55 protein-coding genes and 3 pseudogenes (1 of these 58 cut by a window edge) are annotated in these 57,400 nt (G+C 42.7%); 28 read left to right on the top strand and 30 right to left on the bottom strand.

Annotation, left to right across the window (positions count from 1 at the left end; all coding sequences use genetic code 11):
- Positions 1-534 carry the 3' portion of a c-type heme family protein gene (locus tag AC5JL8_RS24565; RefSeq protein ID WP_495882289.1) on the top strand. It extends 363 nt beyond the left edge of the window, so the window shows 534 of its 897 coding nt (coding positions 364-897); its start codon lies beyond the left edge, outside the window; the stop codon is at positions 532-534.
- Positions 535-664: 130 nt separating this feature from the next.
- Complete coding sequence (locus AC5JL8_RS24560) at positions 665-913, top strand: GNAT family N-acetyltransferase (RefSeq protein WP_495882288.1); 249 nt, start codon at positions 665-667, stop codon at positions 911-913.
- A 54-nt stretch (positions 914-967) separates the two neighbouring features.
- On the opposite strand, the gene AC5JL8_RS24555 is transcribed toward AC5JL8_RS24560, so the two are convergent.
- Positions 968-1,810: an RNA polymerase sigma factor gene (locus tag AC5JL8_RS24555; RefSeq protein WP_495882303.1), complete on the bottom strand. Its 843-nt coding sequence runs from the start codon at positions 1,808-1,810 to the stop codon at positions 968-970.
- Between the two features lie 222 nt (positions 1,811-2,032).
- Positions 2,033-2,221, bottom strand: a pseudogene (locus tag AC5JL8_RS24550) (RNA polymerase subunit sigma-24); the annotation flags it as partial.
- Between the two features lie 182 nt (positions 2,222-2,403).
- Between AC5JL8_RS24550 and AC5JL8_RS24545 the strand changes: the two are divergent.
- The 4 genes from AC5JL8_RS24545 (at position 2,404) to AC5JL8_RS24530 (ending at position 4,185) form a co-directional block, all read left to right on the top strand.
- Positions 2,404-2,760 (top strand): YciI family protein, encoded by a 357-nt coding sequence (locus tag AC5JL8_RS24545; protein WP_495882287.1) that lies wholly within the window; start codon positions 2,404-2,406, stop codon positions 2,758-2,760.
- Positions 2,761-2,798: 38 nt separating this feature from the next.
- Positions 2,799-3,242: a YybH family protein gene (locus tag AC5JL8_RS24540; protein ID WP_495882286.1), complete on the top strand. Its 444-nt coding sequence runs from the start codon at positions 2,799-2,801 to the stop codon at positions 3,240-3,242.
- Positions 3,243-3,271: 29 nt separating this feature from the next.
- Entirely contained in the window at positions 3,272-3,682 is a 411-nt protein-coding gene (locus AC5JL8_RS24535) for a VOC family protein (RefSeq protein WP_495882285.1), read from the top strand.
- 95 nt (positions 3,683-3,777) lie between these two features.
- The gene (locus tag AC5JL8_RS24530; RefSeq protein WP_495882284.1) at positions 3,778-4,185 is read left to right on the top strand and encodes a VOC family protein; all 408 of its coding nucleotides are present in this window, start codon (positions 3,778-3,780) and stop codon (positions 4,183-4,185) included.
- 281 nt (positions 4,186-4,466) lie between these two features.
- Here AC5JL8_RS24530 and AC5JL8_RS24525 read toward each other — a convergent pair whose 3' ends face one another.
- The 3 genes from AC5JL8_RS24525 to AC5JL8_RS24515 all read right to left on the bottom strand — a co-directional run bounded on the left by AC5JL8_RS24525 (position 4,467) and on the right by AC5JL8_RS24515 (position 7,246).
- Positions 4,467-5,951 carry an alpha-amylase gene (locus tag AC5JL8_RS24525; protein WP_495882283.1) on the bottom strand — a complete coding sequence of 495 codons (1,485 nt, stop codon included), beginning with the start codon at positions 5,949-5,951 and terminating at the stop codon, positions 4,467-4,469.
- Between the two features lie 124 nt (positions 5,952-6,075).
- Positions 6,076-6,246 carry a hypothetical protein gene (locus AC5JL8_RS24520; RefSeq protein ID WP_495882282.1) on the bottom strand — a complete coding sequence of 57 codons (171 nt, stop codon included), beginning with the start codon at positions 6,244-6,246 and terminating at the stop codon, positions 6,076-6,078.
- 97 nt (positions 6,247-6,343) lie between these two features.
- Positions 6,344-7,246, bottom strand: coding sequence for a phytanoyl-CoA dioxygenase family protein (locus AC5JL8_RS24515; protein ID WP_495882281.1), 903 nt, complete (start codon positions 7,244-7,246; stop codon positions 6,344-6,346).
- A 354-nt stretch (positions 7,247-7,600) separates the two neighbouring features.
- On the opposite strand from AC5JL8_RS24515, the gene AC5JL8_RS24510 reads away from it, so the two are divergent.
- A complete protein-coding gene (locus AC5JL8_RS24510; RefSeq protein WP_495882280.1) occupies positions 7,601-7,780 on the top strand; it encodes a hypothetical protein in 180 nt (59 codons plus the stop codon).
- Positions 7,781-8,218: 438 nt separating this feature from the next.
- Positions 8,219-8,317 (top strand): excalibur calcium-binding domain-containing protein, encoded by a 99-nt coding sequence (locus AC5JL8_RS24505; protein ID WP_495882279.1) that lies wholly within the window; start codon positions 8,219-8,221, stop codon positions 8,315-8,317.
- Positions 8,318-8,499: 182 nt separating this feature from the next.
- Here AC5JL8_RS24505 and AC5JL8_RS24500 read toward each other — a convergent pair whose 3' ends face one another.
- The 5 genes from AC5JL8_RS24500 to AC5JL8_RS24480 all read right to left on the bottom strand — a co-directional run bounded on the left by AC5JL8_RS24500 (position 8,500) and on the right by AC5JL8_RS24480 (position 11,486).
- Positions 8,500-8,820, bottom strand: a complete 321-nt coding sequence (locus AC5JL8_RS24500) for a hypothetical protein (protein WP_495882278.1) — start codon at positions 8,818-8,820, stop codon at positions 8,500-8,502.
- Positions 8,821-9,261: 441 nt separating this feature from the next.
- Positions 9,262-10,074 carry a phosphotransferase gene (locus AC5JL8_RS24495; protein WP_495882302.1) on the bottom strand — a complete coding sequence of 271 codons (813 nt, stop codon included), beginning with the start codon at positions 10,072-10,074 and terminating at the stop codon, positions 9,262-9,264.
- 500 nt (positions 10,075-10,574) lie between these two features.
- Entirely contained in the window at positions 10,575-10,844 is a 270-nt protein-coding gene (locus AC5JL8_RS24490) for a DUF2934 domain-containing protein (protein WP_495882277.1), read from the bottom strand.
- A 189-nt stretch (positions 10,845-11,033) separates the two neighbouring features.
- The gene (locus tag AC5JL8_RS24485; RefSeq protein WP_495882276.1) at positions 11,034-11,249 is read right to left on the bottom strand and encodes a hypothetical protein; all 216 of its coding nucleotides are present in this window, start codon (positions 11,247-11,249) and stop codon (positions 11,034-11,036) included.
- A gap of 75 nt (positions 11,250-11,324) precedes the next feature.
- Positions 11,325-11,486 carry a hypothetical protein gene (locus tag AC5JL8_RS24480; protein ID WP_495882275.1) on the bottom strand — a complete coding sequence of 54 codons (162 nt, stop codon included), beginning with the start codon at positions 11,484-11,486 and terminating at the stop codon, positions 11,325-11,327.
- A gap of 339 nt (positions 11,487-11,825) precedes the next feature.
- Between AC5JL8_RS24480 and AC5JL8_RS24475 the strand changes: the two genes are divergently transcribed.
- From AC5JL8_RS24475 to cobO, 5 genes and pseudogenes are all read left to right on the top strand, one after another.
- Complete coding sequence (locus AC5JL8_RS24475; RefSeq protein ID WP_495882274.1) at positions 11,826-12,113, top strand: Mo-dependent nitrogenase C-terminal domain-containing protein; 288 nt, start codon at positions 11,826-11,828, stop codon at positions 12,111-12,113.
- Between the two features lie 489 nt (positions 12,114-12,602).
- Positions 12,603-13,157: pseudogene (locus tag AC5JL8_RS24470) on the top strand (IS630 family transposase).
- 253 nt (positions 13,158-13,410) lie between these two features.
- A complete protein-coding gene (locus AC5JL8_RS24465; protein ID WP_495882273.1) occupies positions 13,411-13,749 on the top strand; it encodes a hypothetical protein in 339 nt (112 codons plus the stop codon).
- A gap of 181 nt (positions 13,750-13,930) precedes the next feature.
- A pseudogene (locus tag AC5JL8_RS24460) lies at positions 13,931-14,259 on the top strand (WCX domain-containing protein); the annotation flags it as partial.
- Positions 14,260-14,826: 567 nt separating this feature from the next.
- The gene (gene cobO, locus AC5JL8_RS24455) at positions 14,827-15,504 is read left to right on the top strand and encodes a cob(I)yrinic acid a,c-diamide adenosyltransferase (RefSeq protein ID WP_495882272.1); all 678 of its coding nucleotides are present in this window, start codon (positions 14,827-14,829) and stop codon (positions 15,502-15,504) included.
- Between the two features lie 51 nt (positions 15,505-15,555).
- Here the strand turns inward: cobO and AC5JL8_RS24450 are convergent, their stop codons facing one another.
- On the bottom strand, positions 15,556-16,299 hold the full coding sequence (locus AC5JL8_RS24450) for a hypothetical protein (protein ID WP_495882271.1): 744 nt from the start codon (positions 16,297-16,299) through the stop codon (positions 15,556-15,558).
- A gap of 878 nt (positions 16,300-17,177) precedes the next feature.
- A complete protein-coding gene (locus AC5JL8_RS24445) occupies positions 17,178-18,161 on the bottom strand; it encodes an RNA polymerase sigma factor, RpoD/SigA family (protein ID WP_495882270.1) in 984 nt (327 codons plus the stop codon).
- 395 nt (positions 18,162-18,556) lie between these two features.
- On the opposite strand from AC5JL8_RS24445, the gene AC5JL8_RS24440 reads away from it, so the two are divergent.
- Positions 18,557-18,682, top strand: a complete 126-nt coding sequence (locus AC5JL8_RS24440) for a hypothetical protein (RefSeq protein ID WP_495882269.1) — start codon at positions 18,557-18,559, stop codon at positions 18,680-18,682.
- 29 nt (positions 18,683-18,711) lie between these two features.
- Here AC5JL8_RS24440 and AC5JL8_RS24435 read toward each other — a convergent pair whose 3' ends face one another.
- Together AC5JL8_RS24435 and AC5JL8_RS24430 are read right to left on the bottom strand one after the other, a co-directional pair.
- Entirely contained in the window at positions 18,712-20,442 is a 1,731-nt protein-coding gene (locus tag AC5JL8_RS24435) for a helicase HerA domain-containing protein (protein ID WP_495882268.1), read from the bottom strand.
- Between the two features lie 293 nt (positions 20,443-20,735).
- Positions 20,736-21,530 carry a glutathione S-transferase family protein gene (locus AC5JL8_RS24430; RefSeq protein ID WP_495882267.1) on the bottom strand — a complete coding sequence of 265 codons (795 nt, stop codon included), beginning with the start codon at positions 21,528-21,530 and terminating at the stop codon, positions 20,736-20,738.
- Between the two features lie 625 nt (positions 21,531-22,155).
- Here AC5JL8_RS24430 and miaB point away from each other — a divergent pair.
- Positions 22,156-23,520: a tRNA (N6-isopentenyl adenosine(37)-C2)-methylthiotransferase MiaB gene (gene miaB / locus AC5JL8_RS24425; RefSeq protein WP_495882266.1), complete on the top strand. Its 1,365-nt coding sequence runs from the start codon at positions 22,156-22,158 to the stop codon at positions 23,518-23,520.
- Positions 23,521-23,733: 213 nt separating this feature from the next.
- On the top strand, positions 23,734-24,342 hold the full coding sequence (locus AC5JL8_RS24420; protein WP_495882265.1) for an acyltransferase: 609 nt from the start codon (positions 23,734-23,736) through the stop codon (positions 24,340-24,342).
- A 285-nt stretch (positions 24,343-24,627) separates the two neighbouring features.
- On the opposite strand, the gene AC5JL8_RS24415 is transcribed toward AC5JL8_RS24420, so the two are convergent.
- A complete protein-coding gene (locus tag AC5JL8_RS24415; protein ID WP_495882301.1) occupies positions 24,628-24,816 on the bottom strand; it encodes a PIN domain-containing protein in 189 nt (62 codons plus the stop codon).
- A 245-nt stretch (positions 24,817-25,061) separates the two neighbouring features.
- Between AC5JL8_RS24415 and AC5JL8_RS24410 the strand changes: the two genes are divergently transcribed.
- A complete protein-coding gene (locus AC5JL8_RS24410) occupies positions 25,062-26,579 on the top strand; it encodes a GH3 family acyl-acid amido synthetase (protein WP_495882300.1) in 1,518 nt (505 codons plus the stop codon).
- Between the two features lie 41 nt (positions 26,580-26,620).
- Here AC5JL8_RS24410 and AC5JL8_RS24405 read toward each other — a convergent pair whose 3' ends face one another.
- The 6 genes from AC5JL8_RS24405 to AC5JL8_RS24380 all read right to left on the bottom strand — a co-directional run bounded on the left by AC5JL8_RS24405 (position 26,621) and on the right by AC5JL8_RS24380 (position 34,397).
- The gene (locus AC5JL8_RS24405; protein WP_495882264.1) at positions 26,621-28,849 is read right to left on the bottom strand and encodes an EAL domain-containing protein; all 2,229 of its coding nucleotides are present in this window, start codon (positions 28,847-28,849) and stop codon (positions 26,621-26,623) included.
- Positions 28,850-29,018: 169 nt separating this feature from the next.
- Positions 29,019-29,444, bottom strand: coding sequence for a hypothetical protein (locus AC5JL8_RS24400; protein ID WP_495882263.1), 426 nt, complete (start codon positions 29,442-29,444; stop codon positions 29,019-29,021).
- A gap of 32 nt (positions 29,445-29,476) precedes the next feature.
- Positions 29,477-30,733 (bottom strand): lactate racemase domain-containing protein, encoded by a 1,257-nt coding sequence (locus AC5JL8_RS24395; RefSeq protein WP_495882262.1) that lies wholly within the window; start codon positions 30,731-30,733, stop codon positions 29,477-29,479.
- Positions 30,734-30,735: 2 nt separating this feature from the next.
- Entirely contained in the window at positions 30,736-31,590 is an 855-nt protein-coding gene (locus AC5JL8_RS24390; protein WP_495882261.1) for an SDR family oxidoreductase, read from the bottom strand.
- 131 nt (positions 31,591-31,721) lie between these two features.
- The gene (gene uxaC / locus AC5JL8_RS24385; protein WP_495882260.1) at positions 31,722-33,143 is read right to left on the bottom strand and encodes a glucuronate isomerase; all 1,422 of its coding nucleotides are present in this window, start codon (positions 33,141-33,143) and stop codon (positions 31,722-31,724) included.
- 228 nt (positions 33,144-33,371) lie between these two features.
- A complete protein-coding gene (locus AC5JL8_RS24380) occupies positions 33,372-34,397 on the bottom strand; it encodes a LacI family DNA-binding transcriptional regulator (protein ID WP_495882259.1) in 1,026 nt (341 codons plus the stop codon).
- A gap of 75 nt (positions 34,398-34,472) precedes the next feature.
- On the opposite strand from AC5JL8_RS24380, the gene AC5JL8_RS24375 reads away from it, so the two are divergent.
- The 3 genes from AC5JL8_RS24375 to AC5JL8_RS24365 all read left to right on the top strand — a co-directional run bounded on the left by AC5JL8_RS24375 (position 34,473) and on the right by AC5JL8_RS24365 (position 37,088).
- Entirely contained in the window at positions 34,473-34,958 is a 486-nt protein-coding gene (locus AC5JL8_RS24375) for a gluconokinase (protein WP_495882258.1), read from the top strand.
- 123 nt (positions 34,959-35,081) lie between these two features.
- Positions 35,082-35,426 (top strand): DUF1815 family protein, encoded by a 345-nt coding sequence (locus AC5JL8_RS24370; protein WP_495882257.1) that lies wholly within the window; start codon positions 35,082-35,084, stop codon positions 35,424-35,426.
- Positions 35,427-36,260: 834 nt separating this feature from the next.
- Complete coding sequence (locus AC5JL8_RS24365) at positions 36,261-37,088, top strand: DUF4198 domain-containing protein (RefSeq protein WP_495882256.1); 828 nt, start codon at positions 36,261-36,263, stop codon at positions 37,086-37,088.
- 226 nt (positions 37,089-37,314) lie between these two features.
- Here the strand turns inward: AC5JL8_RS24365 and AC5JL8_RS24360 are convergent, their stop codons facing one another.
- The 4 genes from AC5JL8_RS24360 to AC5JL8_RS24345 all read right to left on the bottom strand — a co-directional run bounded on the left by AC5JL8_RS24360 (position 37,315) and on the right by AC5JL8_RS24345 (position 42,063).
- Complete coding sequence (locus tag AC5JL8_RS24360) at positions 37,315-39,657, bottom strand: PAS domain-containing sensor histidine kinase (protein WP_495882255.1); 2,343 nt, start codon at positions 39,655-39,657, stop codon at positions 37,315-37,317.
- A gap of 381 nt (positions 39,658-40,038) precedes the next feature.
- On the bottom strand, positions 40,039-40,278 hold the full coding sequence (locus AC5JL8_RS24355) for a hypothetical protein (protein ID WP_495882254.1): 240 nt from the start codon (positions 40,276-40,278) through the stop codon (positions 40,039-40,041).
- A 26-nt stretch (positions 40,279-40,304) separates the two neighbouring features.
- Positions 40,305-40,694: a DoxX family protein gene (locus AC5JL8_RS24350; protein ID WP_495882253.1), complete on the bottom strand. Its 390-nt coding sequence runs from the start codon at positions 40,692-40,694 to the stop codon at positions 40,305-40,307.
- A 244-nt stretch (positions 40,695-40,938) separates the two neighbouring features.
- The gene (locus AC5JL8_RS24345) at positions 40,939-42,063 is read right to left on the bottom strand and encodes an RNA-guided endonuclease InsQ/TnpB family protein (protein ID WP_495882252.1); all 1,125 of its coding nucleotides are present in this window, start codon (positions 42,061-42,063) and stop codon (positions 40,939-40,941) included.
- Positions 42,064-42,110: 47 nt separating this feature from the next.
- Here AC5JL8_RS24345 and tnpA point away from each other — a divergent pair, with 47 nt between their 5' ends.
- The 6 genes from tnpA (at position 42,111) to AC5JL8_RS24315 (ending at position 48,113) form a co-directional block, all read left to right on the top strand.
- Complete coding sequence (gene tnpA / locus AC5JL8_RS24340) at positions 42,111-42,512, top strand: IS200/IS605 family transposase (protein WP_495882251.1); 402 nt, start codon at positions 42,111-42,113, stop codon at positions 42,510-42,512.
- A 343-nt stretch (positions 42,513-42,855) separates the two neighbouring features.
- Positions 42,856-43,212, top strand: coding sequence for a hypothetical protein (locus AC5JL8_RS24335; RefSeq protein ID WP_495882250.1), 357 nt, complete (start codon positions 42,856-42,858; stop codon positions 43,210-43,212).
- 383 nt (positions 43,213-43,595) lie between these two features.
- A complete protein-coding gene (locus AC5JL8_RS24330) occupies positions 43,596-44,618 on the top strand; it encodes a spore photoproduct lyase family protein (RefSeq protein ID WP_495882299.1) in 1,023 nt (340 codons plus the stop codon).
- A gap of 146 nt (positions 44,619-44,764) precedes the next feature.
- Positions 44,765-45,745 (top strand): SDR family NAD(P)-dependent oxidoreductase, encoded by a 981-nt coding sequence (locus AC5JL8_RS24325; RefSeq protein WP_495882249.1) that lies wholly within the window; start codon positions 44,765-44,767, stop codon positions 45,743-45,745.
- Between the two features lie 183 nt (positions 45,746-45,928).
- Positions 45,929-46,756 (top strand): SDR family NAD(P)-dependent oxidoreductase, encoded by an 828-nt coding sequence (locus tag AC5JL8_RS24320; protein WP_495882248.1) that lies wholly within the window; start codon positions 45,929-45,931, stop codon positions 46,754-46,756.
- The gene (locus AC5JL8_RS24315; RefSeq protein ID WP_495882247.1) at positions 46,740-48,113 is read left to right on the top strand and encodes a flavin-containing monooxygenase; all 1,374 of its coding nucleotides are present in this window, start codon (positions 46,740-46,742) and stop codon (positions 48,111-48,113) included. Before AC5JL8_RS24320 ends, AC5JL8_RS24315 begins: the two co-directional genes overlap by 17 nt.
- A 433-nt stretch (positions 48,114-48,546) precedes the next feature.
- Here AC5JL8_RS24315 and AC5JL8_RS24310 read toward each other — a convergent pair whose 3' ends face one another.
- Entirely contained in the window at positions 48,547-50,997 is a 2,451-nt protein-coding gene (locus AC5JL8_RS24310) for an ATP-dependent Clp protease ATP-binding subunit (RefSeq protein WP_495882246.1), read from the bottom strand.
- 231 nt (positions 50,998-51,228) lie between these two features.
- Between AC5JL8_RS24310 and AC5JL8_RS24305 the strand changes: the two genes are divergently transcribed.
- Entirely contained in the window at positions 51,229-51,525 is a 297-nt protein-coding gene (locus AC5JL8_RS24305; protein ID WP_495882245.1) for a DUF3288 family protein, read from the top strand.
- Between the two features lie 147 nt (positions 51,526-51,672).
- Here the strand turns inward: AC5JL8_RS24305 and AC5JL8_RS24300 are convergent, their stop codons facing one another.
- Both AC5JL8_RS24300 and AC5JL8_RS24295 read right to left on the bottom strand, forming a co-directional pair.
- Positions 51,673-53,145, bottom strand: coding sequence for an MlaD family protein (locus AC5JL8_RS24300; RefSeq protein WP_495882244.1), 1,473 nt, complete (start codon positions 53,143-53,145; stop codon positions 51,673-51,675).
- Positions 53,146-53,162: 17 nt separating this feature from the next.
- Positions 53,163-53,945, bottom strand: coding sequence for an ABC transporter ATP-binding protein (locus AC5JL8_RS24295; RefSeq protein ID WP_495882243.1), 783 nt, complete (start codon positions 53,943-53,945; stop codon positions 53,163-53,165).
- 97 nt (positions 53,946-54,042) lie between these two features.
- Here AC5JL8_RS24295 and AC5JL8_RS24290 point away from each other — a divergent pair, with 97 nt between their 5' ends.
- A complete protein-coding gene (locus tag AC5JL8_RS24290) occupies positions 54,043-55,551 on the top strand; it encodes a phytoene desaturase family protein (protein ID WP_495882242.1) in 1,509 nt (502 codons plus the stop codon).
- A gap of 363 nt (positions 55,552-55,914) precedes the next feature.
- Here AC5JL8_RS24290 and AC5JL8_RS24285 read toward each other — a convergent pair whose 3' ends face one another.
- A complete protein-coding gene (locus AC5JL8_RS24285; RefSeq protein WP_495882241.1) occupies positions 55,915-56,298 on the bottom strand; it encodes an endonuclease domain-containing protein in 384 nt (127 codons plus the stop codon).
- A gap of 469 nt (positions 56,299-56,767) precedes the next feature.
- Positions 56,768-57,190 (bottom strand): hypothetical protein, encoded by a 423-nt coding sequence (locus AC5JL8_RS24280; protein WP_495882240.1) that lies wholly within the window; start codon positions 57,188-57,190, stop codon positions 56,768-56,770.
- Between the last annotated feature and the right edge of the window lie 210 nt (positions 57,191-57,400).

Below are 57,400 nucleotides of genomic sequence, written 5' to 3'. Positions count from 1 at the left end.
GATATTGTTAAAAAATTTCATCAACAACCAGACTTAACAAGTCTATCTGGTTTCCGAAATTTATTTGAAGATAAATTTTTTTATACTGCTCGACCTTTTAGAGTTCAAGAACAAAGTTGCCTGCGTTGTCACAGCAATCCTGAAGAGGCTCCTACAAGTCAATTACTAACCTATGGGAAAGAACATGGTTTTGGGTGGAAGCTTAATAAAATTGTTGCTACTCAAATTGTTTATGTTCCGGCTGAGGAAGTTTTTAAAACTGCTCAAAATTCTTTTTACCTAATCTTAGGAATTTTAGGGATTATTTTTATAGCAATTGTTATTTTAATTAATTTGTTGTTGAGAAAGATGGTGCTACAGCGTATTAAAAGAATTGCTCATGTTGCAGAAAGAGTGAGCATCGGTGATATGAATGCCAATTTTGATAAACAAGACAAAGATGAAATAGGGGTATTGGCAGAAGCTTTTAACCGGATGAAGTATAGTTTAAAAATTGCTATCAACATATTAAATAATAATAGCAATGCTAGATAAATTTATTTTCCACTGCCAGATATTAATAATAAATGTATAATAAATGTTCAATATGTTACAGCAGATTGCAGGTAGATAGAGTATTTAAGGTGTGGTGCGATCGGCTTAGAAATCAATCAAGAGCATAATCATGCCGAATTGGGGGCAAGGCTACTGTACAGAAGCAGCAAAAGAAATATTGCGATATGGTTTTGAGGTATTAGGACTCCACCGCATTCATTCTGGACACTTTTCCCGTAACCCGGCATCAGGAAAAGTTATGCAAAAAATTGGTATGGTTTACGAGGATTGTCGCCGTCAGCACAGATTGAAATTGGGTGAATACGTAGATATTGTTGACTATGGCATTCTCAAAAGCGACTGGCAGAAAATTATTTGATGTGGGTAATCAATAATGGTGAAAATGGTGAAGCGCGTGCGGCGATGCTAGACCTCAAGGCTGAACTTCGCGCAGTCGACGCTCTAGAAAACGGCGTTCGCTATCATTAGTCACCAACACGAGCGCTCGTGCGTAGCTTTGTGCAGCTTCTTGAAAGGCTGCGATGCGGCGCAGTAGCTCGGCACGCGCGGCGTGAAATAGATGGTAGCCATCAAGTTGCAAAGCAAGTTCATCCATGAGTCCTAGTGCTGTCTGAGGGCTGTCTACCATTGAGATTGCTACCGCCCGGTTCAACGACACGATCGGTGAGGGCTGCAAGCGTTCGAGCAAATCATAGAGGCGGACAATCTGCAACCAGTCCGTTTCTTGTGCCCGTGCCGCCTGACAATGTAGTGCCGCGATCGCTGCTTGCAGTGCAAACGAATTAATCTCGCCCCGCAGCGCTTCCTCGACTAACGGCAGCGCCTCATCGATTTGCTGCTGATTCCAGCGACGACGATCTTGATCTTCGAGTAGGACAATATCACCAGCCTCATCAAGACGGGCATCACGCCGTGAGTCGTGCAGTAACATCAGCGCCACCAGTGCAGTCACTTCTGCTGGTGGCTGTGGTGTCATCAATGTCCTCACGAGGCGACCCAGGCGGATGGCTTCTGTACAGAGGTCGGCTTTCACCATTGCCTCTCCCTTTGTCGCTGCATACCCTTCATTAAAAATGAGATAGATTACTGTCAGCACTGCTTCTATCCGCGCCGATAGTTCGGTTGTGTCTGGCACTCTGTAGGGAATACCCGCATCACGGATCTTGCGCTTGGCGCGCACAAGCCGCTGTGCCATTGTCGCTGTGGGTACGAGAAACGCCCGTGCGATCTCGTCGGTCTCAAGCCCGCCTAGCATCCGTAGCGTTAGAGCAACCTGAGCCTCGATTGCCAGCGCTGGGTGGCAGCAAGTGAAGATCAGTCTTAGCCGATCATCTGAAATTTCATCGGTGTCGTAGGTTGGCTCCTCGCTAGTTGGGATTAACCCAGATGCAGCATACCATGAGAGTTTTTCCTTCAGGCGTGTCCGGCGGCGGAGGCGATCAATAGCTTTGTATCGAGCTGTTTTGATAATCCACGCACAGGGGAGATCGGGAATACCCTTGGATTGCCACTGATTCAGGGCGACACTAAAGGCTTCCTGCGCCGCCTCTTCAGCCACATCGAAATCCCCAACCAGCCGGATGAGCGTGGCGATAATCCGACCCCACTCGGCACGATAAATGGAGGCGATCGCTTGGGTTACATCTGATTGTGCATTTGAGGCCATAGCTGACACAAATTTTTTGGCGAGGTGTCGATTTGAGCAATTGCTGTTCGACTTACTCGCAAAGGAAAACAACACAGGTAAAGCTCGATTGTATCTAAATGATAAAAAATTTTTTGGAGAGGTGTCGATTTGAGCAATTGCCGTTCGACTTACTCACAAAGGGAAACAACGGAGGTAAACCAATGAAATATGTGCTGCTGATTTACTTGGAAGAAAATGCCCTGAGCGAAACCGAGCGGGAAGAGTGTTATCTGAAATCTGCGCAGCTAGCGCAGCAACTCAATTCAAAAGGACAATATCTAGCCACTGCCCCGCTCCACCCTGTCGCAACGGCAACTAGTGTTCGGGTGCGTGATGGCAAACCGCTTGTGACCGACGGGCCGTTTGCAGAAACACGAGAACAATTGGGCGGATTTTTTCTCATCGATGCCCAAGACCTTGATGCAGCGATGGTGATTGCGGCCGAGATTCCAGCAGCACAAGTCGGCACCGTTGAAATTCGCCCTGTAATTGAAATCGCAGGTTTGCCTGAGCATTAGGGCCTGCGCTCAACCTGAAATCAAAAGGAGATACTTAAATGACAAAAAGTACGATCACAACCAACGAAGCTCAGATTCGCCAACTGATTACCGATCAACAAGAGGCAATTTGCGCTAAGGATGTCGCTCGAATCCTATCTCACTATGCTACCGAGATTATTATCTTTGATATAAAACCCCCATTCCAAATAGATGGGAAAGAAGCGTTACGCCAAATGTGGTCAGGGTGTTTGCCTTATTTCCCGGACTCCTTTGAGATAGAAACACGAGACCTCAATATCACAGTTAATGACGATTTGGCGGTTGCCCGCTGGCTTTCACACTTTACAGCAATGGAAGTAGACCATCCGGCAATGCAGACATGGATGCGGATCACTGCTGTCTGCCAGCGCAATCAAGGCGAATGGCAGATCCTACACGAACATATCTCTGTTCCATTCGATCCACATACCTCTCAAGCTGCATTCACGCTCAACCCATAGTTGGATTAACTCAATCAAAACAGCACACCATGAAAATCAATTCTTATCTCATGTTCAACGGCAATTGTGAAGTGGCGTTCAAATTCTATGAACAATGTCTAGGCGGCAAAATTGTCATGATGCTCACTCACTCTGATGCCCCCACAGTAGAACATATCCCAGCCCAATGGCATGACAAAATCATGCACGTCTGCCTCGATCTAGGCGATCACCTCTTGATGGGGTCTGACAGTCCGCCTGGGTACTTTGAAACACCTCAAGGCTTTTACGTACAAATCAGCGTTGATGAGCCAGCAGAGGCAGAACGCATCTTTCATGCCCTAGCAGAAAAAGGAAAAGTGAAGATGGCAATTGATCAAACTTTTTGGTCTGTTCGCTTTGGAATGTTGGTCGATCAATTCGGCATTCCGTGGATGGTCAATTGCCAGAAGACTGCTTGATTTGCCGGGAGGTGCTTACGGGCATCTTCCCTAGAATCAAACTTCAGCGCATTTTCGCTGGCTTATCACTGTAAAATAATTTACAAGAAAAATCCATGAGTACTCAAATTTTCGTCAATCTGCCAGTCAAAAACCTCAATCAATCGATCGAGTTCTTTACTCAACTCGGTTTTGAGTTTAATTCTCAATTCACTGACGAAACTGCCACTTGCATGATTGTGTCTGAAAACATTTTCGTCATGCTCCTGACGCATGAGAAGTTTAAAACTTTTACTCCCAAAGAAATTTGTGATGCTACAAAAAGTACAGAAGTGCTTGTGTGTTTGTCTTGTGATAGCCGAGAACAAGTCGATGAAATGGTTCGCCAGGCAGTTACCGCTCGTGGAACAACCTATAATGAACCACAAGATCATGGTTTTATGTATGGACATGGATTTGCTGACTTAGATGGCCACATTTGGGAACTGATCTACATGGAGCCAAGCGCAATCAACCAAGGTTAGAAATGCGCCCAGCATTGGAGGCACTTGCCAATAATAAAATGCCCAACCGTATTAACAATATTGTTGCCAGAGCCAAGATATCTTGGTGCAAACGAGCTTCGGTCGTGCATCGACGTTAGGCATTTTATTTCTTGGATCTCCCGGAACAGCTGCGGCTTGCATTCTTCTCAGTGTTAAGGTGGCATTAACTAGACTCCAGCTACTTACTTCTTCGCAGCTTGCTCTATCTCATAAGCATTTTGGCAATTTGGCATCTAATCTAAATTTTCACAAGTTATGGGTTAAATTTCTTCTTGAACCCAAACTGATACTGAACCGCCTAAGCAACGAAAATTGCCCCAACCCCACTCATTGGTGTATACAGGTTCTTTGATGTGTTCTGTTAAATCAATAAATTTAGTATTGGGTTTACCAACTTCCATCCATTTATAACCTTCTGGGCCATCACTGAGAATTACAGCCATTGCTTTGGGATGATCTTCATCACCTAAACGTGTCCAGCCAATAGTGTTCCAATGGTCGAAATAGTTGTATTGTGGGCCATAAGCATAATGCTGACGTGCATAAAGTAACTGATCAATAATCCAACGGTGAGAGGGCATAAAAATTTTGTAGCGATTGCCATCTTTACCCCAGTCTTCATATTCTGCACCGTAGTAATCAGCATGAAAGACACAAGGATAACCTTCTTGTCGTAGCAAAATAATGGCGTATGCTAGGGGTTTAAACCAAGGCTCAACTACAGATTCCAATGCTTGTAAAGGTTGAGAGTCATGATTCTCGACAAAGGTTACAGCATGGGTAGGACGTTGTTGCATCATTGTGCCATCTAAAATCCGGCGCATATCATAATTGCCTTGTGATTTACTGGCTTGATGAAAATTGTAATGTAGTGGTACATCAAAAACTGACATCTTGCCACGAACAGAATCAACATACCAAAGCAGGGCATTTATATCGTTATACCAATATTCCCCGACAACAAATAAATCTTTTCTGGCATGGCGTTCTAGTTCATCTATCCATTGCGGAAAGAACCAAGAAGAAATATGTTTGATGGCATCCAAGCGAAAACCATTGACATTTGTAGTGTCAAGATACCATTTACCCCAGTGAGTGATTTCACCACGTACCCAATCATTTTGAAAATCAATATCGCAACCCATCAAGTACGCAAAGTTGCCCTTTTCTAAAGCTACGTAGTCATCAAATATTTTCTCTTCTAGCAGATAAATCGTGTCGCGATCGCCACTGTTATATTCGTTATAATCAACAGCATCAAAATGCCACCAATGCCACTCAAAGTTAGAGTATTTGCCTTGTCTTCCAGGGAAATTATAATGAGAGTAGGTCTTAATTTCTTGCAACCCACCTTTAGGATTGAGGCGATTATCTTGAGAAAAAGGCGTTGCTTTTGGTGTTTCTATTAGATCACCACCCATCTTATGATTTAACACAGCATCCGCATAAACTTGCAGCCCATGTGTTTGAAGAGATTTAACCGCATCAAGATATTGCTGACGTGTACCGTACTTTGTGCGAACTGAGCCTTTTTGCTCAAATTCACCTAAATCAAATAAGTCGTAAACACCATATCCCACATCAGATGCACCAGCAAATCCTTTATAAGCTGGTGGTAGCCAGATGGCTGTAAAACCTGCATCTGCTAGTTCTGCGGCTTTTACCTCAACTTTGCTCCACAAGTTACCATCATTAGGGATGTACCAGTGGAAATATTGCATAATTGTGCCGTTAATCTGTGCCATGTCTGGTTCTGTCTGTGAATATCGCCTTTGATGAAAGATACAGTCGAGCTTGCTGGCAATTCGGAATTTTGGCGGCGATTTCCAGCCGAAAATAAAGAATACTCAGCCTGGAATGGCGCTAAGTTTAGTTATTTGTTGAGGCAAGCTGTTCTTGAGCGGAGGAAGTAGGGGGTGCTGGGGGAGACAAAGAAAGAAGTATATTTAAGGAGTCGTGGTAGTAAGAGTTACTAAAATTACCATTTTCTCCCCCAGCTTCCCCAGCCTCCCCAGATCCCCCTGCTTTTCTTAGTGCCATTCTACTCAGCCTGCAAGTACGTGATCGCCAGTGCAGCAATGCGATCGCACTTTGGAAATTTTCATAAGCATGTGTTTTAACCTGAACTGGGGTAATGTTAAGCCTCCCCCATGACGAGACCCTCAATGGTATGCGCTTGTACGATAGGTTCTAGTTCGTCAACGATTCGGCAGGCGAAGTGCTTTCGGTGCTGTGCAGGGATAGTCTCGTAGTAAGCATGAGTAAACTGGAGATCGTGCCGCTGGGCGTTCTTAGCATCTGGAGCATCGACGCCGAGTACTAGCACCGGGCGCGATTTTTGGGATTGGTTAGCAGTACCCCGATGAATCGTCAATGCTGACCGCACAGATATATCTCCACGCTTGGGCATTTTCCTCACAGCGCGCTCCTGGTATCGGCAGTAGAGAGATTTAGGCGGAAACATTTCGTGTTGGAAGCCGATTGGCCGATCCCACTGGGTGCCGGATGCTATCTCGAAAGGCCCCATATCCTCTTCAACGTCCACGGTTGTCAAATTGAAGGCGAGCGAGTTTAGCCTCCGTCCCGTTAAGGTGACATCAGGTGCGGGAAAGTCACGATGCCAGGGCTGATTCATGGAACCAGGAAGAGGCACGTCAAACCCAATCTCAACGATTTTGTAGTTCTCACCAAGAACAGCTTTTGAGACTGCCACTACCCAAGGATGTGTTACGAGATCGAGAAACCCCCTGATTCTTTCCGGGTGAATCTCTACGTAATATCGCTTAGGCCCACGCCCCACCGCTCCACCAGCACGCGTGAGCGATTCACACAAGAGAACCTCAATATCCTCACCCAGGCGATCTGCCCACGTCGGCTCGAACGCACCTTTCAACCCAATTATCCCGTCGCCGTAGAGTCCGCCCATTATAGCGGCAGTATCATACTGCTCATCGAGCGCGGTTGGGGGGATCTCTTCTGCTTTCTGGGCTTGGGTGGTATTCATGTAGTCAAAGGCAACTTCGTTTGCGGCAGTATTCATCCCCATCTTCTTCTTTTAGCGTTTTACAAAAGGTGATAACAGAGGTCATCGTAGGCGGGATGATAGCAACATAGCCCTGCTACCTGACCACAATCATCCCAAGAACTAATCATAAATTGGGGTAGAGGGCGCGCAATTTGGTTATAAATGTCTAAATAAAAGGGTTTTAGGCGATGATCTCCAAAAGATGCTCTAGTTTTTAACCCAAAGATTGTAAATAAAGTTAATAAATACTTCACCGCAAATACAGGCGGCAAGCGTAGCCATGCTGTCAGGCTTATCGCTCTATGTTAATTCAAGACCCAGCGATTAGAGAACGTGTCAAAAAAATTACTCAGGAGCTAAGTGGTGGATATGAACCAGAAATTAGATGAAAAACAAGCATGGTTTCAAAGTGAAAATATATCACATCGCTTAGGACATATAGCTTCTAATTTAGCTAGGCTGAGAACATTTTGTAACACTGCTTACCCTGAAGCAGTTGAAAGTGTGGCAGATGAAACTATATGTTTTATCAAATGGACAGCAGCATAAATTGAACCGGAATATGCTGAAGAATTGGTTAACATTCAAGTTCAACTAGCAGGATAGAAATTGAAGTTGAATAGTCTTTAGTCTGATGAGAGCGAACGCACAAATATGTCCGAGCAAGCTAGTGCTTGGTCAGAACGAGTATTAGATATGTCAGGTTTGCTGTCCGAATCCGTCTAAAATTTTATTTAAAGACTGTTGCCTCCACCTGCATGAATACTCAAACAAGCTCTAATTCATATTTCTATTCAGCAACGCCTTTTCAGGCTGAGGTTGATGCCAAAGGTAAGAAGTTAGGATTTTGGAATCAATCTAAGCCAGTCATGCCGAGCGGATTTTAGGCGAGGTAAGAAAAATACTCAGCCTGCCAACACGCGTAAGCAAGCGTAACAATGTGATCGGGCTTACCCAGATTTTTGCATTCCGCCCAATTCGGCAGATTTGGATTGCTCTGATATTCCCTACCGCAGATTTAGAGTTATTCCACCAGACCCTCATAGATTGGATGGGGATGGAGATGGAATTGGTTGCGAACGGTAGTTATGCCAAAATGTGGATTCTGGTGATGGGTTGCTGATTCAGTCAGCGGGGAGTAAAAAGGGTCAGCTACCGCAGTAATTATGCTACTTGTGGGTTAATCTCTTCCTCATCCTCTGGGATAAATAGGAGTAAAAAGGGTCAGCTACCGCAGTAATTATGCTACTGATGAGCGTTTGGAAATGTCATGTAATCAAAATGCCAGCGACTTTATCCCTATTCATAGCCATACGTGCCAGAAATTCATCTTTGCCATCTACAAAACTCAGCTTCCACAGGTAGGTCTGATATTGTTGTTTAAGATGACCCAAGTAAGTAATTGTATAACCAACAGACATGCGTGGAGCTAGCTGGGAGCTAACTGAGTTAAACATATCTAAGGTAATACCTGCTTTGTAATCTGAATCACCAACTGTAAGAAAAAGTTCGTAATTTCCTACAGCAATGGCATCCAAGATAGTCTGCAAACAATTAATAACGTTTTTAGGAGGATTTGTCGGATTCATAATTATGCTCCTATATTTGGATTTTATTCTCAGTCAATAGTCCAAAGCACGATGAGAGGATGTTTTAAAAGTCCTGTCGTTGGTAGCAAAACGTTTTAGATCCCCCTAAATCCCCCTTTAAAAAGGGGGACTTTGATTGTATTTCCCCCCTTAAAAAGGGGGGTAGGGGGGATCAATAAGTGTCTAAAATCACAGCTAAAAACTTTTCAAACAACCTCTGAAAATACTACCAATTGATACGTTTACAATTTTGACACCTGACCATTTTTTGAATTCAAAAAATGGTCAAAGTACCTTGGAATATAGGTTTGAGGCTATTTTATCGGTGATTTTTGCCTAAGTCTCGCTACACGGAAAAATCAACAACTTTTAATCCTCTCTCTTCATATCCCTACTTCTTGCCCGTCTACTCACACTGTCCTAAATTTGTTCCTGAGTTAGCTAAGAGCATAGTTCCCAACAGCGACAGGAGTGCCACTCTTGAACTAACCCAAGGAGTACACGCAAAGCTGATTGTGGTCGCTGACGCATACTCAGAACGACGCGTACAGTATCAATAACTCCTAGTTGATAGTCATACCAACAAGCTTCCCAAGGGTAGTTCGTGACCCCAGCCATCTGAAGAGCCGTATGGTAGCGGCGCAGCAAGGCATAACGCTGCGGCTGTAGTGCCGAACAAACGGAGCGCGTCAGCAACGCGGCTAAATCTACCCCGCCCCACCACCAGCGATAGACCTGCCAATCGATCAGGTACACCTCATGTTGGTCGAACCGAGGCAAGAGAAAGTTTTCGGGATGGTTATCGGGGTGGCATAAGGTGAGGCCGTTTTTTTGTTGCAGGCGAGTTTGAAATAACTTGGGTGCATGACGAATATACGCCTCCAAGATTAGTCTTTGTTCGGTATTCAACGTGTCACCCAGCGAATCTACCAATTCTTGATAACGCGCTTGTGCCTGTACGAACATTGATGCCAGCGTCATTTGGGATGACTCACCGATATATTCTTCTATATCGGTGCGTTCCCATGCCCAGGCGTGAAGCTGTGCAAGTGTGGCGCTCATCGATTCCAGAACTGGCAACGATGAGATCTGGTCATGCCAGACCATATGCGTGGTTGAGACATCACCAAGCAGCAGTGCCGGAGTTTGGGCAATGGTCACATCGACACAATACCAGGGAAGGAGTAGATTTTTTGGCAGTAACGGGGCGATAGTATTGTAAAAATGCGCTTCTCGCTGTGCTGTCTCAAGCATTGCCGGACGAGGGATTTTCAGGAAAAAGTTGGATGGGGCTGTGCTAACTGTATCAGGAGAATAGGCAACGCTGAACTGTACTAACTGTGAGGGTGGTGTGTGCATCATTTGAACGATCTGGAGTGACTCAACATATCCACGCCGTAAGTATCCTCGGCTTCTCAGTACATCGTTGAGCCACATGGGAGTCAAATAGTCCGTGAGGGTATCCATTCAATTACTCCTTTCATGCATAAAAATCACGAAATTGAGATGGAAATCAAGGTCGCTGCGGACGGACTCTTATTATAGGCTGAACTTCCACAGTAGCTTCATGTTGCTGGTGCTGGTTCTTGTTTGAATTTGCTGTTAATCATCAAGTTTTTTCCTTCAATAAGGTCTTTATTTATGGATAAATGTTAACAAGCTATTTAGGATTGCTATAGACAAATACTTGTTACTAAACATCTTATGAATAACGGTTAAATTCAGGAATTAAATGACCGAAGACAATTGAGGTTTTACTCTATCAATTTTTTCTCAGCTTGAAGCCAATGATCTAAAGCCTGTCCATCTGGATAGCCCATTAACTGCCAAATACGGTAAGCTTTCATCCGAATTTTGTTTTCATCTGGGCGGTTACTAATAAAATATCCACAGTAATTATCACTAAAACTATACGGTGCTTCTACAAAAAAATCTTGACGACCCAGAATCTGGGCCGTAAAACGGTAGCAATTTTGCTGTATCGGGCAGTTGTGTCCAGGACACATAGTAATATCTTCGGGCATAAATTTTTTCTATCGAAAAGACCTCATTCAGCATTGATATAGAAGCGTTATTATCCAAGTTAAACTATATCCTTTACCTCTACTTAAAGGGTTTCACAGATCCCAGTTTTCCTTGTTAAACGGACTACGCCACTTCAAAATCAGACTCAACTCCAACTCCTGCCGTGAGCGTCGGTCAACCGGAGCATCCTACCAAAACGCTGCGTTTACTGCTGTATTCATCCCGTACCGATGATGCAGGTCTTGGTAGCTAGCAATGTAATCCTTGTAATCATCAATACCTTTCCACCGCTTGTTACTTTTGCAAGTTTCCCCCACATACAAAATCAGTCCAGCAGCCGAATCAATAATGAAATACAAACACGCCTCACCAGGACTATCATCTGGTACTCGATAGAATGACATTGGTACAAGCTGTAGCGTCACTGGGTCAATTGTCTCTGGATCGCAGTGGTTGGGGGTGAGGTCGAATAACGCAGTCTACTGTGGTGGTTTACTTTGCCTTACTTGTTGCTGATAGCTAAGAATTTGGGATTTCCACTCTAGCAAGGCATCAGCACTCATCACCAGCATTTCTGCCTTGATGTTGTGGGTGTTCGCAATTGTATTGTTTGTAAACAGGTTGAGTTGCTGGTGTGACAATGGTGTTATACGATGTCCGGGCAATCAACCATAATAAAGCATTCGCGCAGAAAAACTACCACAGTGTCGCCTTTAACGTTGGCGCAGCTATTGCTCCTACTCAAACGCACTAAGCACAGATGTCAAGGTAGCAATCACGCAGGAGCAAATACACTGGCGGCTGCTTCTGATTGTTGTTAGCCGCAACAAAGCCACTTGTTGTACTTTCTCAGCAAATTTACTGAGTTTTTAATGAATTTTTAAAAAACAAAAAAATAATTTCGTAATTCTACGATGTTTATCTCTATCAATAGTTGTAATTCTAAAGGAGTAGCAGATTGATTTAAGGAGAGTGAATTTATGAATTTATCAAATCAAGCTCAATTAAATAACAGCTTATTAAACCAAATCCGGTATCAGCTTGAGTCTATAGAAATACATGATAATAAACTTGCCAGACTCTTGTGTAGAGTTATTCCTTCTCAGTGTCCATTTGAACGCACTGTATCAATTTTAGGACGGACGCTTTTTCACATCCCGCCCTTGTGCAAGTTAAACCCCCTTTATGAACAAATCGTTAGTCTTCGTTTTAAGTGTTTGATGTATTTAGCAGATGAATGTGGTGAGGATGTCACAAAATACTGTTAGCTAAAGTAGAGGATTGCCCTTGTTGTGAAGCCGCCTGAAAGTTTAAGGTTTTTCTGGTAGCTAATTGATATTAAATCTAATAGCAAAGAAAACAGATTTTATATAATAGCTAAAAAATAAAGATGGTTTAAATTGAATTACGATATTTTCAAATTTAAATCTATGCAGTCATTCATTGTTAAAATAAAGCTTTATGACGCATACACAGCAAGCTTCTAGCTATATCTCTGCCAAAAATACTTGCCTTTATGAAGGCTTAATATCAACAATTTGCTAATTAACTTTTGGCAAATTTAATATTAAATGATTATTGAGACTGCTGACCTATAGTAGCCTAACTCTTTTTCTTCAGCTGTTGGGAATAAGACAGGCATGAGAACGCAGAAATAATTGAATCACCCAAAATTACCATTAACTTTTTTGTCGATCCGAATGTGCCGATCGAGGACACAGTAGGGGCGATCGCCCAGTGAGCAAGATAGCCCACAAGTGCAAGAGTTAAGGCATGATTATCGCCGAACTTTAGATAAAATTGATGTCCGCAACCTCGTATTTGTCGATGAAGCCGGATTAAACTTATCAATGTCACGGTTGTTTGCCAGAGCAGTAGATGGCGAAAGAGCGATTGGTAGTATACCTGGAAGCAAGGGTGGAAACATTTCTTTGGTTGGTGCTTTAAACCTGGATGGACTCATTGCTGCAATGACTGTGCCAGGAAGTATAAATACTGAGGTATTTCTCACTTATGTCACTTAAGTCTTAGCACCTCAGTTGTGGAAAGGGGCCATTGTGGTCATGGATAACCTCAAAATTCATCACGCTGAACGTGTAAGGCTCGCAATTGAATCCGTCGGCGCAAAAGTCAAGTTCTTGCCCCCTTACTCTCCAGATTTATCTCCTATAGAACTGTGTTGGTCAAAACTAAAGCAAATTCTCCGTTCCTGTGAGGCATGTACCACCGAATCACTCGACCATGCAATGGCTCTTGCTGTCAATTACATTACCGAAGATGATTTTGTGGTGTTGTTGACAACAAAGCTCTGACTTGAAATAAAATTCTAAACATACCTCAAGAGAGATGGATGTTTGTAACAAGGAAAGCAGTATTAGAAATAGCGTAGTTTTGCAGACATTCAATGTTATTAAATTAAATATTTTATTAGCACAATAACGTAGCTATAAATTTTTGCTCAAATTACTTAGCCCAAAGATACGTTAGTTCATCCATGCCCTATTAAGAACTAATCATAGGCAAAGGCAGACAAATAGCAAGATTTTTCAGATGAATAGGAGATAAATGATGGTAGATGATTTTTTGCGAAAAGCGAAGGACTTCATTGGTAAAGCAAAAGACGAGGAACGTGAGAGAAACTTTGATGCTCACGAAGGTCGAGCCCGGCGAGTACGTCCAGCTAGTGAAGACCAGTACGATAATGAGGACGATGAGGAGTATTCTGGCAGCGCCCGCCGTTCTCGTAAAGACCAGTACGATAATGAGGACGATGAGGAGTATTCTGGCAGCACCCGCCGTTCTCGTGAAGACCGCTACGATGATGAGGACGATGAGGAGTATTCTGATAACGACCACCGTTCTCGTAAAGACCGCTACGATGATGAGGATGATGACGATGACTAATAAGCGAGTAACACGCTTGTAAAGATGAAATCTTCAAACGGCGCTTGTGTTGCGAATGGCTGAGTGGTTGTAGCAAAAAATCAACAAAAGTAGAAACAAGTGCAAACATTAATAAAATTGTTCATCACTACACCCCACTCAGCCACGCTCAACGGCGTTGTTGCATGAATAGGGAAAATTTAATTATTGGAGTTTGCGTTTAGACCGTATTCAAGACGCTGCTGTTTTACCTGTTCTTTGTGAGTGGCGTACTGTCTTGGCACAGATAGACGTAGAAATGTATCTACTGGGTAATTTAGGCTTTGCTTATCAAGCCAAGCCGAATGGCTACCAGACACACAACGGGTGAAGCGAGTTGTCAGGGGTGTCTCTAGTACCTTTTGGTTTATTCGGGAAGTAATGCAATATGCACCAGATTGTGTGATTGTATCGCCAGAAAATGTGCAAGCACTCATTCAAAATAAAATCAAAACTCTTTATCAGAACTATGGTTTAGATGTATCTTCATAAGAATTGTATGGATTTAAAACACCTTACTTTAATCAGTTCATCTTCTTACCTTATCTATCCCTCATAGGGAGTCAATGAAATTTCAACTCTTTTGGAGGCGATCGCCTAACATCTCTCCCGTTTCAATCTTTAATAGGGAATTAATGGAATTTCAGCATTAGTCCCTCGTCCTTCAGCTTGGCGATCGCTTCATAGTTTCAATCCCTAATAGGGAGTTAATGGAATTTCAACATTTTTCAAAAATTTTATGCTTACACTGCTGTATGCAATTTCTGAATTTATTTAAAATAAATATAGGTAGCTACAAGGCAGATAGCAGAAGCCAGAAGGTAAAAATCTTTGCCTGAGCAAGTTTCTCTGGTCAGGGTTTTCTATTATGCCCTTAGTTAACTAGAATCAAGCAATCAGCTTTGTATAAAAAATATGGTAAACAACATTACAATATATCAATATTTATTCTATAAAATTAATTGGTAGTTATTTGCTCAAATGCTTTAGTTGAAATAATATAAATAAAATATTTTACTTGATTCTTTAAATTGTAAAAGTTATTGCTAGACAAGATTAATGAAAAACGACACCCCAGAGCAATTAGATTCAGATAAAGAGATTGAACGGGTAATCGACGAGGTAATGTCCTCATCCTTGAGTGATGAACAGTACCGCAAAAAAATGCAACGACGTAAAGAAGTACAAGAAAAGCGGATAGCACAGGCTGTACCAGAAAAAGGATTAATTATTGTCAATACTGGTAATGGTAAAGGTAAAACGACTGCGGCGTTGGGGATGGTGTTGCGATCGCTTGGTCATGGGTATAAAGTGGCGATCGTCCAGTTTATCAAAGGAGCCTGGGAACCTTCAGAAAAAAGGGTATTCAGCAATTGGCAAGACCAGTTAGAATTTCATGCTATGGGCGAAGGGTTTACCTGGGAAACTCAAGACCGCGATCGCGATCTAGACAAAGCTAGCGCCGCTTGGCAAAAATCCTTAGACTACATCCGTAACCCAGACTTTAAGTTAGTGCTGTTGGATGAAATTAATATTGCTCTCAAAATGGGTTATTTACAAGTTGAACAAGTTTTAGCAGGTTTGGCACAAAAACCTGCTGATACTCATGTTATTCTCACAGGTAGAGGCGCACCACCTGCTTTAATCGAGCGAGCTGACTTAGTAACAGAGATGACCCTAATTAAGCATCCCTTCCGCGATCAAGGTGTCAAAGCGCAGCCAGGAATTGAGTATTAGTTATAAATTTGGAATGATGAATTATATGATTTTTTATAATTCATCAATTGATTATTTAACTAGTTTGCGGTATCCAGTTGCAGAAGATTGATTACACATCTGCAAAATGCGTCGGTCGTTTGCAGTCATCGAATTTAGCTGATGATAGTCTTGCAGTGCTACCGAGTAAGCATAACTAGTTGGCTCGTCCTCATTCACGCTAGGAATATTATTAGCTGTGGCGATCTGATTTGAGCTAGCTTCTCCCGGTGAACCATTAACTGTCATTGCCAACTCTCCTGATCGGTCAAGTGTGCCCTCAAAACAACTAAACTCGGAACTGGGCATATACAAAGCGCCTTTCACTACACCTTGCCGCTTCTCAAATACAAGATACCCTTGCCCAATTTGGTTTGGTGTTGGCGACTGACCATAAAGATAAACGCCATCTTGTTTAGGTAAATTAGTTATCGGCGCAGTTCTTGATTGTGTTGCAGATTTTTGAGAGCCAGTCACCATTGCTGTAGTCTGAGCTACTTTTTTCGAGTTCTTTGGTAAGGTTTTAGAATAGCTTGGTTCTGAAGTCGTCTGAATTTGACTTCTGTGTTCTTGAACTTCTCTTAAGCGTGACAACAAAGAAATATCCAAACTATTTTGATAATTTGTAATCTGTACCTGAGATTTCGGTAAATCTTCTATTTGGTTGCTCAGTACCGGTTTAGTTTGTTCACCTACAAGACCAAGAGCAAGAACTAACCCCATAAAGGGAATTCTCAACTGACGAGATGAACAGAACTGATAAATGTTGTTAAGCACCCGCTTTCTCCTGTGACCGAATTAACTACTCTCTCAGCAACTCACTTAAACTTAACTAAGTCTTAATTATTAAGGTTCCACCGCAGGTTTGATATATATATTGTCCATCTGTAGAAATTTTTAAAACTGAATTTGTTATTGAATTTGCAATATATAGTTTTAGATTACCTTTGGCTAGCCATTTCCTGCTTCACCCAAAAGAGTCACCTGACTGGGTGAAGCGGAATAAAAATAAAAAATTTTGAGAATTTTAAGGTATCAGATAAGCTTGAAATTTTATTAGGTAACATCTGACTTTCGATCCATAACTTTAGTAGCAATATATAAAGCTACAGTAGAAATACTCTGCATTTCGGATTATGCCTCAAGATTTTTTCTACAAAAAATGCTTGTTTTAAAGAGTGTAACCGATACGCTTTTTTGCTAGCAGTTACTTCAATTACAGCTAAAAATTATTCTCCTATGCTTTCATATCATGTCCAGCAAATTACTTGTGATATGTTAGGACTTACGCACTGAAGCCTGAAACCCTGATCCCCCCTAACCCCCCTTAAAAAAGGGGGAACGTCTAAAGCCCCCCTTTTTAAGGGGGTTGGGGGATCTGAGTGCGTAAGTTCTGTATGTCATTGCGTATGCAACGAAGTGCAATGTAGACACGAAGTGGCTTCCCGCAGGGTAGCAATCGCAAGGCTTTGGAGATTGCTACTCTTCTCCTGTCGGAGACGCTACGCGAACGAGGAGCCGCTCCGCGTCTACACTTCGTTCGCAATGACAATTCAACCGGACATGATATCGCTCTAGCAATGCCCATCCTAGATTTGTAAATATAAAAAACGCCCCCTGAATTCAGGAGGCGCATTACTAAAAGCAATTAACTTTTAGCTAGCAACATACTCTTTGACATTGCTACGACGGCGACGCAGATGAGCAAGAGCTTGATGTTCTAATTGGCGAACACGTTCTCGGCTAAGATTCAACCGTTCACCTACTTTGGCCAAAGACATTTCATTGCCATCTTCTAAACCAAAGCGTAGGGCTAACACTTCTCGCTGTTGGGGGGTGAGTTCTGCCAACAGAGTATTCAGGTCTTGGCGCAAGAATTCTTGAGTAGTGTAGTACTCTGGTGATGGGCCGTCATCTTCGAGCATTTCTTGCAGTTCGGTATCTTGGTTATCACCGACTCGTACATCTAAAGAAACTGGCTGACGTGCCATATTGAGGTACTCACGAATTTGAGCAGGTTCTAGCTCTAGTTCTTGAGCAATTTCCGCAGGAGTAGGCGATCGCCCTAACTTTTGCGCCAGTTCTCGCTGTACTTTTTTAATTTTGTTCAGCTTTTCGGTGATATGAATCGGTAAACGAATGGTACGACCTTGCTGGGCGATCGCTCGCGTAATTGCTTGGCGAATCCACCAGTAAGCGTAGGTCGAGAATTTATAACCTCGTGTGGGATCGAATTTTTCTACACCCCTCTCTAATCCTAGTGTCCCTTCCTGGATTAGATCGAGAAACTCCATGTTTCGCTTCTGGTACTTCTTCGCGATCGCCACGACCAAGCGTAGGTTCGCTTCAATCATCTTTTGCTTTGCGCGTTTACCTTGGGTTACTGTTTGTTTCACCTCGGTTTCTGAGTGGCGAACGTGATTAGCCCACTCTGATAAACTCGGTTCGCGGTGCAGCTTTTTCCCCAAGGCCTCTTTAGCGTCCAGTAGCGTCATCATTTGTTGCACCTGCTTCCCAAAAACAATTTCTTGCTCACGGGTTAGCAGTGGCACACGACCAATTTCCCGCAGATAGGTTCGCACCATATCAGCCGTGAATTTGGTGTTCAGGTTTTCGGTTTGGGTGTTAACAGTAGGCATTGGTGCGTTGTCCTCTACTCCGTAAACACAATGAATCTTTAATAATCAATAAGGAAAGGAAGTACATATATTACGGATACGAAACATAGGGCGCTACCATCAGCAATTGCCTTATATGGCTTTTGAAAGGACGGCGCATCCCTGAGATAGGTTCCCCTACCCTTCCTAAATTTTGAAATCTCTTAGAAGCACGCTGGGTTGTTTTAGAGAATTCTTTTGAGCAGTCACTGGCAGTAACTGTAAAAATATGAAGTCAGTATGAGTTCTACTTAATTTATAGTACGATAAATCGGGCGGATAGTAAAGTAGATCAGATAAATCTTCCAATTATAAAGTAAAATGGCTCGCTTGACAAAGAAAATTAAATTTCCTTTAAATTGCTGACTATATCTATAGTGACGCTAAAACCTCCTCTGGGGTTGCCAACAATTAGCGGGATAACCGTACTCATTGCTGCTGGGATTGGTGGGATGTTACGAAATTTAGAATTTGGGAATTGGGATGATGAAGATTGTAATTAAAATATTTTCTCCATTACCCCTATCTGCGGTTAGAAGCCGAGATCAGCTCTAGCTAGTTCGGCAGCTGCGAATAATTCTTCATCTGGTTTCTCTTCCCAAGTTGGATCGCCAATTTCTGTGTAGAAAGTTGCGTCATAGGGACGAGTACGCACTACGACTGGCATAGGAACAGCATGACCCAAAATCAGAGCTTGTTGCTTAGAATCTAGCTTTGCCAACACTGAGCGCAGGCTACCAGCACCGGAGACTCCAGTGAAAATTGCGTCAATGTCTTTTTCGTCGTTGAGCAAAGCAGTGATGCGAGTACCAATCTGGGACATAACTTCATTATCTATGCCCGATGGACGTTGATCAACCACTAGCAGAGTGACGAAATATTTTCGCATCTCCCGCGCGATAGTACCAAAAATCGTACTTTGGACAATGCTTGGGTCTAGAAAGCGATGCGCTTCTTCAATAGTAATGACTAGTTGGGTGGGGCGATCGCTCACATTGCCACTGTGCAAAAACCTTTCTGCTTTACTGACATAATGACTGTGAATCCTCCTGGTGATCATATTCGTCACCAACATATATGAGAGCATATCTGACTGGGAGCCAAATTCTACCACAACATGCTTGCCTGCTTCTAGCGATCGCAAAATTTGATTAATGTAATTTTGCGGACAAGCTGCTCGCATATACTTCAAATTATCCAGCCGCAGGAGTTTGCGCTGTAAAGACATAATCGAGCCTTGGTGTCCCCGCTTCTCCTCGCAGAACAGCTTGATTTCTTCGTTAGTCATGTTCAACAACTGAAGAATCCAAGCCTTACCAAACTCAGCATAGAGAATGTTAGCGTTATCTAAGGCTGCTTCCGATAGCCCTAAATCTCGGCTACATAATTTGACATCTTCAACTTCTATTTGCTCGTAACTGAGATAAAGTTCTTGTGCATCACGCACACCCCGGCGCTTTGTCGATTCTGGATCGAGGGTGTAAACTTCTACCTTACCGGGAAATAACTGTTTTAACCCTTTAACTGTACTATATTGCTTTCCTTCGCATACGGCTTGCCAGCCATACTCGGAGTGCATATCAAAAATTAAGTTTACCGCTGCGTTTTTGCGGACTATTCCGGCTAAAACTAAGCGTGTGAGAAAGGATTTCCCAGTCCCAGATTTCCCAAATACTCCATTACTTCGTTCTACAAATCGATCTAAATCAATGCAAATCGGCACATCCATATCCAAGGGTTTGCCGATGGAAAAGTTTTTTCTTTGAGTATCATCTTCCCAACCAAAGACTCTGCGAAAATCTTCTTCACTCGCTTCGTAAACTTGGCTAAAGTGGCTAGGAATAGTTTTAACAGGCAGCAATTCCATCGAGGTACTGGTTTGTGGCTGAAAGGATGCCAAACCTGTCATTGCTGGGATAAAAGGATTGAGAGATTTACCGTTAGTTGGCGAAAAAGATTCTTCCGATTCCGGGGTAAACATCAACATCGGCGCTAGATTAATCGTGCCGTATGTACTACTCCCGGCTAAAATTTCTCGCAAAAATGTATCTTCCCAATTGGGAGGATCGGCAATAATTCGTGCATTAGCTGATCCTAGCGCCACATCTGTCAGCATACAGAAAAAGCGCGATCGCATCCCTTGCACAACTAGAAACTTACCCACCCGCATATCTTCAACAGAAATATCAGGGTGTAATCTTACTTCTAACCCCCCAGTGAGAGAGCCTTGTATTACTGAACCTAATGGCTGTCCCGAATTCATTTGATTAATTACATGATTGTTGGGCTGAACTGATGTTGAATTCTAGTTGTAGAGTACAATGCTGCTTGCGACGAAATTCTAGCACAAATTAGTAATTTGTCAGTTGTTAATTGTTAGTTATCAGTTATTTTGTTACTTATCACTAATGGCTGACAACAGACAGTAAAAGGGACTGGGTAATTAGCAGAAAATTATCGAAGCCAGCTCTTAGCCACAGACAAATTTTGGAATAATTTCCCACTCCCCAGTCCCAAAGCGGCGTACTAGAGCCACTAACGGAAGAAAGGGACTAGTTATTCAATTTGAATTGAAGTTGGTGCAGTGCCAGCAGATGGCGCTACAAATGTTAATGGTTTCCGAAATTGAGCATAGAGGCGATCGCGCCAGCTAAAGAATGGCGCATAATCTGGATTATCCGCTAAAGCTGGTACTCCTTTACCTCTTAAACTTGCTGGCAAATCTAAATAAGGGCCATCAGGGAACTTCAACAATATTGATAAACCTGCTACTGCCAAGTCAGCTAAACTCGGTTCATCTCCTAGTAAATAAGGACTATCTGCCAATAGCAGCGTTAGTGCTTCCAAGTCTTGTTTTAAATCCGCGATCGCTGACTTGATCACATCTGGACTGTAACCTACCCCAACACCCAAGACAGTTAATATATCACGGGGTACACCTTCAACCAGATTCTTTAATATGTCTGGTGTAGAAGTAGGTAATAAGGATTTACGAAAATTCTGATCTTGGCTAATAGCAGAAAACAGTGCTTTACGACCTTTGATGCCTATTGATTCATCTGCCCATTCTTCCATCATTAGGCACAAACCTCTTTTTTTGGCATCTTTGGGTATCAATGGGCGATCAGGATATTCTAAGTCTAAATACTTAGCGATTTCTGTAGAATCAACAATATATCTACTGCCATCCTTCAACACTGGCACTTGCTTTTGACCTGTCAGCCGAAACAAATCTACTTGTCCAATTCCGGGCGTAACCTCTATTTTGCGATAATCTAGACCTTTATAATCCAAGATTAACCGCACTTTTTCCGAGTATTGAGATAGCTCCCATTGGTATAATTCCAACATATTACATACCCTTTAACTGGTGAATCGAGCGATTTTATAATTGTATCTTCTGTTTCAGTAATTATTCTGGCACTCTATCAATTCATTACTAACTTAATTGCTAATAAAATTGTATTTTTAGCGACTTTTTAGCATAATCGCTGGCTTTTCAAAAATAGATTTTCTGATTTATTTAAATATCAAATAAGTCAGCTATCTCAGTAGTTATGCATGGTATCTCTTAGCCATGATACCGCAACAATTTACTTTAATTTTTTAAACCTTGTTTTTACTAAATTTATAAGTATCTTTTATAACCCTATTATTGCTAAATTGTAAGTATTTATAGATTTGCAGTCAAAAACAACTGAAAATTTAGTATAAAAAATCTAAGATATTAACAATTATGTAAGTTAATTTGAAACATACATAACACTCCTATTTAATTTTTGCGAAGCTAGGTATACCTCTACCTACTTTGTTTTTTGTTCCCTGTTACTCCCTACACTAGTAAATTCTCCGAATTAAATCAGATTGCTGTAGTCACTATAAAAGCGATCGCCTCTTGCATTAGGTTGACTTTTCTATACTTTAATAGAATAGATATAAAGCTTATATAACTTACGCTAACTAAGCATAACTACCCATGACCACTTCTAAACGCCGCTACCACATTACTACCTTCGGTTGCCAAATGAATAAAGCCGACTCAGAGCGCATGGCTGGCATTTTAGAAGACATGGGCTTTGAATTTTCGGAAGACCCCAATAATGCAGATGTAATTCTCTATAATACCTGCACCATTCGAGATAATGCCGAGCAAAAGGTCTATTCTTACCTTGGTAGGCAAGCCAAGCGCAAGCACGAGCAACCAAATTTAACTCTTGTTGTGGCTGGTTGCGTCGCTCAACAAGAAGGAGAAAGCCTATTGCGACGAGTTCCCGAATTAGACTTGGTGATGGGGCCACAACACGCCAACCGCCTCAAAGATTTACTAGAATCAGTCTTTGAAGGCAACCAAGTTGTTGCTACTGAACCAGTTCACATTATGGAAGATATCACCCAGCCGCGACGAGATAGCAAAGTTACTGCATGGGTGAATGTGATTTATGGCTGTAACGAACGCTGCACCTATTGCGTGGTTCCCAATGTCCGTGGTGTGGAACAATCGCGTACACCAGAAGCTATACGCGCCGAAATGGAAGAACTAGGACAACAAGGTTACAAAGAAATTACCCTACTCGGACAAAATATTGATGCTTATGGTCGTGATTTGCCAGGAGTAACTTCAGAAGGTCGCCATTTGCATACTTTCACTGATTTACTTTATTACGTGCATGATGTGCCGGGAATTGAAAGACTACGTTTTGCTACCAGCCACCCCCGTTATTTTACTGAACGTCTAATTAAAGCCTGTGCCGAGTTACCGAAGGTGTGCGAACACTTTCATATTCCCTTTCAATCTGGGGATAACGAAGTTCTAAAAGCAATGGCACGGGGTTATACCCACGAGAAATATCGCCGGATCATCGACACAATTCGGCGTTATATGCCAGATGCATCGATTAGTGCTGATGCAATTGTCGGCTTCCCTGGTGAAACAGAAGAACAATTTGAAAATACCTTGAAACTGGTAGATGATATCGGCTTTGACCAGTTGAACACCGCCGCATATTCACCCCGTCCAGGGACACCCGCAGCTTGGTGGACAAATCAGTTAAGTGAAGAAGTAAAAAACGATCGCCTGCAACGATTAAATCATTTAGTAAACGTGAAAGCAGCCGAGCGTTCGCAACGTTACTTTGGCCGCATCGAAGAAGTGTTGGTAGAAGACCAAAACCCCAAAGATAAAACCCAAGTCATGGGACGCACACGCGGTAATCGCCTCGCCTTCTTCACTGGCGACATCAACGAACTCAAAGGGCAATTGGTGAAGGTAAAAATTACCGAAGTCCGCGCTTTTAGTTTGACTGGCGAACCAATAGAAGTGCGGCAAGCCATGCCAGTCTAGTACAAAGATAGCTATTCCTGCTGAAGCGATCGCTTCAGCAATTTTATTTGCGATGCGGAATCTTATACCATTTCACTTTAATTCAATGATACAAATACGTGGGGTTTGGGTTTAGCATTGCTAAACCCCTACGAAAAATCATCTGTATCAGGATTTTTGTGAATTAGTATTATCCCTGCGTCCCCACGTCTTTGTGTCAACTTCATTCGTCTCATGACAGTTCTGAGTACGATTCTTTTATTTTTTCCTACTTGTGTATTAATTTTAACTGGAGCTTCAATAGTCTACCTTGCCTATTCACCCAGTATCTTCAGCATTTTGGCTGTGTTGCTTTCTATTTACGGGCTGCCAGTGCTAGTTTACCGCTTACATCAATGGGTATTTCCAGTACGGGAGGGTATTAGTTATCTACGCGGTAAAGAATATAGCCCTTGGTGGGGTAGTCACCAAATCCAGGTAATTTATATTGCAATTCCGGCTTTGGAGGCCTTGTTGCGGCTGATTCCAGGTGTATTTTCCTGTTGGTTGCGATTGTGGGGTGCTAAAGTGGGGCGGGATGTGTACTGGACACCAGGATTGGAGATTGCCGATCGCGGTTTGTTAGAAATAGGCGATCGCGTCATTGTAGGGCATCGTATCGGTATATCTTCCCATATCATCAAGCCTCGGAAGCAAAACTTAATGCTGTATGTCAAGAAAGTCAAGATTGGCAACGATGTCTTTTTGGGAGCCGGATCTATTCTTGCGCCAGGTGTAGTCATTGGGGATGGTACATTCCTGGCAATGGCGACAAATCTTTCTCCTAACCAGCAGGTGAATTGATAATTAATAAACTGCGACGAGTGCGTAGACACGTATATGCTAATGCGATCTGCGCGATCGCAGCGCAATCATGCGATCGCTACGATTAAACTCCTCTAGTTCAGTTGTTATTTCCAAAACTAGGTTTCATTCACTACATCCAAAATCTGGTTATACAACAATACGGTTCAGTTAGCGCCAAAAACCTTTCAGGACTTGTGCAATAATTCTCTGAAACTCTTATTTCTTCGTGTCCTTTGCGCTCTTTGTGGTTCGTTTTTTCTTAATTTTGGGTAAGTCCTGTCCTTAACTGAACCGTATTGGGTTATACAATGCTGGAGATACTCTGAATTCTGATGTAGCAATTAAGGCATCCATTAAAGGCTTGACCGCAGCAATCAAATTCTTCCGCTTTGCCTCAACCAACATACCTAGCAACCCAGTAATTTTGATTCCTAAACGGTCAGCTTCTGCTCTCCCACGGCGCTCATCAATCAGATGACAACGCTCATAACAAGGCTACCTTACCGATCACACTTTCAGAGTAACCCAAAACCTCTGATACCAACAGATAACCTTACAGCAGTTTTCATATATTTAGACTACATTAGTAGGCGATACTCTTGTATGTAAATAGTGGCTGTACGATCGCCAAAAACTATTGCAAGAGTTTACAGAACTGGAACAGGTGAAGCTTGCTAATAATCTAGTATTTAATTTCAACTAATTTACTTTATATGATGCGTCCGATTATTCAGCTTTTTGGGCAACTTCTTGCACCAACTGCCCGCCGATTTCATCAAGCATTGGATAACCCTGAATCAACGCAGACATCTGTGCAAAAAGACATTTGCGATCGCCTGATTGCAAGTGAATATGGCAAAGCTTTAGGAATTCGTTCTATAGCAGATTGGCAGCGTGTCCCGATTGTTGATTACGATGGACTTACAACCTGGATTTTAGGACATCAAAAACGCCAGCAAATCCCCCTCACTCCCGAACCCATTTTGTTCTATGAAAAAACTTCTGGTAGTAGTGGCGCAGTAAAATGGATTCCTTATACTCAGTCTTTGCGGCGATCGTTTAATCAGATGTTTTGTGTATGGGCGCACGATTTGATTATAAATGGCCCTAAATTCTCCACAGGTAAACTTTATGCTTGTATTTCACCACAATTAAATGCAACCGATTCTCAATCTTTACAAGATGACTTAGATTATTTGGATGCTTGGCTGCGTTGGTTTTTGCGCCCTTGGTTAGTGATGCCAAATGGACTCAATCGCTTGCACGATCCACAGCTTTTTAAACATCAGCTTGCTTTGGCATTATTGGAGGCTGAGAAATTAGAAATTATTTCGATTTGGAGTCCGAGTTTTCTGCAAGTACACTTAAAGTATATTCAGGAAAATCGGCATTCATTGCAAGCAGAATTACAAGACCGAATGTCGCGTGTTCGCCTGCAACACCTGGGCGAAGATAATATTCCCTGGACGCAACTCTGGCCAAACTTGAAGCTGATTTCTTGCTGGGATAGTGCCAATGCAGCAGATCAGGCGAAACAACTACGATCGCAGTTTCCGGGAGTGTTAATTCAGGGCAAAGGACTGCTAGCAACCGAAGCCCCAATGACGATTCCGTTAATTGCGGCGCAGGGATATGTTCCGGTTCTCAATGAAGTTTTTTTCGAGTTTGAGGATGATGCGGGTTCTCTACATAAGTTACACGAACTCAACATCGGACAGACATATACTATTATATTGTCGCAGAAAGGAGGTTTGTATCGTTATCGAATAGGCGATCGCGTCCGGGTGACTCATTATTATCGCAATACTCCCTGTTTAGAGTTTTTAGGACGACATCAAGCCGTTAGCGATTTAGTTGGTGAAAAGTTGCATGAAACTTTTGTGCATAATGCTTTGAATAGCATGAACTTGCAAGGAACCTCTTTTAAAAGCTTGGTTCCGATTGCCAATCCACCTCACTATGTTTTGTTACTCGATTCAGCAAAAGAAGCGCCAGAAATTATTGCTCAACAACTAGATAACGCTTTATCAGAATCGCATCATTATTATCGTGCGCGATCGCTCGGTCAACTTGCACCACCACAGGTTTTAATTTCCAATCAAATCCCGGAAATGTTAGCCTTGCATCGCGTCCGCAATGGAAGTATTTGGGGAGGCATTAAGCATCCAATTTTGGCAACATCGCCCATTAGCACTGAACTTTTACAAGAATTAAAAACAATACGGTTTAGTTAAGGCAGGCAACATTTATAAACCCTGGAATTTGAATGTTTCTGTTAAAGGAGGTATCTAGCGTCAGCATCTGCACAGTCCACCTGCATAACACAATTCTTTCCTTGTGCTTTTGCCTGGTAGAGTCCTTGGTCAGCAGCAGCAATTAAGGTTGCGGGAGATGATTGGTTATCAGGAATAATGGCTGCCACACCAAGACTTAGCGTGATGAATTCACTAACTTCAGAATTTGGATGAGGCAGTTGTAATGCACTAACATTGGCCTGGATTTCTCTGGCAGCTGTAATAGCCCCTTCGACATCAGTATTCGGCAAAATGACTGCAAACTCTTCTCCACCATACCGAGCAACTAAATCAGCAGGGCGTTTAACTGCCTGAGAGATTGCCTTCGCAACGTGTCTGAGTGCATCATCTCCTGCCAGATGTCCATGGGTATCGTTATAAAGCTTAAAGCAATCGACATCACACAAGATTAAAGATAGTGGGGCTTGCTCTCGTGCCAACCGTTGCCACTCCGCCTTGAGTGTATCATCAAAACAGCGTCGATTTGCCACTTGTGTCAAACCATCCGAACAGGCAAGGCGTTGTAGTTCTTGGTTTGCTTTTTGTAATTGGTGGTAAAGTTCTGATTGCTGAATGGCGATCGCCGTTTGGCCTGCTAGCTGGTTAAACAAGTTAATCTCCGATTGCTGCCATTGTCTAGTGTTATGACATTGGTGAGCGATTAATAGTCCCCACAAACACTCTTGCTGCAAGATGGGTACGACAAGATTTGCCCGAATTTGCAAACTCCGAAGAAGGTCTAGATGACACGGCGCTAGTCCTTCAGTCTCGATGTCTGCGATCGCTCTAGTATTGCCTTGTTGGTAGTAAGCCGCATGGGTAGATTGAAAGCACGTGTCCATGACCTCAAATCCCAGAATGGACATACACCCTTCTGCTAAGGATTCTACAGCTACTAACCCACTCCAGTCTGGCTGAAACTGATAGATTACCACTCGGTCTACCTCAAACAGCTGTCGCACTTCGGCTGCTGTGGTTTGCAAAATCTCATCTAACTCTAACGATTGCCGGATGTGCTGCGTTACAGCAGCGACAATTTTCTCGGACTCGCTTTGGTGTTGGACGCGCTGCTCAATTTGCTGACAATATGCCGATGCTACGGTTAACTTGCTTGTATTAAAGTGAGGGGTTGTAGTGACAGGTACAGCGCTGGGTCGAGCAATTAAATAGCCTTGAGCAAAAGTTGCGCCTCGTTCTTGCAGCCAGTTCAGTTCCTCAATGTACTCGATTCCTTCAGCGACGGTCTGGATTTTTAACTTTTGAGCAATCTCTAGAAGTTTCTCGGTAATTGAAGCTTTGTACAGATCTTGATGCACATCTCTAATTAAACCCATGTCCAATTTAATAAAGTCTGGACGTAACTGATGCAGCAAGTTCAGACCAGAATAACCAGAACCAAGGTCGTCCAAGGCTACTAAAAAACCAGCATCCCGATAGTATTGAAGCACGGTCTTGAGATGGTCTAAATCTGGAGAATTATCTGATTCCACGACTTCAAAGACAACCCGCTCATGGGAGATGCCTGCTCGATCAATGGCCTCTACCGTACTGCGGAGGCAAGAAACGGGATCATAAAGCGCCGTTGGTGCAAAATTGATAAAGATTTGTCCGCTTACTTGATGGCGGCTAAATTGAGCGATCGTGCTAAGGCGAGCAAGTCGGTCGAGCTGTGGCAGAAGTCCGGCTTCGGTTGCTAACTCTAGAATTGGCCCCGGTGGAACTAGATTGCCTTGTTCATCCAGCCCCCGCAAAAGTGATTCATAACCGTAAATCTGGGATGTATCTTGAATTGAGACGATGGGTTGGAAGTGGCTGGTGAATCTTTCCGTTGCTAGCATTTCAACCAGCCAATCGGACTGACTGAACTTAATAAAGCGTTGTAATGAAGCAATATCACTAAAATCTTGGAGTTGAGGTTGGGTAGCGCCTCGAATGAAAAGAACTTGTGTCTCTTTTAACTCTCTCGGTGCAAGTAGTTGGGCTAGTTTATGGGCAATTTCTTGGGCTTGTCCGGCTCTACAGTCTAAACTCAGGCCTGGCCGCTCGTGCATTAGTTCATACTCAAGAGCAAACTGCTGTAGGTAGGAGGTGACTTTTTTCAGCGTATGTGGAACGGGGAACCAGAGAAAGAGTCTGCCTGCTTCCCCAGCCCGGCAGCGTGCAACATTGTGACAAGCACAAGTCTTGGAGATAGGAAGTTGCTGACTCATAGGTAACCACTTTGCTCAACCCGATTTACTTTAGTATTCCCACCTATCTTCCTGTAAGAAATGAGCTGCGCTTCAAGTATATAAATATTTGGTAAGTTCTATGAACTTGACACGGAGACAGGAGGACATGGAGAAAAATTTCCTGTCAATATACAACACTTAAAAAAGATTAATTCGGTTGTGGCTGTTTTTGAGAATAAAGGTTATCACAATAGATTGCCCAAGCAACTCCAAATAAACCACTCAGCGAACCTGCGATCGCAGCTATCACGCCCCATCCTAATGGCCCAGTCCAGTTGGTAATCTCTTTAAGAATTGCTGTACTTATTTTGCTGACGACATAAGCTGTCCCGGTTGCCGCAATTGTGACTAAACCCAACTCAGCCAGAATATCAACAAGTTGCTTGCTGGATAAATCCTCTTGAAAATAGATTTTCCAGATACTGGTGTACATTAAAACATCAGAGGCCGTTAACAGAACTTGTTTTGGAATTTCTCCACCAGGAGTTGGTGCTGCTGAGGCAGTGCCGCTACTAACAGTGTAAGTTGCGATCGCCAAAGCCGCTTCTAATCGTTTCTTGTCCTGATTACTCACAGTTTTTTTTGGAAACAGGTACTTTTCTATAACTATTTTAGACGGTACAATATCTCGCCGGCTTTCGGTACAAGCAAGATGTCTTCATCCTCTCGGTTAGCCCATTCTGTCGGTCGAATGGTAGTCGGGTCACGATAATTCAAGTTATGAGCAGCACACCGTTCAGGGGAAATACCAGTAGCAAGAGTGGCTCGAATCCGTGCTTGCTCCCCTTTGATGGAATCAAAAGTGCCCATACCTTTCAAGTGAGTACTATGCGCCAGTACTCCCGCAGGATAGCCTTGAAATTTATCCCACTGTTTAAGAAAGTAATCTCGCACATGATAACCAACTTGGGCTAATATCTCGCCGTGTGTATAGCTAAACTCGGTAATGTGAGGAGCATAGATAATTACCTCGCCACCATCGGCTACTACTGGCTCTAATTTGTACATTCCTTTAGCCGCCGTCCAAATGTCGTCATACATTTGGGGCATGACTGAAAGCACTTGTTTAAAAGGCTTATCTACGTATTTAATATGCACTTTGGCTGATAATTTTGCAGCTGCTTCCCAGGCTGATTCTGGTTTATCTATATAAAGCCCAGCTAACTGATTCGTTCCTGGTGCAACTACCATCGCCAGACATAGCTTCGGGGTAGAAATCATGCTGGCGGCTCGGTTAATCAAGCGTCGAACTGGTGTTATCCCCGGTGTACCAATGATTTCGTAACAGGTGATTAAGGCTCCCAACCAGTGTGATAAATTAATTACCTCCTGACCACTAACGCCGGGAAAAAAATATTTATTTCCACCAGAAAAACCTACAACTTCATGGGGAAAGACTGGGCCGCAAATAATTATCAAATCATATTCTGTTACGAGCTTATTAACACGCACATCAACTGACTGATGCAGCATCCCATTACTAATCTCTGCTATCTCCGCAGCCGAAATCACGCCACAAGAAATAAAGGTATCTGGTATATTCCAAAGGTGGTTAAAAATTTGAACTTTTTTAAAAGTTGTCTCTCGCTCCTCCGGCGTTACCCCCACTAAGCGATTAATTTGTTCCTCACTCATGGGATTATGTGTACCCAGAGCGATTAAAAAATCTAGTGCAGCAACTCTGTTACCCAACTCTTGATGAAGTAATCGAAACATTTGGGGGATTGGAGCAGTGCGGGTTCCATCTGGAATTAACACGAGGATGCGTTGGCCATTGAACTGAGAATCTGCCAAAGCTTGATGAACCAGTTCGGAAACTTGCTGATCCGAAAGTGTCCCGTTAGTTACGGCTAGTGAATACATTTTTACACTCCGCTGTAGATACTAAACCCACCGTCTACAGGTACAACTACCCCGTTGACGAAACTAGAACCAGGACTGCATAACCAAATTAAGGTGCTGAGTAATTCCTCCGGTTCACCGAAACGTCCGGCGGGGGTATGATCAATAATTTTTTGCCCGCGATCGCTTAAACTTCCATCTGGATTTAGAAGTAAATCTCGATTTTGCTCCCCAATAAAAAAACCTGGGGCGATCGCATTTACTCGCAGCCCAGATCCATACTTTTGGGCGAGTTCTACGGCTAGCCAACGAGTAAAGTTATCTATCGCCGCTTTCGCAGCTGAGTAGCCAATCACTCGACTAATCACACGAATAGCAGACATCGAAGAAATGTTGATAATGCAACCATGAGGCTGATTTCTTTCCACCATTGCTTGACCAAAAACCTGACTGGGTAGTAAACTCCCAACTAGATTTAGGCTAACCACTTGCTCAAAAGCTGCGTGTGGCATATCAAAAAAAGTTGCATCAGGAGTAATTGTGGCAGCAGGAATATTGCCACCAGCGGCGTTTATTAATATGTCTATCTGGCCCCAATGCTTTAAAACACTGTCTTTGGCTATTTCTAATTGAGAGCGATCGCCAACATCTGCCAATACCGCCATACTTTCTCCACCGTTGGCGGTAATATCAGCCACTACCGCGATCGCCCGTGCTTCATTACGACCGAGAACGGCTACTCTCGCTCCAGCAAGAGCCAAACCCCGTGCCATAGCCCCACCAAGCACACCAGAACCGCCTGTAACTACTGCTACTTGGTCTTTGAGGCTAAAAAGTTTATGCAAAATCAAATCTGGTTTATTTAATAAGTCTGGCATGTATGATTCCTCTGGGACTTATGCAAAAACTCTCTTAAACTCTTTCTTCGCGTTCTTTGCGTTCTTTGTGGTTCGTTTTTCTTTTTCTCGCGCAAAGGCACTAAGACGCAAAGAAGAACGCAAGAGCAAGATTAATCTAATTTGTAAGCAACTTTGGCGAGGTTGTAAGCTAAAGCCTGAGCCATTTCGTAGCCTTCTTCTTCCTCGACTAACCCACGTACTACCAATCCAGCTAACCAGTTGCAAGCTACACGCCGCCAAACACTGTGGCGGGCGGGAATGGAAACGAAAGCGCGTGTATCATCGTTAAAGCCAGCGGTGTTGTAAAGTCCAGCAGTTTCCATTACCTGATTGAAGTAGCGCTCCATACCATTCACACTGTCATGGAACCACCAAGGCGGCCCAAGCAACACAGCGGGATAATGACCAGCTAGTGGCGCTAGTTCTCGGCTGTAAGTGCTTTCATCCAATCCAAATAGAATTAAATGGAAGTGTTTATTATTACCATAGGCTGATAACAACGGACGCAGATTTTGAGTCCACTCTATTTGCAAGGGAATATCTGCACCTTTATCAGACCCAAACCGCTCAAAGACTGCGGGGTTATGGTTGCGTGTGATACCGCAATGCATTTGCATTACCAAGCCATCTTCCACACTCATTCGAGCCATCTCCATAAACATATGGCCAGTAAAACGCTCTGCATCACCTAGATTGAGCTTTCCAGCTAATGCTCTAGCAAAGATAGCTTCTGCTTCCTGATCGGAAAGGCGTATGGTATAAGGTGTAGCTGCACTGTGGTCGGTAGCTGTCGCACCCATTTTTTTAAAGAAAGTTCGACGTTCTTCTAAAACTTGTACAAAAGTGGCGTAAGTGCTAATTTCCCGCCCGACAGTGCTTTCCAACTTAGCAAGATTTTCGCGCCAGCCTGGAGTGTCTAGGTTAACTACTGCATCTGGACGAAAAGTAGGTCTAATCTGAGTCCAACCTTCCTGGTGTAAGGATTGGTGGTATTCAAGGGTATCACTAGCCGCATCAGTAGTACAAAGCACTTCAATGTGAAAACGTTTGAACAGCGCACGCGGTGAGAACTCAGGCAAGGTCAACTGTCTTTCCAGGTAATCATAAATATGTCCAGCATTGCCAGAAGTTAAAGGCTCATCCACTCCAAAGACGTTAGTTAATTCGTCTTTCAGCCACAACCCTGACGGAGTACCCCGGAATAGGTAAAAATGGTCAGCGAAAAGCTGCCAGATTTTGCGGTGGTCGGTTTCTACGGGCAAACCATCATTGGTTGGTATGCCCAAAGCTTCCAAAGGCACGCCCTGGCTATAGAGCATACGGAAAATATAGTGATCGGGGATGATAAATAATTCTGTTGGTGAACCAAAACGGGCTGCTGGATTAGCTAACAAAGCTGGGTCTACGTGGCCGTGTGGGCAGACTAACGGTAGAGAAGATATGCTATCAAAAAATTGACGAGCTAGTTGTCGTTGAATTGGTTCTGGATCAAAACAGCGATCGCGAGATAAACTCCATGTTTTAGTTAACATATTTTTGTCCGGTTAAAGTTAGATAATGGAAGGTAGGAGGCAGAAGGTAAGTAAAGATAATAAAGTAAGTTTTATGTTGTATGCCTGATGGTTTAAAGTATCTAAACTTATTTGTCGATTTCTTTTTGCTGTCTATAAATAAGTAGAAAAGCACAACTCAGATAACGATTTTATAAAAGATGAATGAGACTAAAACATTCTTCACTTCTGTCATCTGCCGTCTGCCTTCTACTTTAATGCTGCACTACTACCCCGTTTTACCAAAAAAGGTGTTAAAACACGGTTTTCTACACTTTTTCCCTCTAATAAATCAAGTAACATTCGCATAGCACAGCCACCAATTTCTAACATTGGCTGGCTGACTGTCGTTAATGGTGGCGTAACGTAACGGCCCAGAGCAATACCATCAAATCCGACTATACTTAAATCTTGCGGTACTGAAATATCTAGTTCTTGGCAGGTCAAGAGAGCGCCAATTGCTACCATATCGTTATAACAAAAGATGCCCGTTAACCCAGTAGTGGCTAGTTTAGATAGCATCTTTCGCCCGGTATCAACATCGCTGGTTCTTGTATAGTCTTCATCACTAATTGCAACCCAATCAGTCTTTTGTGGTAGACCAGCTTCACTCAGAGCCATTTGATATCCTTCTAAGCGCAGCTGGTTTGACTTGCTGCGATCGCCTACACCTATGTAACCAATAGAGGTGTGCCCCAAACTTATTAGATGCTCGACAGCCAATCGCGCACCTAAAAAGTCATCTATTGTTACTGAGTGAAACATTTCGGGTTGCTCTTCAGTTTGGCTATTAATCAAAACTGTTGGCACAGCAATTTGCCCTACTTGCGCTCTGTCGTGTTTACTAATTCGTGAGTCGGTTACTAAGATACCGTCTACTCTCCGACGGTGAAAATTATCAATAGCTGCGATTTCCTCCTCAAAATCTCGGTGTGAAGCAGTTAACAAAACACTCAAACCAGCCGATCTCGCTACCTGTTCGATTCCCTCTACTACCTCAGCGTAAAAAGGATCTGCGATTGAAGTTACTACTACCCCAATGGTGTTGGTACGTTGAGTTTGCAAACTTTGAGCAATAGCATTAGGGACATAGTTCATCTCCCGCGCTATTTTTTTTATTTCCTCTCGCACTTGGGGGCTAATTAGAGGGCTATCTCGCAAAGCACGTGATACCGTGGTATGAGAAACGCCTGCTTTTCGAGCAATATCTTCAATTGAGATTTTTCGTTTGCTCATTTATTATCTTAGTTCAGTTTATGCACACGTGTGCATTACAATATTAATTATTAGGAAAATTTAGTCACTTGTCAAATGATTATTTTGGTAATGGGTGTTTCTGGCTCTGGCAAAACCACTGTAGGAAAACTACTTGCAGACTCTTTAGGCTGGACATTTAGCGACGCCGACGCTTTTCACTCGCCAGAGAATGTTGAGAAAATGCGCTGTGGTATCCCCTTGAGTGAAACTGACAGGATACCTTGGTTGCAAGATTTGCAAACAGCGATTAAATACTGGCTACAAGAAAATAAAAATGTTGTGCTGGCGTGTTCAGCATTAAAAGATAGCTATCGCCAATTTCTTGTATTAGATAGCGATCGCATCAAGCTAGTTTACCTCAAGGGGCCTTATCAGTTGATTCAAAAGCGATTACAAGAGCGTCAGAATCACTACATGAGTGACAAACTCCTTGACAGCCAGTTGAATACGCTTGAAGAGCCGTTAGACACTATATATATAGATATTGCAGAGCCACCCCAGGTAATTGTCCAAAACATTAGAACGGCTTTGGGAATTTAGCTTCAACAATAAGATTAATCACAAATATACGAAAACCCTATATTTTGGCAAGTAAATGACAACAAATATCGATCTAAAGAAAATATAAAAGCGATCGCATAACTGCGATCATGGAGGAAACTAGTGTTTCTCAGATTAGCGCAACAACATCGGCAATTCGTCCAAGACTTGGTAATAAACCTGCAAGCCTTGGCAATTATACTTGAACAGTGTGGATATCCTGCTTCTTGTTATACATGCGGTGATCAAATGAAAAGTGGTTCATTTATGGTTAGCCTAAGTGAAAATCACTTGATTCGGTTTTTAGTATCTGACTACGGCATTACTTGGACGGAAATGAAGGATGACCGCGAATTAATGAAATTGGAGGGTGCAGAAGCGATAAATCAATTACAGGAGTTGGCTAATATCGTTAAGTATCGTACTACAGGTTATCCAATTCACAAAGTAAATAATCTTTATTCTTAGCTGATGCATAAGTGCATAAAAGATAGTATGAAAATACTATTCAACAAATCAATATTAAAAAAATCAGCTGAAATCAACTAGCAATCTAGCTATAGAAAGGTGGGCTTTTGGGGACGAACAAGCTCAATCTTGATGTAGAAGCGACGGCTTCAGCACAAGCTAAAACAACTGGATATTTGCATATAGGGAATCTGATAGGAACCAAGTTTACGTAGAGGAATTACAGCTTAGTTGGGCCGGAATCGGTAAAAGCGACTGAGAGCGGTTTGTCATGTGTGCAGTGGTATAGAAATCCGGTTTTGTGTCAGCAAATGAAGGAATTGATGAAGCGTAGCGATATGCTTGCACTACGCGATACTGCACTGTGGTTCAGCTAATTATCACATCTGGTGCGATCGCCTTTTTTATTCTGAATTTATTTGTCAAGTACGCGCTATACCAAATTAGATGAGCTGATGCTGATCCTTATGCAAATTGATTTCTATACTTTGGCGTATTGACACAAATTACTAGCTTTTAACTTGCTACGAATGAACGGAAACGGTAAAATTTTCCTTATTTCCTGGGGAAATGGCCTAATAAATGCCCAAGGGGGGCATTGTATTTTGTGGCAGAGAACGGCAAAGTTTTAGTTAGTAACTTGGTCTTGAAATTAACGAGCGCAGATACTTGGGATGAATTTGTAAGGATTAAAACTTACACTATTGCTGCTGACGAATTCCACCTTTATTAACAAGTCATCTCCTGCGTTGCAATGCTTGACCAAAATTAATTTTGGTGCAGAAAAAACTGCATTGAAAGTGACATGAAAACAACACATTAGTGAGAAGCAAAATGATTATAAGACGGTTAACAGAGTTGCTTTTGGCTCTTACCATTTTCCCCATAATTGTTCAGCCTGCTTTAGCTCACTCTATGTACTTTGGTAATCGGGGCAACGATATCCCATTATTGTTCGGTCATCCAGAGGAAGGTGAAGAGGCAGTAATTCCGTATGCTCCAACAACTGTCAAGGAACTCACAGCCTACGATATAACTGGAGCTTCTATCCCTATCGAAATCAAAAATCTCTCAGGTGGTATATCTGTTATTCCTAACAAAGACGTTGCAGCACTAACCGCTTTTGCAGACCGAGGCTACTACGTTGTCACCCCGGATAATAAGTATCTCAACTTCTCTAAAAAAGAGGCAACAACGGAATATACTCAAGCCTTTCGTTCTCTTAATTACCCCAAGAGTCTTTATAAGTGGTCTGATGCTATAGCCCAGCCATTAGGTCTTCAACTTGAAATTGTACCTTTACAGAACCCCTTTGAAGTTAAATCAGGAGAAGAGCTTGATGTTCAGGTTTTATTTGGGGGAGTGCCACTACAAGAGGTTTTAGTCGAATATTTGGGACAAACAATAGAAGATGGGGATCAAGATACGATATTTTCCATCCCATGGACACAGTCAGGATTGAAAACAATTGAAGCAAGCTACAGCATACCCTTAAAGAACAATCCTTATACTGATGAGCTTTCTTACTCCACCTCTTTGAGCGTACAAGAAGCTGTTCCTGAGCCGGAAAGTGGCATTGTTCTGGGCGCGATCGCTTTTTTAGCAGTTCTTTATAAAAGTAAGTTAAACACAACAAGACAAGAGGTTTTGATGAGAAAGTAATTAGCACAAATCTAAATCAGAGTTTGAGGTTTTGTGGTTCGATGCGACCAGAGCCTTAAACTCATGAAATAGAAGTTTGCGTTAGCCCAAGATATTTAGGCGTTGCAGAACAGTGGGATGAATTGGGGGTAGCTGGGGGAGAAGTTTTCTGGTGTTGCTAAATCATCCCGCAAATAAGCAACGCCGCCCAAGATATTTAGTATACATAGTTACCCAACAGCAATGTTTAAAGCGCCTGGCTTGACTGGTTTTGGTATATGCGTTTGGGGTCAGGAGTCATTAGCGGTAGCCGGACTGTAAAGGTTGCTCCCTGCTCAACACCTTGGCTTTGGGCTTGAATAGTGCCACCATGTAGTTCTACTAAGTTACGAACAATCGCCAGCCCCAGCCCCAATCCGCCAAATGTTCTAGTCGTTGTGCTGTTCTCCTGACGGAAGTATTCAAATATATGTGGTAAAAATTCTGGGCTAATACCAATGCCAGTGTCACTGACTATGATTTGAGCATAAGCAGGATGTTGTTCTTGCAAATTCTCAGTTTCTATAACCTTTGATAATCGAACTAGTACCTTTCCACCAACGGTCGTAAATTTAATAGCATTGAACAAAACATTCCAAACAATTTGCTGCAAGCGGGTTGCGTCTCCTAATACTAGCCCTACATCCGGGTCAATATCGGTAATTAGTTGAATTGATTTAACTTCAGCAGCTAAACGCACTGTTTCTATGACTGTCTGGACTGTTGATTTCAAATTCACAGAAGAAATATTTAAGCTAATTTTGCCTCGGAGAATGCTGGAAACATCCAGTAAATCTTCAATCAACTGCATCAGTGCCTTGGCATTGCGCTCAATGATTTTCACACCTTCAGCAGTGCTTTGTTGATTTAACTTTCCTCTTTGAAGTAGTTCAGCCCAACCGATAATTGGGTTAAGTGGGTTGCGAAGCTCGTGAGAGATGATGCCAAGAAACTCATCTTTGATGCGGTTGGCTTGTTCTGCTTGGACTCGTGCTGCTTGCTCACGAACTAGAATTGCTTCTCGTTCTTGTTCCCAGCGTTTGCGATCGCTAATATCTAATACAAAAGCAACGCCTTGATTATTAAATCCTGGCAGAAAAGTACAGCCAATTAAAATTGGAATTCGGCTACCATCTTGGCGAATAAATTCTTTCTCATAGGGAGCGCAGCTTCCAAGTGTTTGCAGGGCTGCCAATTGATTAATATCTAATTCTTGGTATTCAGGCGGTGTAATTTCACAGCAGTATAGCTGTCCCGATTGCATCTGCGCCCGGCTATAGCCTAGCATCTGGACAAATGTATCGTTGGCATCGGTGATTTGACCTTCAACATTCCAAAAAAAAATGCCAATTAGGTCAGACTCTACTACTCCTCGAAATCGCGCTTCATTTTGACGTAGCTTTTCCTCAGCTTGCTTGCGCTCAGTGATATCCTGGGCAAGACCCACCACTCGATAAGGATTACCAGATTGTTTTCCAATCGGAAATCCCCGGTCACGTATCCATCGTTGTTTGCCATCAGCATCGAAAATTCGATACTCCTCGTCATAACGGCCTGCTAGTGCCTGCTCTACAAATAGAGTTTTTACCCGCTGCTGATCTTCAGGATGAATTGCATCAAGCCACTCCTGAAAATTGACATATAAGCTAGAACAAGAACGTCCCCAAATGCGTTCGTAAGCAGGGCTAACGTATATGATTTGACTTTCACTTTTCCTGTGGTCTGATATCCAGAAGACCGCCTCGGTAATATTTTCTGCTAATTGACGAAATTTTTCTTCGCTTTCTCGTAGAGCCTCTTCTACCTGCTGGCGTTCGGTGATGTCTTCAGTAATCCCTAAGAGCGATTCAACAGCACCATCTACCCCCCGTTCAGGAATGAGACGTGAGAGGTAGCGCTTGCCAGCTATGCTGTACTCCACGCGTGTCATCTGTCCGGTGGCAAGCGCTTCATGACATTTGGCTTCAAATAAGTCACAGGCATCGGTGGGTAATTGCAATTCGCGTCCAGTTTTGCCTAAGAATTGTTGTGTTGAAATATTCGATTCGTCCTGTGCTTTTGGACTGATATAAATATGGCGTAGGTCGCGATCCAATCGGAAAATTATATCAGGTAAATTCTCCACTAAGGTTACAAATTCTCGTTCTGGATGTTGTAACTCTTCTAATTGCTTGTTTTCGCTGCTATCTAACACAATATCAACAAATGTCGTGACAACAGCGTAAGGTGAAGGTTCATTAGCTCTAAATAAAGGCTGGGAGTTAAGTCTGAGCCAAATTAATTCTCCACTTGGCTTATAAAATTCCATTACAACATTTAGACATGGTTTACCTGTTTGCAATGCCACCATTGCTGGGTGCATTTTACTAGGAAAGGGCGCTCGATCTGGATGAATAGTTTTTGCGGGGTTGTTGCTAGAAGTCCATTCTTGCATTTGTGAGACAGTATATCCAAGAATGGTTTCGGCGCTGGGAGTACACGCACAAATAGTACCGTCAGCGTTTGTGAGCATCATCCCCTCCAAGGCTTCTACTTTTGGCAAGTAACTCATTGTGTACATTTGGAGGTACTATTAAGATATGTTTACTTGTTCTACTTTGTAGATAATAATGACAAGTAGCAAGGATTATTAGTAACAATTTGATTCAAAATTAAAAGTACCAGTCTTGTCAAATAGTTAAATATACTTGTTAAATAATTAGCGATTGATACTGTGTTATCTCAAATTGAATTTTTTCTGATCAGCCCTAGAGAAAATTAAATAAAAATCTATTTGCTGATTTAACTTTTACCTATCTCAGCTTATTGCGCCTCTCTGGAGTGAACTGTTGATTTTTCTTAGGCTAGAACGTCAAAAATTCCTTAACTTTTCCGATATTGATAAAAAAACACTTCCTATTACACTCCAGAAATGAGTTACTAATATCCCATATTAGTCCAAAGGTATAGGATAATCTACTTTTTTAATTGCTACCTCTACCAATAGTTGTGTATTTATAGTATTGAAATAAGCTAGGAAATCCTCTTTATTCGCCGATATAGATTTGACACCAACTAATAAAATCAGCTGTTCTCGCAAAATTTTTAATTTGTGGAGAAATTGGTGGAGATTTACCCCAGCGATCGCTGTTAGGAATGCAATATGTAGTCTTTCAGTTGAAAAATTTCTCAAGCTTCGGTTTACGTCCGTAATAGTCCCTATGATGCTGAACGATTAGAGGTAAAAATCCTGTTATGTGGAAGACGCGCATAGCCTGCGATCGCTAAAAGAACTATCAACACAAGTGCCGGGATACTTTCTGCAGCTTCAGCTGACTTAAAATGTAACAATACACAACCAATCATCAAGACACCAAGTATTGATGCTCCTACTGTCGTGGTACGTGGAACGATCAAAAGTCCTGCCCCACCAATTTCAGCCACGCCAACTAACAGACGGAACCAGCTTGGTAAACCAAACTTAGTAAATTGGGCTACAAGTTGTTCAGCACCCGTAAGCTTTAAAACCCCGACGAACACAAAAAGTGCCGCCAGAAGAGTTGTAAGACTCCACAATGCAATCTTCTTAGCTGTACTCAGGTTTGTCATAAAAGCCACCTCTATTTAAAATGCAAGTTGATTCGGATTTAACGCAAAAATTTGGTTGATCTTTCGGGCTGTTTTTAATTAGCCTTGCCACGTAAGCATTTGGTGTCAAAAAAATTGTAGCAGGGTATAAATGTAGTCACCTGCGTTGTAAGATCATTTTAACCTTCTATTAACTGCAAATAAGCTGTAAAGCTTGAGAAAGATTTGACACACTCCCCGCAATTGAATTGCGGGGATTCTAGGCTCAAACAGCAATTGCAGGCAAAGCCCGACTGACATCACCTAACCCAACAGTCGATGCCCCGACTGCACAAATTACCCTAGATGCATTGTCGTCCCTGCCATTTACTGTTTGACAGGATGGACAACGCCAAACTCTTACAGACAAATCAAGACTTTCTAAAACGTGTCCACAGGCAGAACAAGTCTTGCTGCTGGGATACCACTGGTCGATGAAGACAACCAGTTTATTTTTCTTTTTAGCAACCCATTGTAGAATTTGTAGAAATTCACCAAACGCCAAGTCTGATATTTTTCTACCCCAAAGTCGCTGCATTCCCTTGAGGTTTAAAGTCTCAAAGCAGAAAACATCAAACTTATCAGTTAACTCATGGGCTAACTTCCAGAACCAATCACGTCGGCGATGAGAAATATCCTCATGCTTGCGTACTAAATTCTTCCTTGCTCGTTCCCTGTTGGATGAGCCTTTCAGTTTTTTAGAGTGTTGCCTACTAGCTTTGTTGATGGCGTTTAGGGACTGCTTGAAAAACTGGGGAGACTCAATTTTAGTACCGTCTGAGCAGGTGAGGAATGTCTTCAACCCAAAGTCAAAGCCAGCGATTCTACCCGTCTTAACTTCAACTTCTGGATTGCTGCCATCATCAACAACAATAACTATAAACAATTCACCTAACGGGGTGCGTTTGATGGTTAGAGTTTTGACTGCTCCCTCAATCTCTCTAGACTTCCAAAATTGATAAACTCGACTACCAATTTTCACTCTCTTGCCACCCAAAAACTTATAACCTGCTTGCTTTAGGGTGAAGGATTTGTATTTCTTTACCTTTTTAAATCCCGGTGGTCTAACTCCTTTTTTGTTGTGTTTAAAGAATAACTGGTAAGCTTTCTCAATGCGTTGACAGATATCTTGCACTGCTTGAGAGCCTACTAATTGCCAGAAAGAATTGCGCTTCCTTAATTTGGCAATATGAGATTGAAGTTTTGCACAATTGAGATGCCTGCTCCACATCCGATAGTATCGTTTGTGTAAAGCAATACAATGGTTATAAATCACCCCAGAAGCATTAATTGTGCGCTTGAGATGTCTATTCCTTTTGTGCTCGTAGAGCTTAAACTTCAATGTTTTCATGGAGCTAATGATATCATTAGCTATGTAGATAATCAATATTCATCTACATGAAAACTGTCTATAATCACTACAACCACGCAATCGGTTTGGCTACTGTTCATTTGGTCTGGATAGCGTGCCGAAGAAGAAAAGTCTTTGCCAATAATGAAGCCCTTAAGCTTAGATGTATTGAAATATTTCAATCTGTGGCTAATGACAATAAATGGGTGATTAAAGCGTTAGAGGTTGCGTCAGATCATGTTCATTTACTGGTTGAATATGACCCGCATCATTCAATATCTCAAGTGGTCAAAGCTTTCAAAGGTCGCTCATCAAAATATCTAAGGCAAGAGTTTCCAGAATTAATCAAACTACCTAGCTTGTGGACACACTCGTATATGTTTGACACCACAGGAAAAGTTAGTACACAGAAAGTCTTGGAGTACATCAACGACCCTGATCACGGATGAATAAATTCATCCTGTTCGCTTATATCCCCCGGCTGAAGCGCGCGGGCTTTACGCATCAAGACTCGTAAATGACTACTGACCACTGACAAAATCCTCGCCCACAAGGGTAATATTATGTTTGCCTAATTAGTTATAATTCTTGCATCTGTGCAAAAACCGCAAAATGCTTTTTCCCCCTGCGGTCTTAATGATAAGTCTTTCACCGGACACGATATAAAAGGATTTTTAATTTCAATAGGAAAATACTACACTTAATTGGGTATAACCCGCTCCAGTTATAGGCTTTAGGTTATGTGGCAAGATTCTAAAATAGAAGTATGTCGCTAAATAAGCATTCTTCTCAATGAAAATACAGTCATCGGTTCTAGTTCATCTGGGATTCGGTAAATATGTGCGCTCAGATCAGGTTACAGCAGTTGTACCAATTGAGGAAGAGCGCGGCCCAGGGCGACGAACCTTCGTTCATCTACAAGGGCAAAGCGATCCAATTGTTGCTTCGCGGGCTGAAGATACTATTGTGCGTGACTTAGTGCAGGAACCACGGGAAGTTACCCAAGCACGGCAACAGCAGGAAATTCTCCAAGATTTATTAGTAGACTTGGGAAATGTCAACTCGACTGTGCGTCGTATTAGCCGAGATGAAGGTGGTTTGGATCTTGAACGTTTGGAGCGGCGCGTCCGCCAAGTTTTAGAGAATTAATTAACATAATGGCTGTTGCCCGTGAGCCATCTGTCTTCAGTAGTGCTGAACAAAAGTAAGGAGTTAGGACTTACGCACTGAAGTCTGAAACCCTGATCCCCCCTAACCCCCCTTAAAAAAGGGGGAACGTCTAAAGCCACGCCACTGAGGGAGTCGGGGAACCCGCAAGGGCGCAGTGGCTGCCTCTTTTTAAGGGGGTTGGGGGATCTGAGTGCGTAACTTCTGGGAGTAATTTTATTTACTCTTTTCACTCACCATTCAGCACTGCTTTTGTGAAAAATCAGCAACGCCAAATAGATAAACACGGAGAATAATTATTCATGCATACAGTTGCAGATAACGAAGTTGCATCAGATAAAGTTGCGCGTCAACCGCGGTTGTGGATGCCAGAGCGTGTTGTATTCACAAAAGCAGCCTTAGAAGAGCCTTACGGTCAGCAGATACTTGAGAAGTTAAAATCGCTTAACTTACCCATTGAGGAATTGTCTGGAAACCGCTTAAATGGTTTGCGCGGTGAGAGCGATCGCGACACTTATAATATTGCTAAACGCACCCTTGCAGTCGTAACTGCACCACCCAGTTCTTTCAAACTCAGCCCTATCCCCCCTTCCGCTGACTGGCAATTTCATATTGCAGAAGGCTGTCCGGCTCACTGTCAATACTGTTACTTAGCAGGTAGTTTATCTGGGCCGCCAGTAATTCGTACCTATGCTAACTTGCCACAAATATTGCAGAACTTAGCAGCTTACGAAAAACCAGGAATAGCAACAACGTTTGAAGTTAGCTGTTATACTGACCCGTTAGGGATTGAGCATCTTACAGGTAGCCTTGCAGAATGTATCCGCTACTTTGGCACTCGTAGCGATGGACATCTGCGTGCTGTTTCTAAGTTCGATGCTGTAGACAAGCTACTCGATTTACCTCACAACGGTCACACACGCATGAGAATGAGCGTGAATGCTGCGCCTGTTTCCGGCCGTTTTGAGGGGGGTACGGCTTCCGTAGCATCTCGGCTTGCAGCTTTGCGGCGATTGGCATTACCACGCCAAGACGGTGGTGGTGGGTATCCAGTAGGTTTAGTCATTGCACCGATTATGCTGATTGATGATTGGCAGTTGCATTATGGCAGTTTACTAGACCAGATTAGCGAAGCGTTAGATTTCGATTGCGACCTGACTTTTGAATTGATATCGCACCGCTTCACGCCAGGGTCAAAAGAAGTATTGCAGACTTGGTATCCTCAATCAAAACTAGATATGGATGAAGCGAAACGCAGTGTCAAGCGCAATAAATTTGGCGGTACAAAGTATGTTTACGATGCTGACATGATGAAAATTGCCAAGCGCTTCTTTGAAACCGAAATTCAACGTCGCTTTCCCGCTGCCAAAATTTTATACTGGACTTAAGCGAAATCACACGTGAAGCTGTTCGCGTTATAATCTGACGGGCACTTTGTACACTCAGATATCTGTCAGATATCTCAACCTATTTGGCACAGTGCCCTCAATTCAATCTAACGGACGAATATTAAGTAGATTGTATACAAGCAATTATGAAACACCTTGAAGGTAAAGTGGCATTAGTCACGGGTGCTACACGGGGAATTGGTAAGGGAATTGCCATTAGTCTTGCTGAAGCAGGTGCAATTGTATACTTTACTGGGCGTAGCTGGGATAACCCTATTGCCAGCAATGGTGTGTCAGGTAGCCTGAGTGAAACCCAAGCAGCCATTGAGGAAATTGGTGGTGTATGTATTCCCGTTCAGGTAGATCATAGTAATGATGAGCAGGTGCGATCGCTGTTTGATCGCATTCAAGATGAGCAGAATGGACGCCTTGATTTACTGGTAAATAATGTTTACTCAGGAGTCCAAGCCTTAAGCGATGCTCAGGGAAAGCCTTTTTGGGATTTTGAACCCAGCCTTTGGGATAGTTGCAACAATGTTGGTTTACGTAGTCACTATGTTGCCAGTGTTTTTGCTGCCCGGATGATGAGCAAGCGTAATTCTGGATTGATTTGTACTATTTCTTCATGGGGCGGTTTGTCTTATATTTTCGGTGCAGCATACGGTGCTGGTAAATCAGCCTGCGATCGCTTGGCTGCTGATATGGCTGTTGAACTCAAGCCTTATAATATCACTTCACTTTCACTATGGCCAGGTATTGTAGGCACAGAGCATATTTCCCGGCTGACATCTCAAATGAACGACACAAATCCTACTGACCAGAAAAACTCATTACTTGCTGAACGTTACAACTGGGAAACTCCCTACCTTACAGGGCGGGTAATTACTGCGCTGGCAGCAGATCCCAATGTCATGCAACGCACCGGACGTGTGCAGATTGTTGCCGAACTAGCTCAACATTATAAGCTTGTAGATCAAAATGGCGATCGCCCTGTATCTTTACGCTCTTTGCGTTTTTTGATACCTTTGGCATTGCCTGTACTGAGAAAGTATCCATGGCTGATACCAGATATAAAAGTGCCCTGGTTGCTGTTACTGCTAACAACACTCAAATCGCCTCAAATTTGATTTAAATACATTTCAATTCATTACTTTATTACAAATCACATAATATCAAAAACCTAATATTTGTTAAGTTATAAACATCGTTTATTGTCACAATAATTTAGATGAGTTGGCTTTGATTTTTTAATAAATAAAATTCATAAAATAAAATAATTTTAGCAATCATTCTTTATCTGGAAAAGAGAAATGACCCAGCTATATAAGGCTGTTGTACTGATCACTGGTGCATCTGGTGGGTTCGGACAGGAACTAACCCGACAATTGTTAATGGCTGGTAGCCGATTAATTTTAACAGATGTGGATGAAGCTGTTTTGTGTAAGCGAGTTGCAGCAATTCAAAGCGTAATCTCAACTGGAGAGATTATTAGTTGCCTTGCTGTTGATCTTGCTACTCGTGAGGGATGTGAAACCCTTTATAGCCAGGTAAAAGCACTTAATATTCCTATTGACATACTGATTAATAATGCTGGCATTGCGGTGTTCGGTCGCATGGATGAAGTTCCTATGGAGAAATGGGAGCGCCTGATGCAAATCAACTTGTTAACCCCAATGCGGTTAAGTGCCCTATTTACTGCTGATATGATTGCCCGGCAAAAAGGTCACATCGTCAATATTTCATCGTTAGCAGGTTGGTCAGCACCAGCTGGATTAACTCATTATGCAGCTAGCAAATTCGGTTTGCGTGGCTTCAGCGAAGGACTGTTCAATGAAGTAAAAGATTATAAAGTAAAAGTTACAGCTGTTTATCCTTTTTTTAGCCGTACACCTATTCTCCAATCAGAAACTTTTGGAACTTTAGGTAAGCTGATCGAAGATGGCTTTCCAGAACGTTTAGCAACCGATCCAGTAAAAGTAATACGCGCAACTATTCAAGGAATTGTTCACGATAAACTGCACGTATTTCCCGATCCAACTGCTAAAAACGTCCATCTTTTGAAAAGATATTCTCCTCTGCTACTGGACTGGATTAGTGATGCATTTATCAGGAGGTTGAAAGTTGGTCAACGTAAGTAATTCTAGTAAAACTCAAAAGATGTTTGAGACTAGTGACAAACATCTGATTATCGGGGCTGGATTTGTCGGATTGGGTATGGCTCAAATACTTAAAGCTGCCGATATTCCCTACGATCAAGTCGATGCTAGTGACGATATCGGCGGTAATTGGTATCACGGCGTTTACGAAACTGCACATATCATTTCGTCACGCAAGATTACCCAATTTACTCATTTCCCCATGCCGGCTCATTATCCCGACTTCCCTAGCGCGCAGAATATGCGGGATTATTTGAACGCCTTTGCCGATCATTTTGATTTGCGTGAACATATCGAATTGAATCGTACAATTAGTTACGTGCGACCAGTCGAAAACAATCTCTGGGAAGTATCTTTTGCTAATGGGGAACAGCGAATTTATAAAGGAGTGTTGATTTGTAATGGTCATCACTGGTGCAAACGGTTTCCCAAATTCCAGGGAGAATTTAACGGCGAGATTATCCATTCCAAAGATTACAAACATCCTAATCAACTTGCTGGTAAACGAGTTCTGGTTATTGGTGGCGGAAACTCAGCTTGCGATGTCGCAGCAGAAGCAGCCCGTGTGGGAGCTAAATCTGTTCTGAGTATGCGTGAATCAGTGTGGTTCATTCCGAAGTCATTTGCTGGAGTTCCAACTGCCGAACTGTTGAAATGGTGGATGCCAGAATGGTTACAACGGCTTGTGGCTTATGGAATTATAGGCCTAACATTCGGCACTCATAAAAATTATGGTCTACCTAAACCCAACCATCAAGTGTTTGCAAAGCACCCGACTCTGAATAACGAAGTGCCTTATTACATCAAACATGGACGAATTACTCCCAAGCCTGCTGTGCGTCGTTTGGATGGTTGGGAAGTGGAATTTGTTGATGGTAGTCGAGAAACATTTGATTTAATCATTTGTGCTACTGGGTTTTACGTCTCGTATCCGTTTCTACCTGTAGAACTTCAACGCGTTGAAGGAGCAGCAGTTCAATGTTATGGCGGCTCATTTTTCGCCGATTACAAGGGACTGTATTTTATTGGTTGGGGACAAGCAAGAGGCGGAGTGGGATCGCTCATTTCAGCTTATAGTTCACTTTTCATCCGTTTTCTCAAACTCCAGGATGAAATCAATGTGCCTATCGGTATGGTTCTCAAAGAAATGGGGCAACAATTACCGAAAACTCATCTTGCTGATCCGCAGCAGATTTTTAGACAATTAAAGCTTGTTAATTTCTTCTTTAACCGGATTGTTAGAAAAGCCTATCAAGTTGATAGCAAATATTCCAACTTTAGTAATAGTCCACTACCTCCCTTACAGGATATTTCTAAAACTCAGCCGTTAGCAAGGTAAGCTTTTGTGCTTTTAATTTGCACAAGTCCGATACCCCGCAATACGGTTCGGATAATAAATTTATTCGTGTTCGCGTAGCGTCTCCGACTGGAGAAGGCAGGCAGGGGAGCAGGGAGCAGGGAGCAGGGGGAAGGAACAGTCGCGTTGAACCCAATACGGTTCAGATAAGAGTTGATCCTCCCTAACCCTCCTTAAAAAGGAGGGGATTAAGCCCCCCTTTTTCTAAGGGGGGTTGGGGGGATCTTTTGGAATCGAATACCACTAACTGAACCGTATTGGCGTTGAACCAGAAATTGGAATAATTTATTTTTTGGAGTTCCCTTAATTGCCAAACGTCTGTGTCAAAAAAAATACCCTGGTAGAAATACCAGGGTTTAAAAAAGTTATTATTTACCATTTCACTTGATAACAATCAAGTGAAATGGTAAAAATACTAGCTAACATTTGCCAAGAGTAACTCGCGTTGTTCTGACTTTTGGACTTTTACCTTACCGTCATCGTCAACATCAACAATGGCTGTGTCTCCATTTGTGATTTGACCGGACAGCATGGCTTCGGCAAGAGAATCTTCTAACAGGCGCATAATCGCTCGGCGTAATGGTCTAGCACCGTAGCTGGGGTTGTAGCCTTCTTGCACTACAAGTTCTTTGAAGCGATCGCTCACTTCTAGAGTGATTCCCTTTTCTGCCAAGCGGACAGAAACTTCACGTAAGAGGATGTCAGCAATTAGCTTGACTTCATCCTTGGAAAGCTGGGTGAACACAATAATCTCATCAAGACGGTTGAGGAACTCAGGACGGAAGTAAGCTTTGAGTTCTTCGTTAACCAAGTTACGGATGCGGTTGTAACTAGCGTCGGCTTGATTGTCAAAGTCGAAGCCTAAACCACCGCCACCTTTTTCAATCACCTTAGAACCAATGTTAGAAGTCAAAATAATCAAAGTGTTCTTGAAGTCCACTTTCCGACCTTTGGCATCGGTGAGGTGACCGTCATCCAAGATTTGCAGCAGCATATTGAATACATCGGGGTGTGCTTTTTCGATTTCGTCGAATAGCAACACTGTGTAAGGTTTACGCCGCACAGCTTCAGTAAGTTGTCCACCTTCGTCGTATCCTACGTAACCGGGAGGCGAACCAATGAGCTTGGAAACGGTGTGTCCTTCCATGTATTCGGACATATCCAGGCGAATCATGGCTTCTTCCGAACCGAAGAAGTAAGCAGCTAATGCTTTTGCTAATTCTGTTTTACCAACTCCGGTAGGGCCAGAGAAGATAAAGCTAGCAATTGGGCGATTGGGGTTCTTTAACCCGACTCTAGCGCGACGGATGGCACGAGATACAGCCGTAACTGCTTGCTCTTGGCCGATAAGCCGTTGATGGAGTGTGTCTTCCAGATGCAACAGTAACTCTGACTCTGATTCAGTTAGCTTGTTAACTGGTACACCAGTCCAGGAAGCAACGATTTGAGCGATGTCTTCCTCATCCACAATGGGAGTTTTCAGAGGTGCATCGCTTTGGGAATCGGGGTGCAGTTTCTTTTGCAGTTCCAATTCCTGGTCGCGCAGCTTAGTAGCGTTGTCAAAATCTTGGATTCTGACTGCTTCTTCTTTGGATTTGGTAACACCAGCGAGTTCGCGTTTGAGTTCTTTATTAGGCGAAATCTGAGAGTTCCGCAGACGAACGCGAGAACCAGCTTCATCAATCAAGTCTATTGCTTTATCTGGCAAGAAGCGATCGCTAATGTAGCGGTCTGACAATTGGGCGGCGGCTAAAACAGCAGCATCGGAAATTGTCACTTTGTGATGTTGTTCGTAAGCTCCCCGTAAGCCGTAGAGAATCTCAATAGTTTCTTCTACTGTGGGTTCGCCTACCATGATTGGTTGGAAACGACGCTCTAAGGCTGCATCGCGCTCAATGTGCTTGCGGTACTCATCTAGGGTGGTTGCACCAACGCACTGGAGTTCGCCTCTGGCCAAGGCAGGCTTGAGGATATTGGCTGCATCCAAGCCGCCTTCTGTGCCACCAGCACCTACTAAGGTGTGAATTTCGTCAATCACTAGGATGATATTACCGACAGAGCGGATTTCATCCACAATTTTCTTGATGCGTTCTTCAAAATCGCCCCGGAAGCGAGTTCCAGCTACCACTGACCCCATATCGAGGCTGACAACTTGCTTGTCTAGCAAAACTTCAGGAACATCTTGGTTGATAATACGTTGAGCTAGACCTTCAGCGATCGCTGTTTTACCAACTCCTGGTTCCCCAATCAATACTGGATTATTCTTAGTCCGACGTCCGAGAATTTGAATGGCACGTTCAATTTCCTTTTCACGACCGACTATCGGGTCAAGCTTGCCTTCTTTTGCCAGTTTAGAAAGATTTCTGCCAAACTCTTCTAGGCTAAGTGCTTGCTGCGTGCGCTTTGAACCACCGCCAGCGAAAGCGTTGGGGTTTTCACCTAAACGACGAATCACAGCAGTGCGAACGCTCTTGAGGTCAACGCCCAGGTTTTGCAACACTTTGGCGGCTACACCTTCACCAGCCTCGGTTAATCCTAAGAGTAAGTGTTCAGTATTAATGTAATTATGTCCAAGGCTATTAGCTTCTTTAAATGATTGCTCGAAGAGGCTTTTTACCTTAGGAGTAAAAGGAATTTCTGGTGGTACAAAGCCAGAACCCCTACCAATAATTTTTTCGACCTCTCGACGTCCTTCCTTGAGGGTAACGCCTAATTCGGCCAATACTTTAGCAGCAACCCCAGTTCCTTCTCCCAAAAGCCCCAGGAGAATTTGCTCTGTTCCTACAAAGTTGTGTCCCAGGCGTCGTGCTTCCTCCTGAGCTAGCATTATTACTTTAATTGCTTCGGAAGTGAAGTGTTCAAACATAGCGGGTCCTTGCTCCCTTGCTGCTTGGACTGTGGGTGAAATACAATTCACCCTTATCTAAAGTTTCTTGTATTTTCTTAAAGACAATGTATCTTTATTTAAACTTGATCAGCAGTGGTGAGAGCCGTAAGAGTTAAGGTGTGGTTGCCGTCATCTTCAATTATGGCGCGATGGGAAGATTCTTAACTCTAGACTCTGGATGAATTAACAATCTGACTAAAGGTATAAACAATGACTGAAGCATCGGGAAGTAAAGACCAACAACATCCGCTTCACAACCGCGATCGCCCCACTATTAATATTTTACTAGCTCAAGAGCCGACAGATTATAATTTAGCAGAATTGGCTAGGCTCATAATTCGTTATCAAGGTTTTCCAGGCGCGCGAGATATCCAACAAGATTTAGATAAAGTATTGCAGCGCTGGGGTTTGAGTGAAACAGAGCTATTTGAAAAAACTCGCCAGATTCACAATCAGGGAGGAATTTATAAAAGTCGCGGCAAAAAAGAAGAACAAGACTGGAATTAGTCAATCCCTTTGGGTAATTCAAAATTCAAAATTCACTCATTCAAAATTCAGACTTTTCCCTACATCCATTTTAGAGCTAGACCCCCACGGGCAATTGCCCACAACCAGGGCATGAAATTCAATACCCAATGCCCAATACCCAAAAGATTATGGGTTAGGAGCTAGTTCTTCTTTATTCTGTGATTTTTGATCCCTGAACCCTAGCTCCTCAGTTTTCCCCTCTTTATTTCCTGCATCTCGCTGGCCTTCATACTCCCGTAGTTGCTTTAATAGTTCTTCTTGCGATGCTTTGATAGTAAATGAATTGACAAGTTTTTGAGTATCTGCCTCAGCACTTTTTACACCATCTGGTGGAAATTTAATAGTTAATGCCTGTTGCTTAATAGCTTGTATGGGAACTACCTTCTCTGGTTTATTAATCGACGATTTGAGCGAGTCTAGGGTAGAAGCAACCTGCACTTGCTGCTCCATTTGTTGTGTAGAAGAGACCAAATTACTTAGACCATTTACCAACTGTCGCAAATTTTGCCGGAAAGCTGGATCGCCTGTCAATTCATCCAAATCAGAGGTAATTTTTTGCGTATTTTCAAATGTTACTCGTGCCGAATCTAAGGTTCTTTGTATTAGTACTAAGTTATTTGGATCGTTTAAAGTTTGAGTGGCATCACGTAAATTAGCTGATGCTTGTGCTGCATTTGCCGAAAGAGTTTCTAAGTTTTTAATTACTTCACCTTGGGTTAAGCGATTAAGCGTAGGTGATAAAGTGTTGACTGTAGTGAGCAGTTGGTTGCTAGTTTGAGTAATGTTATTCAAAGCACCAACCAAAGAAGAACGATTTGTTGTCAATAGGTTGTCTAGATTAGTCAACAGACGGCTTGCTTGAGTTGCGGTGAGACTAAATTGCTTTGCTGTTGAGCCAAGTTGATCTAGCGTGCGGCTTGTAGATGCACTCACTTGATTTGACGCTTGTTGTACTGAAGTAGCAGTGGCAGAAAAAGTACCTAATTGTTGTTGTGCGTTTCTGGACAAACTCTGGAGATCCCGACTCAGAACAGTAACACTAGTTGCTGCTGCTGAGGAGGTTTCTAGTAGCCTATTGACGCTGCGATAGAATTTGGGGTCATTGTATACAGTGGCTAACTCGGTTGTGCTGCGAATTAATTGATCGAGACTGATGCCAATTTGACCTTGTAACCTAGCACCATTACAAATTATGAGGTTGCGATCGCAATTTGGAGCTAGCGGTTTCGCAACGACAGTTCCAGCAGGTAGCGCGGTTTTTGGTGTGATGTCGATAATACTTTCACTGATCAGTCCGCTCTGATTCGCTTCCACTACTACATCACGGGGGATAATCAAATCAGGTTGGGCGATTTCAATTTCTACTTCAACATTATTTGGCCCTGGGCGAATTGCAGAAATGTTGCCTACTTTAACGCCACGGTAACGGACTGGTGCGCCTCTTTGCATCCCACCAGCGTTAGCAAATTCTACAATAGCTTTGTATGTATTACGACTACCAGTATATCTATTTAGCCACAAAACTATTAGCCCAAATACTCCCAGCCCTAGTAAGAGCAACAGCCCCACAGAACCTTCCCTAAATGTTCGTGAACGCATTTTTTTTCTCCACCCATCTAGCCGGCGACCTGAATCGGACCTTGCACACTCCCACTCATAAATTGTCTAATCAATGGATGGTCTGTGCTATCTATTTCACTCACTGTACCCTGCCATTGCACTCTACCTTGATATAGAAATATAAGTCTATCAGCTGTACGTCTAATGGTACTGTCCTGATGAGTAACAATAGCATAAGTACTACAGACTCCTTGCGACTGTTGCAAATGACGGATTAAATCTTCAATCACAGTTGAGGCAATTGGATCGAGTCCGGCTGTAGGTTCATCGTAAAGTAAAAGTTCTTGCCCTTGAATGGCGCTATCAGGGTTAGACATAATTGCACGGGCAAAACTTACTCGTTTTCGCATACCTCCAGACAGTTCAGATGGATAAAGATTTCCTGTTCCTGGTAACCCTACCATCTCCAAATTTTGATTGACCATTTCTCGAATGCGCGATCGCGGTATTTTAGAGTTTTGGTACAGTAAAAACCCGACATTCTCTTCTACTGTCAACGAATCAAACAATGCTGCTTGCTGAAACACCATCCCAATACCAATAGGATCGGCATGATCCTCAATCAAACCGTTTCGTCGCTTTCCTTGCACATAAATTTCTCCGGTGTCGGGGGGTAATAATCCTGCAATAATTCGTAAGATGGTGGATTTACCAGTCCCCGAAGGGCCAATAACTCCTAGTGCTTCTCCCCGATAAATTGTCAAATCTACATTATCTAAAACCTTATTCCTACCAAAGGACTTAGAAATACCTTTCAATTCAATTAATGGTTCATTCATTGGTTATTAGTCATTAGTCATTGGTCATTAGTCAAAAGCCAAAATAAGCTACTCTGGATTTTGGACTTTTGGCCCTGGAGTTTGCAAAGCGGCAAAAATGCAAGATAGTGATGTCATAGTAATTGGTAGCGGTATCGGCGGGTTATGTACAGCCGGATTACTTGCTCGTTATGGCAAGCGAGTGATTGTGTGTGAGAGTCATACAATTGCTGGAGGTGCTGCTCATAGTTTTAAACGACGGGGATTTGAATTTGATTCTGGCCCTTCTTTCTATTGTGGTTTGACTGCTGCCCAGAGTTTAAACCCTGTAAAACAAGTTTTGGATGTTCTGGGTGAATCCATTCAAGTTATACCCTATGATCCTTTAGGACACTACCATTTTCCCGAAGGAACGATCGCAGTTTACAGCGATGCTGAACGCTACTGGCATGAGGTGCATCAAATTACGCCCCAAGGTGCTAAAGAACTCCAGCAGTTTACAGAACGCTTGTTAGGGTTGTATGAGGCGATGAAGGGCATTCCCACCCTAGCTCTGAGGACAGATTGGCAGATAATTTTGGTGTTAGTCAAACGTTACCTGCCATCTTTGGTGAAAATGTTGCCTTACTTGCCAATGGTGCAGAATTCTGCTGGCAATGTTATGGATGCTACAGTACAAGACCCTTGGGTGCGGCGACTCATCGATTTAGAATGCTTTTTGCTGTCGGGTTTAAAAGCACATGGGACAATTGCTCCAGAGTTAGCTTTTATGTTAGGCGAACGCTCCCGTGCTGGAGTCGAGTATCCGGTTGGGGGTAGTGGGGCAATTGTTCAAGCTTTGGTGCGGGGTTTAGAACGCTGGGGTGGAAAGTTGCGTTTAGGATGCCACGTTGAGCAAATTTTGGTGGAATCTGGCAAAGTGATTGGTGTGCAGTCGCGTAATGGCGATATCCTCAAAGCACCTATAGTGATTTCTAATGCAAGTATCTGGGATACTTACAATCATTTGTTACGCCCCGAAGATTTACCTGCAAATTATCGCCAAGCAGCTTTAGAAACACCAGCCGTTGACAGCTTCATGCACTTGCATTTAGGTATCCGTGCTGAAGGCTTAGAAAATCTCACAGGTCATCATGTAGTAGTCCACGATTCTCAGCAGGATATAACTACCCCAGGAAATACCTGCATGATTTCAATTCCCAGCGTATGGGATGCAACTCTTGCGCCAACAGGACATCATGTAGTTCATGCCTATACCCTCGAATCATACGCCGGATGGGAAAGAAATGACGGCTATGAAGAAAAGAAACAACACAAAGCCCAATCTTTATATCGCGCTTTAGAGAAGATTATCCCCGATATCCGGGAACGTGTCGTGGTGGAACTAATTGGTACACCCCTAACTCATGCTCATTATCTCCGAAGATATCAGGGAACTTATGGCCCAGCGATCGCCGCAGGTAAGGGAATGTTTCCCAGTACACATACCCCTATACAAGGTTTATATCGCGTCGGTGATAGTACTATGCCAGGAATTGGTGTGCCAGCAGTGGCGGCGTCTGGTATTTTGTGTGCGAATACTTTAGTCAAGATGCATCAGACAGAGGCGTTGTTAGAGGATGTTTGAAAAGTCCTCTTATCAGTAGCAAAACGTTTTAGATCCCCCTAAATCCCCCTTAAAAAGGGGGACTTTGATTCCGGTTCCCCCCTTTTTAAGGCTACCGTGTACACACAAGTCTTTGAGAGTTGCCCCACAGACTTTTGATCCCCCCAACCCCCCTTTCCAAGGGGGGCTAAAATCCCTCAAAGTCCTCCAATTTATCGGAGGATAATGACGGATCTACAATGATTTCGGTTTAGTACACAGATGTGTGTACACCGTAGCCTTTTTAAGGGAGACTTTGATTCCGGTTCCCCCCTTTTTAAGGGGGGCTAGGGGGGATCGATTGCAATATTTCGTACTTCTCAGACATCCTCTTAAAAATGAGGTTTAGGGTTTAGGGGTGATTAAACCCTCTATCTGCTCACATACACTATCAAACTGATTTAAAACTTGACTATTTGTAAACCTAATAATTTTTAAACCATAGCCTTCTAGAATTCTTGCCCTCTCTATGTCATAGTCTTTACCTTCATCTGTAAAATGGCTATCCCCATCAATTTCAATCACTAGTTGTAAAGTAGGACAATAGAAATCAACTATAAAATAATTAATTGGTCGTTGCCTTAAAACCCGAAATTGAAAATTCCTCAAATACTCACACCACAGCTTTTTTTCTGCTGGAGTCATGTTTTTGCGAAGTTCTTTTGCTCTTTCTACAAGCTTTGGATTGTAAGGTAAATGGAAATCGCTACTTTTAAGGTTGTTTGTCATAGTTTCTAGCGTTTATCCCTTTAAACTCCTTAAAAAATTATGAAATAAAATTAAAGTCCCCCTTTTTAAGAGGGGAACCGAAAAAACATCTATCAAAGTCTCCCTTTTTAAGGAAACCGGAAAAACATCTCTCAAAGTCCCCCTTTTTAAGGGGGATTTAGGGGGATCGAGATATGTGCAACTTCACATTAAATTGATATTAAAGGGGATTTAGGAGGATCGAATGACTTGTGTTTACACCGTAGCCTTTTTAAAGGAGGTTGGAGGGATAAACCAGTGCTTAAAATTACAGCCAACCACTTTTCAGACAACCTCTTAAGCAGATGACGATCGCTCCTTATATCTGCTTACAAATAGAGCGATGCCAAAGGCAAGCCCTCCGGGTTCAGCAGTTGCTTCAAGTCGGGGAACCCGCCCAACGCACTGCTTCACCGCTATGCGTCTACGCTAACATTATGCAGTTAAACGATTATGGTAAAACAACAGAGCTTTCCTTACCATTGTTGTTTGCATCATTCAAGAGTGTAACTGTACTCTCTGATGAGGATTGAGATTTGCTTGAACGGCGTGATGAACTCTTGCGTTGCTTACCTCCCGCCTGGACATATTGCAAACTATCTTTGCCATAATTGGTTGCGACACTCATTAACATCTTTTCCGAATAGCTGTTTAATTCTTCTTCAGTTAGAGAGAGGCGACCTGCCATTTCATCCAGGGTAGAGAGTAAAGTGTTGTAAGTTGATAGCTGAGTTTGCAAAGTTTGAATACGTTTGTCGTAGTCTGTCAAATTCAATCCCCTGCCAAAGTCTAGTGTCGGGCTAATTGATCGCATTCCAGAAATTCGCCGTAGAGCTTTTTCAAGAGTCGGTGAACTGCGTTTTGGTCTTACCATAAGATGCGCTCCTGAAGAAAATCAGAGTATTACTGCGTATACTCTAGCCAATGCAACAATAAAACCCTATGAGAAATAATTCGGAAAAAATTAACTGCAAATCGACATTAATCTGATTATTTTTAGTTGGTTATACTGAAATTTTTAAAAGGAGCGTCTTCAAAGTCGTGTTGAAAGACTTCAAAGTCGTGTTGAGAGTCTTCAAAGTCG

This window comes from Mojavia sp., assembly GCF_059505145.1.
Note: the sequence above shows the minus strand (reverse complement) of the source record. Positions and strands in the feature narration are given on the sequence as shown.

What these genes read in the sequence shown, in the direction of transcription:
- AC5JL8_RS24560 (WP_495882288.1), top strand. Translation starts at nt 665, where the DNA reads ATGCCGAATTGGGGGCAAGGCTACTGTACAGAAGCAGCAAAAGAAATA.
- AC5JL8_RS24555 (WP_495882303.1), bottom strand. Translation starts at nt 1,810, where the DNA reads ATGCTAGGCGGGCTTGAGACCGACGAGATCGCACGGGCGTTTCTCGTA.
- AC5JL8_RS24545 (WP_495882287.1), top strand. Translation starts at nt 2,404, where the DNA reads ATGAAATATGTGCTGCTGATTTACTTGGAAGAAAATGCCCTGAGCGAA.
- AC5JL8_RS24540 (WP_495882286.1), top strand. Translation starts at nt 2,799, where the DNA reads ATGACAAAAAGTACGATCACAACCAACGAAGCTCAGATTCGCCAACTG.
- AC5JL8_RS24535 (WP_495882285.1), top strand. Translation starts at nt 3,272, where the DNA reads ATGAAAATCAATTCTTATCTCATGTTCAACGGCAATTGTGAAGTGGCG.
- AC5JL8_RS24530 (WP_495882284.1), top strand. Translation starts at nt 3,778, where the DNA reads ATGAGTACTCAAATTTTCGTCAATCTGCCAGTCAAAAACCTCAATCAA.
- AC5JL8_RS24525 (WP_495882283.1), bottom strand. Translation starts at nt 5,951, where the DNA reads ATGGCACAGATTAACGGCACAATTATGCAATATTTCCACTGGTACATC.
- AC5JL8_RS24520 (WP_495882282.1), bottom strand. Translation starts at nt 6,246, where the DNA reads ATGGCACTAAGAAAAGCAGGGGGATCTGGGGAGGCTGGGGAAGCTGGG.
- AC5JL8_RS24515 (WP_495882281.1), bottom strand. Translation starts at nt 7,246, where the DNA reads ATGAATACTGCCGCAAACGAAGTTGCCTTTGACTACATGAATACCACC.
- AC5JL8_RS24510 (WP_495882280.1), top strand. Translation starts at nt 7,601, where the DNA reads ATGAACCAGAAATTAGATGAAAAACAAGCATGGTTTCAAAGTGAAAAT.
- AC5JL8_RS24500 (WP_495882278.1), bottom strand. Translation starts at nt 8,820, where the DNA reads ATGAATCCGACAAATCCTCCTAAAAACGTTATTAATTGTTTGCAGACT.
- AC5JL8_RS24495 (WP_495882302.1), bottom strand. Translation starts at nt 10,074, where the DNA reads ATGCTTGAGACAGCACAGCGAGAAGCGCATTTTTACAATACTATCGCC.
- AC5JL8_RS24490 (WP_495882277.1), bottom strand. Translation starts at nt 10,844, where the DNA reads ATGCCCGAAGATATTACTATGTGTCCTGGACACAACTGCCCGATACAG.
- AC5JL8_RS24485 (WP_495882276.1), bottom strand. Translation starts at nt 11,249, where the DNA reads ATGTCATTCTATCGAGTACCAGATGATAGTCCTGGTGAGGCGTGTTTG.
- AC5JL8_RS24475 (WP_495882274.1), top strand. Translation starts at nt 11,826, where the DNA reads ATGAATTTATCAAATCAAGCTCAATTAAATAACAGCTTATTAAACCAA.
- AC5JL8_RS24465 (WP_495882273.1), top strand. Translation starts at nt 13,411, where the DNA reads ATGATGGTAGATGATTTTTTGCGAAAAGCGAAGGACTTCATTGGTAAA.
- cobO (WP_495882272.1), top strand. Translation starts at nt 14,827, where the DNA reads ATGAAAAACGACACCCCAGAGCAATTAGATTCAGATAAAGAGATTGAA.
- AC5JL8_RS24445 (WP_495882270.1), bottom strand. Translation starts at nt 18,161, where the DNA reads ATGCCTACTGTTAACACCCAAACCGAAAACCTGAACACCAAATTCACG.
- AC5JL8_RS24435 (WP_495882268.1), bottom strand. Translation starts at nt 20,442, where the DNA reads ATGAATTCGGGACAGCCATTAGGTTCAGTAATACAAGGCTCTCTCACT.
- AC5JL8_RS24430 (WP_495882267.1), bottom strand. Translation starts at nt 21,530, where the DNA reads ATGTTGGAATTATACCAATGGGAGCTATCTCAATACTCGGAAAAAGTG.
- miaB (WP_495882266.1), top strand. Translation starts at nt 22,156, where the DNA reads ATGACCACTTCTAAACGCCGCTACCACATTACTACCTTCGGTTGCCAA.
- AC5JL8_RS24420 (WP_495882265.1), top strand. Translation starts at nt 23,734, where the DNA reads ATGACAGTTCTGAGTACGATTCTTTTATTTTTTCCTACTTGTGTATTA.
- AC5JL8_RS24410 (WP_495882300.1), top strand. Translation starts at nt 25,062, where the DNA reads ATGCGTCCGATTATTCAGCTTTTTGGGCAACTTCTTGCACCAACTGCC.
- AC5JL8_RS24405 (WP_495882264.1), bottom strand. Translation starts at nt 28,849, where the DNA reads ATGAGTCAGCAACTTCCTATCTCCAAGACTTGTGCTTGTCACAATGTT.
- AC5JL8_RS24395 (WP_495882262.1), bottom strand. Translation starts at nt 30,733, where the DNA reads ATGTATTCACTAGCCGTAACTAACGGGACACTTTCGGATCAGCAAGTT.
- AC5JL8_RS24390 (WP_495882261.1), bottom strand. Translation starts at nt 31,590, where the DNA reads ATGCCAGACTTATTAAATAAACCAGATTTGATTTTGCATAAACTTTTT.
- uxaC (WP_495882260.1), bottom strand. Translation starts at nt 33,143, where the DNA reads ATGTTAACTAAAACATGGAGTTTATCTCGCGATCGCTGTTTTGATCCA.
- AC5JL8_RS24380 (WP_495882259.1), bottom strand. Translation starts at nt 34,397, where the DNA reads ATGAGCAAACGAAAAATCTCAATTGAAGATATTGCTCGAAAAGCAGGC.
- AC5JL8_RS24375 (WP_495882258.1), top strand. Translation starts at nt 34,473, where the DNA reads ATGATTATTTTGGTAATGGGTGTTTCTGGCTCTGGCAAAACCACTGTA.
- AC5JL8_RS24365 (WP_495882256.1), top strand. Translation starts at nt 36,261, where the DNA reads ATGATTATAAGACGGTTAACAGAGTTGCTTTTGGCTCTTACCATTTTC.
- AC5JL8_RS24360 (WP_495882255.1), bottom strand. Translation starts at nt 39,657, where the DNA reads ATGAGTTACTTGCCAAAAGTAGAAGCCTTGGAGGGGATGATGCTCACA.
- AC5JL8_RS24350 (WP_495882253.1), bottom strand. Translation starts at nt 40,694, where the DNA reads ATGACAAACCTGAGTACAGCTAAGAAGATTGCATTGTGGAGTCTTACA.
- AC5JL8_RS24345 (WP_495882252.1), bottom strand. Translation starts at nt 42,063, where the DNA reads ATGAAAACATTGAAGTTTAAGCTCTACGAGCACAAAAGGAATAGACAT.
- tnpA (WP_495882251.1), top strand. Translation starts at nt 42,111, where the DNA reads ATGAAAACTGTCTATAATCACTACAACCACGCAATCGGTTTGGCTACT.
- AC5JL8_RS24335 (WP_495882250.1), top strand. Translation starts at nt 42,856, where the DNA reads ATGAAAATACAGTCATCGGTTCTAGTTCATCTGGGATTCGGTAAATAT.
- AC5JL8_RS24330 (WP_495882299.1), top strand. Translation starts at nt 43,596, where the DNA reads ATGCCAGAGCGTGTTGTATTCACAAAAGCAGCCTTAGAAGAGCCTTAC.
- AC5JL8_RS24325 (WP_495882249.1), top strand. Translation starts at nt 44,765, where the DNA reads ATGAAACACCTTGAAGGTAAAGTGGCATTAGTCACGGGTGCTACACGG.
- AC5JL8_RS24320 (WP_495882248.1), top strand. Translation starts at nt 45,929, where the DNA reads ATGACCCAGCTATATAAGGCTGTTGTACTGATCACTGGTGCATCTGGT.
- AC5JL8_RS24310 (WP_495882246.1), bottom strand. Translation starts at nt 50,997, where the DNA reads ATGTTTGAACACTTCACTTCCGAAGCAATTAAAGTAATAATGCTAGCT.
- AC5JL8_RS24305 (WP_495882245.1), top strand. Translation starts at nt 51,229, where the DNA reads ATGACTGAAGCATCGGGAAGTAAAGACCAACAACATCCGCTTCACAAC.
- AC5JL8_RS24300 (WP_495882244.1), bottom strand. Translation starts at nt 53,145, where the DNA reads ATGCGTTCACGAACATTTAGGGAAGGTTCTGTGGGGCTGTTGCTCTTA.
- AC5JL8_RS24295 (WP_495882243.1), bottom strand. Translation starts at nt 53,945, where the DNA reads ATGAATGAACCATTAATTGAATTGAAAGGTATTTCTAAGTCCTTTGGT.
- AC5JL8_RS24290 (WP_495882242.1), top strand. Translation starts at nt 54,043, where the DNA reads ATGCAAGATAGTGATGTCATAGTAATTGGTAGCGGTATCGGCGGGTTA.
- AC5JL8_RS24285 (WP_495882241.1), bottom strand. Translation starts at nt 56,298, where the DNA reads ATGACAAACAACCTTAAAAGTAGCGATTTCCATTTACCTTACAATCCA.
- AC5JL8_RS24280 (WP_495882240.1), bottom strand. Translation starts at nt 57,190, where the DNA reads ATGGTAAGACCAAAACGCAGTTCACCGACTCTTGAAAAAGCTCTACGG.